General features: G+C 60.5%; 53 protein-coding genes and 3 pseudogenes (1 of these 56 running past the window's edge). 35 read left to right on the top strand and 21 right to left on the bottom strand.

What is annotated here, in order from left to right:
- The 10 genes from QWI18_RS05350 to pdeM all read left to right on the top strand — a co-directional run.
- On the top strand, positions 1-982 hold a 982-nt coding region (locus QWI18_RS05350; protein ID WP_369318363.1), incomplete at its 5' end, for a transposase.
- A gap of 551 nt (positions 983-1,533) precedes the next feature.
- Positions 1,534-2,586, top strand: a complete 1,053-nt coding sequence (locus tag QWI18_RS05355; protein WP_369318364.1) for a ligase-associated DNA damage response exonuclease — start codon at positions 1,534-1,536, stop codon at positions 2,584-2,586.
- Positions 2,583-4,298: an ATP-dependent DNA ligase gene (locus QWI18_RS05360; RefSeq protein ID WP_369318365.1), complete on the top strand. Its 1,716-nt coding sequence runs from the start codon at positions 2,583-2,585 to the stop codon at positions 4,296-4,298. The genes QWI18_RS05355 and QWI18_RS05360 overlap by 4 nt, the downstream gene beginning before the upstream one ends.
- Before the next feature lie 379 nt (positions 4,299-4,677).
- On the top strand, positions 4,678-5,460 hold the full coding sequence (locus tag QWI18_RS05365; RefSeq protein ID WP_065992580.1) for a transporter substrate-binding domain-containing protein: 783 nt from the start codon (positions 4,678-4,680) through the stop codon (positions 5,458-5,460).
- Positions 5,461-5,539: 79 nt separating this feature from the next.
- Positions 5,540-6,268, top strand: coding sequence for an ABC transporter permease (locus tag QWI18_RS05370; protein WP_369318366.1), 729 nt, complete (start codon positions 5,540-5,542; stop codon positions 6,266-6,268).
- Positions 6,265-6,975, top strand: coding sequence for an ABC transporter permease (locus QWI18_RS05375; RefSeq protein ID WP_065992577.1), 711 nt, complete (start codon positions 6,265-6,267; stop codon positions 6,973-6,975). The genes QWI18_RS05370 and QWI18_RS05375 overlap by 4 nt, the downstream gene beginning before the upstream one ends.
- A gap of 9 nt (positions 6,976-6,984) precedes the next feature.
- Complete coding sequence (locus QWI18_RS05380; protein ID WP_065992576.1) at positions 6,985-8,103, top strand: succinylglutamate desuccinylase/aspartoacylase family protein; 1,119 nt, start codon at positions 6,985-6,987, stop codon at positions 8,101-8,103.
- A 12-nt stretch (positions 8,104-8,115) separates the two neighbouring features.
- Complete coding sequence (locus QWI18_RS05385) at positions 8,116-8,880, top strand: ABC transporter ATP-binding protein (protein ID WP_172609421.1); 765 nt, start codon at positions 8,116-8,118, stop codon at positions 8,878-8,880.
- Positions 8,881-9,160: 280 nt separating this feature from the next.
- Complete coding sequence (locus QWI18_RS05390) at positions 9,161-11,653, top strand: ligase-associated DNA damage response DEXH box helicase (RefSeq protein WP_369318367.1); 2,493 nt, start codon at positions 9,161-9,163, stop codon at positions 11,651-11,653.
- Entirely contained in the window at positions 11,650-12,306 is a 657-nt protein-coding gene (pdeM, locus tag QWI18_RS05395; RefSeq protein ID WP_369318368.1) for a ligase-associated DNA damage response endonuclease PdeM, read from the top strand. The genes QWI18_RS05390 and pdeM overlap by 4 nt, the downstream gene beginning before the upstream one ends.
- Positions 12,307-12,430: 124 nt before the next feature.
- Here pdeM and QWI18_RS05400 read toward each other — a convergent pair whose 3' ends face one another.
- Both QWI18_RS05400 and dcd read right to left on the bottom strand, forming a co-directional pair.
- Entirely contained in the window at positions 12,431-12,649 is a 219-nt protein-coding gene (locus QWI18_RS05400) for a hypothetical protein (RefSeq protein WP_065992572.1), read from the bottom strand.
- A 109-nt stretch (positions 12,650-12,758) separates the two neighbouring features.
- The gene (gene dcd / locus QWI18_RS05405) at positions 12,759-13,325 is read right to left on the bottom strand and encodes a dCTP deaminase (protein ID WP_002554836.1); all 567 of its coding nucleotides are present in this window, start codon (positions 13,323-13,325) and stop codon (positions 12,759-12,761) included.
- 310 nt (positions 13,326-13,635) lie between these two features.
- Here dcd and QWI18_RS05410 point away from each other — a divergent pair, with 310 nt between their 5' ends.
- Positions 13,636-13,845 (top strand): cold-shock protein, encoded by a 210-nt coding sequence (locus QWI18_RS05410; protein WP_002554837.1) that lies wholly within the window; start codon positions 13,636-13,638, stop codon positions 13,843-13,845.
- Between the two features lie 164 nt (positions 13,846-14,009).
- Here the strand turns inward: QWI18_RS05410 and apbC are convergent, their stop codons facing one another.
- The gene (gene apbC, locus QWI18_RS05415; protein ID WP_296310250.1) at positions 14,010-15,104 is read right to left on the bottom strand and encodes an iron-sulfur cluster carrier protein ApbC; all 1,095 of its coding nucleotides are present in this window, start codon (positions 15,102-15,104) and stop codon (positions 14,010-14,012) included.
- 183 nt (positions 15,105-15,287) lie between these two features.
- On the opposite strand from apbC, the gene metG reads away from it, so the two are divergent.
- The 4 genes and pseudogenes from metG to QWI18_RS05435 all read left to right on the top strand — a co-directional run bounded on the left by metG (position 15,288) and on the right by QWI18_RS05435 (position 19,181).
- A complete protein-coding gene (metG, locus tag QWI18_RS05420; protein WP_369318369.1) occupies positions 15,288-17,336 on the top strand; it encodes a methionine--tRNA ligase in 2,049 nt (682 codons plus the stop codon).
- Positions 17,337-17,403: 67 nt separating this feature from the next.
- Positions 17,404-18,210: pseudogene (gene rsxB / locus QWI18_RS05425) on the top strand (electron transport complex subunit RsxB); the annotation flags it as partial.
- A gap of 44 nt (positions 18,211-18,254) precedes the next feature.
- Entirely contained in the window at positions 18,255-18,893 is a 639-nt protein-coding gene (nth, locus tag QWI18_RS05430; protein WP_065992564.1) for an endonuclease III, read from the top strand.
- Between the two features lie 105 nt (positions 18,894-18,998).
- Positions 18,999-19,181, top strand: coding sequence for a PA3496 family putative envelope integrity protein (locus QWI18_RS05435; RefSeq protein WP_065992563.1), 183 nt, complete (start codon positions 18,999-19,001; stop codon positions 19,179-19,181).
- A gap of 102 nt (positions 19,182-19,283) precedes the next feature.
- Here QWI18_RS05435 and QWI18_RS05440 read toward each other — a convergent pair whose 3' ends face one another.
- A complete protein-coding gene (locus QWI18_RS05440; protein WP_037012286.1) occupies positions 19,284-19,910 on the bottom strand; it encodes a response regulator transcription factor in 627 nt (208 codons plus the stop codon).
- 1,148 nt (positions 19,911-21,058) lie between these two features.
- On the opposite strand from QWI18_RS05440, the gene QWI18_RS05445 reads away from it, so the two are divergent.
- On the top strand, positions 21,059-21,613 hold the full coding sequence (locus QWI18_RS05445; protein WP_369318370.1) for a hypothetical protein: 555 nt from the start codon (positions 21,059-21,061) through the stop codon (positions 21,611-21,613).
- A gap of 169 nt (positions 21,614-21,782) precedes the next feature.
- Here QWI18_RS05445 and QWI18_RS05450 read toward each other — a convergent pair whose 3' ends face one another.
- Both QWI18_RS05450 and QWI18_RS05455 read right to left on the bottom strand, forming a co-directional pair.
- A complete protein-coding gene (locus tag QWI18_RS05450; protein ID WP_065992560.1) occupies positions 21,783-23,000 on the bottom strand; it encodes an argininosuccinate synthase in 1,218 nt (405 codons plus the stop codon).
- Positions 23,001-23,130: 130 nt separating this feature from the next.
- Entirely contained in the window at positions 23,131-24,117 is a 987-nt protein-coding gene (locus QWI18_RS05455) for an OmpA family protein (protein ID WP_065992559.1), read from the bottom strand.
- Positions 24,118-24,261: 144 nt separating this feature from the next.
- Between QWI18_RS05455 and pyrC the strand changes: the two genes are divergently transcribed.
- The 4 genes from pyrC (at position 24,262) to bfr (ending at position 27,561) form a co-directional block, all read left to right on the top strand.
- Positions 24,262-25,308 (top strand): dihydroorotase, encoded by a 1,047-nt coding sequence (gene pyrC / locus QWI18_RS05460; protein ID WP_065992558.1) that lies wholly within the window; start codon positions 24,262-24,264, stop codon positions 25,306-25,308.
- On the top strand, positions 25,305-25,982 hold the full coding sequence (rnt, locus tag QWI18_RS05465) for a ribonuclease T (protein ID WP_065992557.1): 678 nt from the start codon (positions 25,305-25,307) through the stop codon (positions 25,980-25,982). The genes pyrC and rnt overlap by 4 nt, the downstream gene beginning before the upstream one ends.
- Positions 25,983-26,665: 683 nt before the next feature.
- Positions 26,666-26,884 carry a bacterioferritin-associated ferredoxin gene (locus QWI18_RS05470; RefSeq protein WP_065992556.1) on the top strand — a complete coding sequence of 73 codons (219 nt, stop codon included), beginning with the start codon at positions 26,666-26,668 and terminating at the stop codon, positions 26,882-26,884.
- 200 nt (positions 26,885-27,084) lie between these two features.
- Positions 27,085-27,561, top strand: coding sequence for a bacterioferritin (gene bfr, locus QWI18_RS05475; RefSeq protein WP_065992554.1), 477 nt, complete (start codon positions 27,085-27,087; stop codon positions 27,559-27,561).
- A gap of 86 nt (positions 27,562-27,647) precedes the next feature.
- Here the strand turns inward: bfr and grxD are convergent, their stop codons facing one another.
- The 3 genes from grxD to QWI18_RS05490 form a co-directional block, all read right to left on the bottom strand.
- Positions 27,648-27,977, bottom strand: a complete 330-nt coding sequence (gene grxD / locus QWI18_RS05480; protein WP_065992552.1) for a Grx4 family monothiol glutaredoxin — start codon at positions 27,975-27,977, stop codon at positions 27,648-27,650.
- Between the two features lie 107 nt (positions 27,978-28,084).
- Positions 28,085-30,193, bottom strand: a complete 2,109-nt coding sequence (locus QWI18_RS05485; protein WP_369318371.1) for a molybdopterin oxidoreductase family protein — start codon at positions 30,191-30,193, stop codon at positions 28,085-28,087.
- Between the two features lie 146 nt (positions 30,194-30,339).
- On the bottom strand, positions 30,340-30,642 hold the full coding sequence (locus QWI18_RS05490; RefSeq protein ID WP_065992547.1) for a hypothetical protein: 303 nt from the start codon (positions 30,640-30,642) through the stop codon (positions 30,340-30,342).
- A 449-nt stretch (positions 30,643-31,091) separates the two neighbouring features.
- On the opposite strand from QWI18_RS05490, the gene argF reads away from it, so the two are divergent.
- Entirely contained in the window at positions 31,092-32,012 is a 921-nt protein-coding gene (gene argF, locus QWI18_RS05495) for an ornithine carbamoyltransferase (protein WP_065992546.1), read from the top strand.
- Positions 32,009-33,106 (top strand): ABC transporter ATP-binding protein, encoded by a 1,098-nt coding sequence (locus QWI18_RS05500; RefSeq protein ID WP_192135144.1) that lies wholly within the window; start codon positions 32,009-32,011, stop codon positions 33,104-33,106. Before argF ends, QWI18_RS05500 begins: the two co-directional genes overlap by 4 nt.
- A 42-nt stretch (positions 33,107-33,148) precedes the next feature.
- Here QWI18_RS05500 and QWI18_RS05505 read toward each other — a convergent pair whose 3' ends face one another.
- A complete protein-coding gene (locus QWI18_RS05505; RefSeq protein ID WP_065992544.1) occupies positions 33,149-33,937 on the bottom strand; it encodes a PhzF family phenazine biosynthesis protein in 789 nt (262 codons plus the stop codon).
- A 108-nt stretch (positions 33,938-34,045) separates the two neighbouring features.
- Positions 34,046-34,516 carry a Cys-tRNA(Pro) deacylase gene (gene ybaK / locus QWI18_RS05510; protein WP_192171592.1) on the bottom strand — a complete coding sequence of 157 codons (471 nt, stop codon included), beginning with the start codon at positions 34,514-34,516 and terminating at the stop codon, positions 34,046-34,048.
- 298 nt (positions 34,517-34,814) lie between these two features.
- Here ybaK and glpK point away from each other — a divergent pair, with 298 nt between their 5' ends.
- From glpK to QWI18_RS05555, 9 genes are all read left to right on the top strand, one after another.
- Positions 34,815-36,320 (top strand): glycerol kinase GlpK, encoded by a 1,506-nt coding sequence (gene glpK, locus QWI18_RS05515; protein ID WP_369318372.1) that lies wholly within the window; start codon positions 34,815-34,817, stop codon positions 36,318-36,320.
- Between the two features lie 95 nt (positions 36,321-36,415).
- Positions 36,416-37,171, top strand: coding sequence for a DeoR/GlpR family transcriptional regulator (locus QWI18_RS05520; RefSeq protein WP_369318373.1), 756 nt, complete (start codon positions 36,416-36,418; stop codon positions 37,169-37,171).
- 214 nt (positions 37,172-37,385) lie between these two features.
- Complete coding sequence (gene glpD / locus QWI18_RS05525) at positions 37,386-38,957, top strand: glycerol-3-phosphate dehydrogenase (RefSeq protein ID WP_369318374.1); 1,572 nt, start codon at positions 37,386-37,388, stop codon at positions 38,955-38,957.
- A gap of 398 nt (positions 38,958-39,355) precedes the next feature.
- A complete protein-coding gene (locus QWI18_RS05530; protein WP_192135156.1) occupies positions 39,356-40,270 on the top strand; it encodes a glutamate/aspartate ABC transporter substrate-binding protein in 915 nt (304 codons plus the stop codon).
- Positions 40,271-40,388: 118 nt separating this feature from the next.
- Complete coding sequence (locus QWI18_RS05535; protein ID WP_065992535.1) at positions 40,389-41,135, top strand: amino acid ABC transporter permease; 747 nt, start codon at positions 40,389-40,391, stop codon at positions 41,133-41,135.
- Complete coding sequence (locus QWI18_RS05540; RefSeq protein ID WP_192135289.1) at positions 41,132-41,800, top strand: amino acid ABC transporter permease; 669 nt, start codon at positions 41,132-41,134, stop codon at positions 41,798-41,800. Before QWI18_RS05535 ends, QWI18_RS05540 begins: the two co-directional genes overlap by 4 nt.
- Positions 41,797-42,531 (top strand): amino acid ABC transporter ATP-binding protein, encoded by a 735-nt coding sequence (locus QWI18_RS05545; protein WP_065992531.1) that lies wholly within the window; start codon positions 41,797-41,799, stop codon positions 42,529-42,531. The genes QWI18_RS05540 and QWI18_RS05545 overlap by 4 nt, the downstream gene beginning before the upstream one ends.
- A gap of 89 nt (positions 42,532-42,620) precedes the next feature.
- Positions 42,621-44,519, top strand: coding sequence for an ATP-binding protein (locus QWI18_RS05550; RefSeq protein ID WP_369318375.1), 1,899 nt, complete (start codon positions 42,621-42,623; stop codon positions 44,517-44,519).
- A 197-nt stretch (positions 44,520-44,716) separates the two neighbouring features.
- Positions 44,717-46,042 carry a sigma-54-dependent transcriptional regulator gene (locus tag QWI18_RS05555; RefSeq protein ID WP_369318376.1) on the top strand — a complete coding sequence of 442 codons (1,326 nt, stop codon included), beginning with the start codon at positions 44,717-44,719 and terminating at the stop codon, positions 46,040-46,042.
- A gap of 187 nt (positions 46,043-46,229) precedes the next feature.
- Here QWI18_RS05555 and QWI18_RS05560 read toward each other — a convergent pair whose 3' ends face one another.
- The 7 genes and pseudogenes from QWI18_RS05560 to QWI18_RS05590 all read right to left on the bottom strand — a co-directional run.
- A complete protein-coding gene (locus QWI18_RS05560; RefSeq protein WP_369318377.1) occupies positions 46,230-47,171 on the bottom strand; it encodes a PfkB family carbohydrate kinase in 942 nt (313 codons plus the stop codon).
- Complete coding sequence (locus QWI18_RS05565) at positions 47,161-48,630, bottom strand: cytosine permease (RefSeq protein WP_369318378.1); 1,470 nt, start codon at positions 48,628-48,630, stop codon at positions 47,161-47,163. The genes QWI18_RS05560 and QWI18_RS05565 overlap by 11 nt, the downstream gene beginning before the upstream one ends.
- A gap of 159 nt (positions 48,631-48,789) precedes the next feature.
- A complete protein-coding gene (locus tag QWI18_RS05570) occupies positions 48,790-49,806 on the bottom strand; it encodes an ADP-ribosylglycohydrolase family protein (protein WP_369318379.1) in 1,017 nt (338 codons plus the stop codon).
- The gene (locus QWI18_RS05575) at positions 49,803-50,516 is read right to left on the bottom strand and encodes a GntR family transcriptional regulator (RefSeq protein ID WP_192135167.1); all 714 of its coding nucleotides are present in this window, start codon (positions 50,514-50,516) and stop codon (positions 49,803-49,805) included. The genes QWI18_RS05570 and QWI18_RS05575 overlap by 4 nt, the downstream gene beginning before the upstream one ends.
- Before the next feature lie 171 nt (positions 50,517-50,687).
- Entirely contained in the window at positions 50,688-51,356 is a 669-nt protein-coding gene (locus QWI18_RS05580) for a DsbA family oxidoreductase (RefSeq protein WP_065992518.1), read from the bottom strand.
- 110 nt (positions 51,357-51,466) lie between these two features.
- Entirely contained in the window at positions 51,467-52,459 is a 993-nt protein-coding gene (locus QWI18_RS05585; RefSeq protein WP_369318380.1) for an alpha/beta fold hydrolase, read from the bottom strand.
- A gap of 156 nt (positions 52,460-52,615) precedes the next feature.
- Positions 52,616-53,224, bottom strand: a pseudogene (locus QWI18_RS05590) (5-methyltetrahydropteroyltriglutamate--homocysteine S-methyltransferase); the annotation flags it as partial.
- 207 nt (positions 53,225-53,431) lie between these two features.
- On the opposite strand from QWI18_RS05590, the gene metR reads away from it, so the two are divergent.
- Positions 53,432-54,349 (top strand): transcriptional regulator MetR, encoded by a 918-nt coding sequence (gene metR / locus QWI18_RS05595; protein ID WP_369318381.1) that lies wholly within the window; start codon positions 53,432-53,434, stop codon positions 54,347-54,349.
- 28 nt (positions 54,350-54,377) lie between these two features.
- Here metR and QWI18_RS05600 read toward each other — a convergent pair whose 3' ends face one another.
- The 3 genes from QWI18_RS05600 to QWI18_RS05610 form a co-directional block, all read right to left on the bottom strand.
- Positions 54,378-54,782, bottom strand: coding sequence for an NUDIX domain-containing protein (locus QWI18_RS05600; RefSeq protein ID WP_065993203.1), 405 nt, complete (start codon positions 54,780-54,782; stop codon positions 54,378-54,380).
- Positions 54,783-54,784: 2 nt separating this feature from the next.
- Positions 54,785-55,876 carry a D-alanine--D-alanine ligase gene (gene ddlA / locus QWI18_RS05605; protein ID WP_369318382.1) on the bottom strand — a complete coding sequence of 364 codons (1,092 nt, stop codon included), beginning with the start codon at positions 55,874-55,876 and terminating at the stop codon, positions 54,785-54,787.
- Between the two features lie 162 nt (positions 55,877-56,038).
- On the bottom strand, positions 56,039-56,308 hold the full coding sequence (locus QWI18_RS05610; RefSeq protein WP_065992508.1) for a type B 50S ribosomal protein L31: 270 nt from the start codon (positions 56,306-56,308) through the stop codon (positions 56,039-56,041).
- Between the two features lie 200 nt (positions 56,309-56,508).
- Here QWI18_RS05610 and QWI18_RS05615 point away from each other — a divergent pair, with 200 nt between their 5' ends.
- The 3 genes and pseudogenes from QWI18_RS05615 to QWI18_RS05625 all read left to right on the top strand — a co-directional run.
- On the top strand, positions 56,509-56,880 hold the full coding sequence (locus tag QWI18_RS05615; protein WP_296308568.1) for a hypothetical protein: 372 nt from the start codon (positions 56,509-56,511) through the stop codon (positions 56,878-56,880).
- Positions 56,881-57,126: 246 nt separating this feature from the next.
- Positions 57,127-57,369: pseudogene (locus tag QWI18_RS05620) on the top strand (excisionase family DNA-binding protein); the annotation flags it as partial.
- 144 nt (positions 57,370-57,513) lie between these two features.
- A protein-coding gene (locus tag QWI18_RS05625) for an OpgC domain-containing protein (RefSeq protein ID WP_369318383.1) crosses the window boundary here: on the top strand, positions 57,514-57,671 show its 5' end (the start). 985 nt of this gene lie beyond the right edge of the window; the window shows 158 of its 1,143 coding nt (coding positions 1-158); its start codon is at positions 57,514-57,516; its stop codon lies off the right edge, out of view.

The raw sequence follows: 57,671 nt of genomic DNA on the forward strand, positions 1-57,671 counted from the left end.
CGTAGCCTCGGCCCGTCGTCACATCAGCACCAAGCACCTCAAGCGCGATCAGGAAAAACTTGATCGCCGGATAGCGAAATATCTGGAGGATTTGGATAGCGCGGATCGCGACGAAAATGAAGAGGTTGTGGATCGAAGCGCTGTTAAAACGGTGCTGGCAAAACTGACCGCCAAGCGGGACGACAACCTGACCTGCCAGGCACTGATGGACGAGCTGCAAATCACGCAATTCATCAGCACCGAAAGCGATGCGCGGATGATGCGAGCCCCGCAGGGCATGGCCGTTGCCTACAACGTGCAGACCGCAGTCGACGCTGAAAACAGCCTGATCGTGCACCACGAAGTCACTCAGGATAGCGACGATCGCAAGCAACTGGAGCCGATGGCAAAAGCGACTCAGGAAGTGCTGGAACAGCCGAATCTGACCGTCACGGCTGATGCTGGATACTCCAGCGGCAAGCACTTCCAAGCCTGCGACGACGCGGGCATCACAGCGTATGTACCGATCAATCGAACCATCAACAGCAAGGTCGAAGAGCCCTCGTTTTTCCGTCGGGAAGACTTCACCTATGATCGGGAAAATGATCGTTATCAATGCCCGACAGGCCATTTGCTGACGCTGGTTCAGTTGAACAAGGGAAAGCGTTTCTACCGCGCCAGCGCTGGCGCTTGTGGATCCTGCGCCCTTAAAAACCAATGCACCAAGACCAAATACCGCTCGATCACACGTCATGCCTATGAAGATGCATTTGAGCGAATGGCGCTGCGAATGCAGGCCCACCCGGAAATCGTCGAGGCTCGACGAAGCATCGTTGAGCACCCGTTTGGCAACCTCAAACAATGGATTTACGGCAATGGCCGGTTCCTGCTTCGCCAGCTCAAAGGTGCGCGAACGGAAATGGCGCTGGCGGTGAACGCCTACAACCTGAAAAGAGCGATCAACGTGCTGGGTGTGCGCCGAATGATGGAGTTACTGGCCTGAGGAAGGTCTTTTTCTTCTCTGTATAAATGGAAAATGCCCCGAGTTGATCGGGGCATTTTTTTTGGTTAGCTGCTGAGTAGCTGGTTTTCACACGGTCTGTGTAGGACCGGCTTTAGCCGGGAAGCCGTTGATCTGCATCTGCCTTTGATCTGCCTTTGATCTGCTTTTGATCTTCATACGCAAAAGGCTCAAACAACGCCAAACGCGACTTTGGTGCAGGCTGAACGCAGGTCTCGCGGAGTGGGCCGAGCGGCATGGATGCCGCGAGAGCCGCCCCCCGCCATGGATGGCGGATGGCGGCGGGCCCACGGAGCGAGACCGGAGTGAAGGAACCCGACGAAGTCGGGCCCAACCGAGAGCAAGCACCCTTGGTAACTTGGGGTGCTTTTCCAAGTAACTCGGCGAAGCCGAAACAGTCGAGCCGTTAGGCCGACGCTCTTGATCTTGATCTTGATCTTGATCTTGATCTTGATCTTGATCTAGCGTCAAAACCCCGAACTTCTGCGCCCCGCCACCGCTCTACCTGACAAGTCCCCAAACCCGGTTAAACCATGGATCTCGTCATTGCCCGCCCCGAAGGCCTCTACTGCCCGCCCGGTGATTTCTACATCGATCCATGGCGCCCGGTCGAACGCTCCGTCATCACCCACGCCCACGGCGACCACGCCCGCACCGGCAACGAACACTACCTCGCCGCCGCGCCCGGCGAAGGCATACTGCGCTCCCGACTGGGCCAGGACATCAACCTCCAGACCCTCGCCTATGGCGAAAGCATCACCCACCACGGCGTCAAACTCAGCCTCCACCCGGCCGGCCACGTCCTCGGCTCCGCCCAGGTCCGCCTCGAATACCAGGGCGAAGTCTGGGTGGCCTCCGGTGACTACAAAGTCGAACCCGACGGCACCTGCGAACCCTTCGAACCCGTGCGCTGCCACACCTTCATCACCGAATCCACCTTCGGCCTGCCGATCTACCGCTGGCAACCTCAGGCGGAAATCTTCGCCGGGGTCAACGAATGGTGGCGCGCCAATGCCGCCGCCGGCAAAGCCAGCGTCCTGTTCGCGTACTCATTTGGCAAAGCCCAACGCATCCTCCACGGCATCGACCCCAGCATCGGCCCGATCCTCGTCCACGGCGCCGTCGAACCGCTGAACCGCGTCTACCGCGAAGCCGGCGTGCGCATCCCCGAAACCCACTACGCCGGCGACTTCAAAAAAACCGACCCCGCGTTGCGCAGCGCCCTGATCGTCGCACCGCCCTCCGCCGGCGGCAGCACCTGGATGCGCCGCTTTGGCGAATTCAGCGACGCCTTCGCCAGCGGCTGGATGATGCTGCGCGGCACCCGACGTCGGCGCGGCGTCGACCGAGGCTTTGCCCTCTCCGACCACGCCGACTGGCCGGGCTTGCTCTGGGCCATTGAAAACACCGGCGCTGAGCGAGTAATGGTCACCCACGGTTCAGTGGCCGTGCTGGTGCGCTACCTGCGCGAACTGGGCCTCGACGCCCAAGGCTTCAGCACCGAATACGGCGACGAAGAAGACGACGCAGCGGCCAAGACCGAACCTGCACCCGGCCCCGAATCGACAGGCGAGGCCTCCTCATGAAGGCCTTCGCCGAACTCTATTCGGACCTCGACGCCACCACCTCCAGCAACGCCAAGCTGGCGGCCATGCAGGCTTACTTCAGCAACGCCTCCCCCGAAGACGCCGCGTGGGCGGTGTACTTCCTGTCCGGCGGACGCCCACGGCAACTGGTGCCGACGCGCATGTTGCGTGAGCAGGCACTGTTATTGTCCGGCTTGCCGGAATGGCTGTTCGAGGAGAGCTATCAGGCGGTCGGCGATTTGGCGGAAACCCTGTCGCTGTTGCTACCCAAAGCCGAGCACAGCTCCGAAGAAGGCCTGGCCAGCTGGATGGAAAACCATCTGCTGCCCCTGCGTGGTCTGCCCCCGGAAGAGTTGCTCGAGCGTTTGCCGACGTTCTGGTCGCAACTGGACCCGCAAAGCCTGATGGTCTGCCTGAAGCTGATCACCGGCAGTTTCCGCGTCGGTGTTTCGAAGCTGCTGGTGACACGGGCCCTCGCGGCCTTGGCTGATATCGACAGCAAGCGCGTGGCCCAGCGACTCGTCGGCTACACCGATCTTTCCCATCGCCCCAGCGCCGAGGGCTATCTAAAACTCATCGCCGAAGAATCGGCCGACGAACACGCGCAACGCGGTGGCCAGCCCTACCCGTTCTTCCTCGCCCACGCGCTGCAGCAGCCGGTCGATCAGTTCGAGAATCTGCTGGGCGCCGCGGAAAACTGGCAGGTGGAATGGAAGTGGGACGGCATTCGCGCCCAGGTGGTCAAGCGCGAAGGTCGGCTGTGGATCTGGTCGCGGGGTGAAGAACTGGTCACGGATCGCTTCCCTGAACTGCACACCCTGGCTCAGTGCCTGCCCGACGGCACCGTCATCGATGGCGAGATTGTCGTCTGGAAAGCCGCGACGCCGGAGAATCCGGAGAGCGGCGAGTTCGCGCTGGACACCCCTGCGCCCGGCACACCTGGCGAAGCGACGCCGTCGGTACAACCCTTCGCCCTGCTGCAGCAGCGGATCGGCCGCAAAACCCTTGGCAAGAAGATTCTGGAAGACGTGCCGGTCGTCGTGCTGGCTTACGACCTGCTGGAATGGGAAGGCCACGACTGGCGCAGTCGCCCGCAACATGAGCGCCGCACGCAGATGGAAAAAGTCATCGCCAGCGCCCAGAGCCCGGTATTGATGCCGTCCCCCGTGCTGACCGGCACTGACTGGCTCGACCTTGGCCGGCAGCGCGAGGCGTCCCGCAGTCTCGGTGTGGAAGGCATGATGCTCAAGGCACGGGACTCGATGTACGGCGTCGGGCGCACCAAGGACATGGGCGTCTGGTGGAAATGGAAGATGGACCCGTTCAGCGTCGACGCGGTGCTGATCTACGCCCAGCGCGGTCACGGCCGCCGCGCCAGCCTGTACAGCGACTACACCTTTGCGGTCTGGGACGGCCCGCCGGAATCCAGCGAACGGACGCTGGTGCCCTTCGCCAAAGCGTATTCGGGGCTGACCGACGAAGAGATGCGCAAAGTCGATGCAATCATCCGCAAGACCACCGTCGACAAATTCGGCCCGGTGCGAAGTGTTACCCCGACCCTGGTGTTCGAGCTGGGCTTCGAAGGCATCGCCCTGTCGAAACGGCACAAGAGCGGAATCGCTGTCAGGTTCCCCAGGATGCTGCGCTGGCGCCTGGACAAGCCCGTTGCCGAAGCCGACAGCCTGGCGACGCTGCAGGACCTGCTGGCCTGAGCACCGTCGCGGTGCGCGGGCCTGGCTTCGGTCCGCGTCGAATGCGCTGAAATGGGGCGCGCTGAAAAACGCACCCCTCAGCGACAAGCCCCGCCAGGCGTTTCGAATCTCCCCTCCATCACAACAAGCGCCGCTGGTCACCCCGAAGGCTGCAACTTTTTCGCCCACTCTCAACGGGATACGGCTACTCTGCCGATGCCTGCGGGGCCTCAAAAAAAGACAAAAGATGGCGCTAAGTCATCATTGCGACAACTCCGTACATTTAAAACGCGCGTTCGTTTCTTTGGTTCGGAAATTGCTGTCTATTTGCGGTCTGGCTTTTGCCGGTAGCAAGCCTTCGCGTGTTCCCAACGCTCAATTTGGTTTTAAGGACTGAACGATGAAAAAAGCATGGCTGACCCTTTCCGCTCTCGCCATCTGTCTGGCCGCCGGTAACGCAATGGCCAAGGAGTACAAGGAGCTGCGTTTCGGCGTCGATCCTTCCTACGCGCCCTTCGAATCCAAAGCCGCCGATGGCAGCCTGGTAGGCTTCGATATCGATCTGGGCAACGCGATTTGTGCTGAATTGAAGGTCAAGTGCAAGTGGGTCGAAAGCGACTTCGACGGCATGATCCCAGGTCTCAAAGCCAACAAGTTCGACGGCGTGATCTCCTCCATGACCGTGACCCCGGCCCGCGAGAAAGTCATCGACTTCTCCAGCGAACTGTTCTCCGGCCCTACCTCACTGGTCTACAAAAAAGGCTCCGGCCTGAGTGCTGACACGGCCTCGCTCAAAGGCAAAACCGTGGGTTACGAGCAAGGCACCATCCAGGAAGCCTACGCCAAGGCCGTTCTGGACAAGGCTGGCGTGAAAACCCAGGCCTACGCCAACCAGGATCAGGTCTATGCCGACCTCGTTTCGGGTCGTCTGGATGCCTCGGTTCAAGACATGCTGCAAGCCGAACTGGGCTTCCTGAAATCGCCACAAGGCGGTGACTATGAAGTCAGCAAGCCTATCGACGATCCCCTGCTGCCAGCCAAAACCGCAGTCGGCATCTCGAAAGGTAACAAGGACCTGAAAGCACTGTTGGACAAGGGTATCAAAGCGTTACACGACGACGGCAAGTACGCCGAGATCCAGAAGAAGCACTTCGGCGATCTGAATCTGTACAGCGGTAAATAAGCAAACAGACGCCCGTTGATTTCAGCCAGAATCCGTCGCTGAAGTTCACGGGCGTTTTTATTGACTGTATAGGTTGCACATGTTCGAAACTCTCCTGCAAAACCTGGGACTGTCAGCATTCAGCCTGAAAGGCTTCGGCCCGCTGTTGCTGCAAGGCACCTGGATGACCGTCAAATTATCGGTAATGTCGCTGCTGCTGGCCATTGTGCTCGGCCTGCTGGGCGCCAGTGCCAAACTGTCAAAAGCCGCCGTGCTGCGCGTTCCTGCCCAGATCTACACCACGTTGATCCGTGGCGTACCGGACCTGGTACTGATGCTGCTGATCTTCTACAGCCTGCAAACCTGGCTGACCACGCTCACCAATGCGATGGAATGGGATTACATCGAGATCGACCCTTTCTCTGCCGGCGTCATCACGCTGGGCTTCATCTATGGCGCGTACTTCACCGAGACCTTCCGCGGCGCGATTCTCGCCGTACCGCGCGGTCAGGTCGAAGCCGCCACGGCCTATGGGCTCAGCCGTTCGCAACGGTTTCGCATGGTGGTATTCCCGCAGATGATGCGCTTCGCCCTGCCCGGCATCGGCAACAACTGGCAAGTGGTGCTCAAGGCCACCGCGCTGGTGTCGATCATCGGTCTGGCCGACTTGGTCAAAGCCGCCCAGGACGCGGGTAAAAGCACCTATCAGCTGTTCTTCTTCCTGGTAATCGCCGCACTGATCTATCTGGTCATCACCAGCGTGTCCAACTTCGCCCTGCGCTGGGCCGAACGGCGTTATGCCGCCGGCAGCCGGGAGGCTCAACGATGATCGAGTTGCTGCAAGAATACTGGCGCGCCTTCCTTTATACGGACGGCCAGAACATCACCGGCCTGGCCATGACGATGTGGCTGCTCAGTGCCTCCATCGCCATTGGCTTCATCGTTTCGATTCCGCTGTCCATCGCCCGCGTATCGCGCAATCCCCTGGTGCGCTGGCCGGTGCAGTTCTACACCTACCTCTTCCGTGGAACGCCGCTGTATATCCAGTTGCTGATTTGCTACACCGGCATCTACAGCATCGCCGCCGTACGGGAGCAGCCGATGCTAGGCGCGTTCTTCCGTGACGCGATGAACTGCACGATCCTCGCCTTCGCTTTGAACACTTGCGCCTACACCACGGAGATCTTCGCCGGTGCGATTCGCAGCATGAACCACGGCGAAGTCGAGGCGGCCAAGGCTTACGGCCTGACCGGCTGGCGCTTGTACACCTACGTCATCATGCCGTCGGCACTGCGCCGTTCGCTGCCTTATTACAGCAACGAAGTGATCCTGATGCTGCACTCGACCACCGTGGCTTTCACCGCCACCGTGCCGGACATCCTCAAGGTCGCGCGGGACGCCAACTCGGCCACCTTCCTGACGTTCCAGTCGTTCGGTATTGCGGCGCTGATCTACCTCACGGTCACGTTCATTCTGGTAGGCCTGTTCCGATTGGCTGAACGCCGCTGGCTGGCCTTCCTCGGCCCGACTCACTAGGAACCCTGCATGCGACACCAGACCCATGATCTGCTGGCCCCGGTGCCTGGCACCGCGCGGCAGATCCATAGCTTTCACTACGGCCCGGAACACGGCGCCTGCAAGGTTTACATCCAGTCGTCCCTGCACGCCGACGAGCTGCCGGGCATGCTGGTGTCCTGGTACTTGAAGCAACGGCTGGCCGAGCTCGAAAACGCCGGCCAGTTGCTCGGCGAAGTGGTGGTCGTTCCGGTGGCCAACCCCGTCGGGCTGGAGCAGGTCCTGATGGACATGCCGCTGGGCCGTTACGAGCTTGAAAGCGGACAGAACTTCAACCGCCGCTTCGTCGACCTCGGTCAGCAGGTGGGCGATGAAGTCGAAGCGCTGCTGACGGATGATTCCCGGCACAACGTCGCACTGATTCGCAAAACCTTGCTGGGCGCACTGAATAACTGCGTCGGCAGCACCCAACTGGAGTCCCAGCGCCTGACGCTGCAGCGCCTGGCCTGTGACGCTGATGTGGTGCTGGACCTGCATTGCGATTTCGAATCCGTCGAGCACTTGTACACCACGCCTGAGGCCTGGCCCCAGGTCGAAGCGCTGTCGCGTTATCTCGGCGCACAGGCAAGCCTGCTGGCCACCGACTCCGGCGGACAGTCGTTCGATGAATGCTTCACGCTGGTCTGGTGGCAACTGCAGCAGCGCTTTGCCAAGCGCTTCCCGATTCCTATGGGCAGCTTTTCCGTCACCCTGGAGTTGCGCGGCCAGGGCGATGTCAATCACGCCCTCGCCAGCCGCGACTGTCAGGCGATCATCAGCTACCTGATGCACCACGGCGCCATTGCCGGCGAGCCGGTTGCGCCACCCGAACTGCTGTACCCGGCGACCCCGCTGGCGGGGGTCGAACCGGTTGCCACGCCTGTCGGTGGTCTGCTGGTGTTCTGCACACTGCCCGGCGAATACGTCGAGGCGGGGCAATTGATCGCTGAGGTCATCGATCCGATCAGCGACGCAGTGACCCCGATCCACACGGCCAACGCTGGCCTTATGTACGCCCGCTCATTGCGACGCATGGCGACCGCAGGCATGGTCATCGCCCATGTCGCTGGTACCGAAGCCTACCGCAGCGGCTACTTACTTTCTCCTTGAGGACTGCCCTTCATGTACAAACTGACCATCGATGGCCTGCATAAAAGCTACGGTGACCACGAGGTGCTCAAAGGGGTGTCGCTGAAGGCTAGCGTCGGCGACGTAATTTGTCTGATCGGCGCCAGCGGCTCGGGCAAGAGCACGTTCCTGCGCTGCATCAATTTTCTCGAGCAACCCAATGACGGCGCCATGAGCCTGGACGGCCAGCCCGTGCGCATGGTCAGCGACACCGGCGGCATGCGCGTCGCCGACCCGGCCGAGCTGCAGCGGATTCGCACGCGACTGGCCATGGTGTTCCAGCACTTCAACCTGTGGAGCCACATGACGGTGCTGGAAAACATCACCATGGCGCCGCGCCGGGTGTTGGGCGTGTCGAAAGCCGAAGCCGAGGCCCGTGCGCACAAATACCTGGACAAGGTCGGCCTGCCCGCGCGCGTCGCCGATCAGTACCCGGCGTTTCTGTCCGGTGGCCAACAGCAGCGCGTGGCCATCGCCCGCGCCCTGGCGATGGAACCGGAAATCATGCTGTTCGACGAGCCTACCTCAGCGCTCGACCCTGAACTGGTCGGCGAAGTATTGAAGGTGATTCAGGGCCTCGCTGAAGAGGGCCGGACCATGATTCTGGTGACCCACGAAATGGGCTTCGCCCGCAAGGTCGCCAATCAGGTTGTGTTCCTGCACCAGGGCCAGATCGAAGAGATGGGCCACCCGGACGACGTGCTGGGCAGCCCGAAGAGCGAGCGCTTGCAGCAGTTTCTGAGTGGAAATTTGAAATAGTCACTTGCTGTAGAGATGCGGGGCTGACACCCCACTCTGGTTCAGCGCACGCGTAACCTGTGGGAGCGAGCTTGCTCGCGAAGGCATTCTGTCAGTCAGCTTCCTTGCTGCTGACCCACCGCATTCGCGAGCAAGCTCGCTCCCACAGGATTTGTCCTCACAGTCGACAACGCGGTCCAAGGGAAAAAACGAGTCACTCAAACCAATCCAAACGGACATCCCATCAAACTATTCCACGCTCTGAGCGGTCTCTGACTTAACCCCTTCCCAGAGCCTGCGCATGCCAAAAGCCGTCAATTTCGCCAAGCGCTGGTTTGCAGAGCGAGGCTGGAAACCCTTCCCCTTCCAGAAAGAAGTCTGGGCCGCCGTCGCTCGCGGCGAGTCGGGTTTGCTGCACGCCAGCACCGGCGCGGGCAAGACCTACTCGGTGTGGTTCGCCGCCCTCAACCAGTTCGCCCGGCCTGCACCCGAATCGACCGAGATGAAGCCGCGCAAGCGCAAACCCGTTGCCGCTCCCCTGAGCGTGCTGTGGATCACGCCCATGCGCGCCCTCGCCGCCGACACCGCCCGCGCACTGGAAGGCCCGCTGCAGGATTTGCAGATCCCGTGGAGTGTTGGCCTGCGCACCGGCGACACCAGCAGCAGCGAGCGCGCCAAACAGGGTCGGCGCCTGCCCTCCGCGCTTATCACCACGCCGGAGAGCCTGACGCTGCTGCTGACCCGCGCCGATGCCCAGGCGACGATGTCGACGCTGAAGATGGTCGTGGTCGATGAATGGCACGAGCTGATCGGCAACAAGCGCGGCATTCAGCTGCAACTGGCGCTGGCCCGGCTGCGCCAGTGGAATCCTGAACTGGTCATCTGGGGCCTTTCCGCGACCCTCGGCAATCAAGCCCACGCGCAACAGGTGCTGGTGGGCGACCACGGCACCACCGTCCATGGCAAAGTGGTCAAAAAATTGATCGTCGACACGTTGTTGCCGCCCTCCATCGAACGCTTCCCCTGGGCCGGACATATGGGGCTGCGCATGCTGCCGCAGGTGCTGGCCGAGGTGGACAGCAGTTCCAGTTGCCTACTGTTCACCAACACCCGGGCACAGTCGGAAGTCTGGTATCAAGCGCTGCTGGAAGCCCGCCCGGACTGGGCCGGGTTGATCGCGCTGCACCACGGCTCGCTGTCCCGTGAGGTCCGCGACTGGGTTGAACGTGCGCTGAAAGAAGGCCACCTGAAAGCTGTGGTCTGCACCTCCAGTCTCGATTTAGGCGTGGATTTTCTGCCAGTCGAGCGCGTACTGCAAATCGGTTCGGCCAAGGGCGTCGCGCGGCTGATGCAGCGTGCGGGACGCTCGGGCCACGCGCCGGGCCGTCCGTCACGGGTCACGCTGGTGCCGACCCATAGCCTGGAGCTGGTAGAAGCCGCCGCTGCCCGCGACGCCGTCAACGCGCGTCTGATCGAACCCCGGGAATCACCCTACAAACCGCTGGATGTCCTCGTGCAACATCTGGTGAGTATGGCCCTCGGTGGCGGCTTTATGCCCGACGCGCTACTGGCCGAAGTTCGCACCGCCTGGGCCTATCGCGACCTCACCGACGAGGAGTGGGAGTGGGCTTTGGCTTTCGTGCGCTACGGCGGCCTGTCACTGACGGCCTACCCTGATTATCGACGCGTCGAGCCTGACGAAGACGGCATCTGGCGCGTCCCCGATGCCCGCCTGGCCCGCCGCCACCGCATGAGCGTGGGCACCATCGTGAGTGAAGCCAGCATCAACGTGAAGTACTGGAGCAAGGGCGGCGGAGGTGGATCCCTCGGCAGCGTCGAAGAGGGCTTCATCGCTCGCTTGAAACCCGGAGACGGGTTTCTGTTCAGCGGTCGCCTGCTGGAACTGGTGCGCGTGGAGAACATGACCGCGTACGTGAAAAAGGCTACGGGCAAAAAAGCCGCCGTCCCACGCTGGAATGGCGGACGGATGCCGCTCTCCAACGAACTGGCAGACGCCGTTGTCGAAAAATTCGATGCCGCTGCCCGGGGCGATTTCAGCAGCCCCGAGATGCACATCGTCAGCCCGCTGCTTGAAGTGCAGCGGCAATGGTCAGCCTTGCCACGCAAGGACACGCTGCTGGCGGAAGTCTTGAAGTCCCGCGAAGGCTGGCATCTGTTTCTTTATCCCTTCGCCGGGCGCCATGTGCACCTGGGGCTGGCGAGCCTGCTGGCGTGGCGACTGAGCCGCGACACGCCACTGACCTTCTCCATCGCCGTGAACGACTACGGCTTCGAGCTGCTCAGCGCCACCCCGATCGACTGGAACGAGCGCCTGACGACCCAGCTGTTTTCCGAAGACGAGCTGCTGGCCGATATCATTGCCAGCCTGAACGCCGGCGAACTGGCGCTGCGCCGTTTCCGCGAAATTGCCCGCATCGCCGGGCTGGTGTTCTCCGGCTACCCCGGCGCGCCGAAGAGCAACCGACAGCTCCAGGCGTCGAGCGGATTGTTCTTCGAAGTATTCAAACAGTACGACGCCGGCAACCTGCTGCTGACGCAAGCTCAAGAGGAAGTGTTGCGGCAGGAGCTGGACGTGGCCCGTCTCGAACAAACCCTGAGCCGTATCAACAACCGAACCCTGGATTTGCACGTGATCAAACGCCCCACCCCGATGGCCTTCCCGCTGCTGGTAGAACGCATGCGCGAAAGCCTCAGCACCGAAAAACTCTCCGACCGTATCGCACGGATGGTCAGCGACCTCGAGAAAGCCGCCGGGCCTGAGGTCATGACGTGAGGCCGTATCTGTCGATTCAGCTGGCAGGTGCGGAGCTGTGGTTACTGGCGGACAAAGCGATTTACTACCCGGCCGAGCGGGCGCTGTTGATTGCCGACGCTCACTTTGGCAAGGCTGCGGCCTACCGACGGTTGGGTCAGCCAGTGCCCCACGGCACCACCGACGATAACCTTCAGCGCCTGGATGCACTTCTGGCGAGCTATGACTGCGAGCGGTTGATCTTTCTGGGAGATTTTCTGCACGCTCCGGAATCCCACGCGACCGGCACGCTGTCGGCCATTCAGGCATGGCGCGACAAGCATGAGGGTCTGGCGATCACTCTGATTCGAGGTAACCATGACAAGCGTGCCGGCGACCCACCCCCGGAATTGCGCATGGACGTCGTCGAGGAACCCATGTTCATGGGGCCGTATGCGCTACAGCACGAGCCTGACCCGCACCCTGACTTCCACGTCCTGGCGGGCCATGTGCACCCGGCCTACCGGCTGTACGGACGAGGACGACAGCGCTTGCGGCTGCCGTGTTTCTACGTATTGCCACGCGTGAGTCTGCTGCCGGCGTTTGGCGCGTTTACAGGCGGCATGAACATCGAGCGGGCGGAAAACAGCAGGGTTTACGTGGTGGGGGATGGGGCGGTATGGGAGGCGGTTTGAACACCAAGCCGAACAATCGACGAGGCACGCTCTGGTGACTTACCGGGTCGAACCAAGTGGGCGCGACTGAGTTGGCAGAAGACAGGAGATTCCCGCCGATGCCCAGGCAACGGCGGGAGCTGGATCAAGCGACCGGTGCAGGCGGTGGCTCGTCCGGAATGGTCGGCACGCCCGGCTCTAAGGGTTGCTCAAAGTCCGGGGTGTCAGGATTAGGCTGCCCGGGAATACCCCCGGCGACCATGTTATTGAGGTGTGGATGCGCTAACAGCGACCAAGCCAGCAACCCAACCTGATTGGGACTCGGGTCGGTTTCATTGCTGCTGGTGTTGATGTGTCTCTTCATAGGGCACTCCTGAGCGTTGGCCCCACCCGCATGGTGCGGATGGGAACAGTTCAGTCAATAGAGTGCGAATTCCGAGACAAATTCAGTAACGGGCTGACAAATGGCGTGATTACGTGCGTGGCAGCGTTACACCGCGTTGGCCTTGGTACTTGCCACCACGGTCCTTGTAGGACACCTCACACTCTTCGTCGGACTCCAGGAACAGCATCTGGGCAACGCCTTCGTTGGCGTAGATCTTCGCCGGCAGCGTGGTGGTGTTGGAGAATTCCAGGGTCACGTGGCCTTCCCATTCCGGCTCGAGGGGCGTGACGTTGACGATGATGCCGCAGCGCGCGTAGGTGCTCTTGCCGAGGCAAATGGTCAGAACATTGCGAGGAATACGGAAATATTCGACGGTGCGTGCCAGCGCAAACGAGTTCGGCGGGATGATGCAAACGTCGCTTTTGATGTCTACAAAACTTTTTTCATCGAAATTCTTAGGGTCGACGGTGGCCGAATTGATGTTGGTGAACACCTTGAATTCGTCGGCGCAACGCACGTCGTAGCCATAGCTGGAGACACCGAAAGAGATCACCCGATCAGCGCCTTCGCCGCGCACCTGACGCTCCACGAACGGCTCGATCATGCCGTGTTCCTGCGCCATGCGGCGAATCCACTTGTCCGATTTGATGCTCATGGCGGTGTCCTGAATAGCGAGGTGAAAAAGATGTCCGGCATCTTACCGGTCGAACGCCCCGGGTTCAAAGATTGCGCGCCGTGCGCATTAAGGTCGTTGAGCCACCTCAAGAAAAAATCTCCGACAGACCCTTTGCACATTCCGGAAAAAGGGGTAAGGTGGCCCCACTGTGTTGCTTGTGTCACTGAGAATATCTACACGATGTTGAATTTCGATCCAACCATCTCCAAGAATTTTTCCTGCTCTTTGCACTCAGTCTCGGCCAGGGCATTTCCTGAGTCGCAGTTAACTTTGTCCAAGGAGATACACCATGTCTAATCGCCAAACTGGTACCGTTAAGTGGTTCAACGATGAAAAAGGCTTCGGCTTCATCACTCCACAATCCGGTGACGACCTGTTCGTTCACTTCAAAGCTATCCAATCTGACGGCTTCAAAAGCCTGAAAGAAGGCCAACAGGTCTCTTTCATCGCTACCCGCGGTCAGAAAGGCATGCAAGCTGAAGAAGTTCAAGTTATCTAACTTGTACTGATTCGCTTAAAAGACCCCGCCCTCAAAAGCGGGGTTTTTTTACGCCTGCATAAAGGCTACTGCTGCACATCCCCTCTGCCCCCTACCTCGCCTCTTGCTAACGCGACATGCCGATCGTCCGGCACATCGCGCCTCCAGCTTTCAGCTTCAGCGGATCAGTCGTCGCTCACAGAGATGTTCGGCATCTGCGCACTCGCAGCTTCCTGCAACACAATACGCGCGCCGACATGACGCGCCAGCTCCTGGTACACCATCGCAATCTGGCTCTCCGGCTCGGCAATCGCCGTCGGCTTGCCGCCATCGGCCTGCTCTCGAATCAACATGGACAGCGGCAGCGAGGCCAGCAGCTCGACGCCATATTGCGTCGCCAGCTTTTCCCCTCCGCCTTCGCCAAACAGATGCTCGGCATGGCCGCAGTTCGAGCAGATATGCACGGCCATGTTCTCGACGACACCCAGCACCGGGATATTGACCTTGCGGAACATCTCCACGCCTTTCTTCGCGTCCAGCAATGCAAGGTCCTGCGGGGTCGTGACGATCACTGCGCCCGCGACCGGCACTTTCTGCGCGAGGGTCAGCTGGATATCACCGGTGCCAGGCGGCATGTCGATGACCAGGTAATCCAGATCATTCCAGGCGGTCTGGGTCACCAGTTGCAACAGTGCACCCGACACCATCGGTCCTCTCCAGACCATCGGCGTGTTGTCGTCGGTCAGAAACGCCATGGACATCACTTCGATGCCATGGGCCTCGATCGGCACGAACCACTTCTGATCCTTGATCCTGGGACGGGTGCCTTCGGCGATGCCGAACATGACGCCCTGGCTCGGGCCGTAGATATCGGCGTCAAGAATGCCGACGCGCGCACCCTCTCGGGACAGCGCCAACGCCAGGTTCGCCGCCGTCGTGGATTTACCGACACCGCCTTTGCCGGACGCAACGGCCACAATGTTCTTCACATTGGCCAGGCCGGGGATCTGGCCGAGGGCTTTGTGGGGATGAATGACCGAGGCGATCCGGACACTGGCCGAGGCGACCCCATCCAGCCCTTCAATCGCCATCTGCAGCATCTGTGCCCAGCCGTTCTGGAACAGCGCGGCGGCGTAACCCAGTTCCAGCTGGACACTCACGCGGTCGCCTTCGATCTCGATGGCGCGGACACACCCGGCGCTGACCGGGTCCTGATTCAAGTAAGGATCGGTGTACTGGCGAAGGACGGCTTCCACCGTTGCGCGATTGACAGCGCTCATGGGTGACTCCCTATAAAGACTGACTAAAACAGGCGGCCATCCTACCTTGTATGTCCGATAAAGAACGCAACGACGTTTCCTTTCAAGCACATCGGCAGATTCCGACATGCAGCGCGGGATGAAAAAAAACGCTCAGGCCTTTATAGTGGCCGACCTCCGTTTCACTTCAAGTAGCCGAGCCCAATGTCCGAGCCACGCAAGATTCTCGTCACCAGCGCCCTGCCCTATGCCAATGGTTCCATTCACCTTGGCCACATGCTCGAGTACATCCAGACCGACATGTGGGTGCGCTTTCAAAAGCACCGTGGCAGCCAGTGCATTTACGTGTGTGCGGACGACGCCCATGGTTCGGCCATCATGCTGCGCGCCGAGAAAGAAGGCATTACGCCCGAGCAGTTGATCGCCAACGTGCAGGCCGAGCACAGCGCCGACTTCGCTGACTTCCTGGTGGATTTCGACAACTTCCACTCCACCCACGCTGATGAAAACCGTGAGCTGTCGAGCGAGATCTACAAACGCCTTCGCGACGCCGGCCACATCGCCACGCGCTCCGTGACGCAATATTTCGACCCGGAAAAGAAAATGTTCCTGGCCGACCGCTTCATCAAAGGCACCTGCCCGAAATGCGGCACTGAAGACCAGTACGGCGACAACTGTGAAAAGTGCGGCGCCACCTACGCCCCGACTGACCTGAAAGATCCGAAGTCGGCGATTTCCGGTGCAACCCCGGTGCTCCGGGACTCCAAGCACTTTTTCTTCGACCTGCCGGCATTCGACGCCATGCTCAAGAGCTGGACGCGAAGCGGGACGTTGCAGGACGCCGTCGCCAACAAGATCGCCGAATGGCTCGATTCCGGCCTGCAGCAGTGGGACATCTCCCGCGATGCGCCGTATTTCGGCTTCGAGATCCCCGACGAGCCGGGCAAGTATTTCTACGTGTGGCTGGATGCTCCCATCGGCTACATGGCGAGCTTCAAGAACCTCTGCGCACGTCGCCCGGAACTGGACTTCGATGCCTTCTGGCGCAAGGATTCGACGACCGAGCTTTACCACTTCATTGGCAAAGACATCGTCAACTTCCATGCGCTGTTCTGGCCAGCGATGCTCGAAGGTTCGGGATTCCGCAAGCCTACCGGCATCAACGTGCACGGCTACCTGACCGTCAACGGCCAGAAGATGTCGAAATCCCGCGGCACTTTCATCAAGGCGCGTACGTACCTTGAGCACCTGTCGCCGGAGTACCTGCGTTACTACTACGCCGCCAAGCTGGGCCGTGGCGTCGACGATCTTGACCTGAACCTTGAGGACTTCGTGCAGAAGGTCAACTCTGACCTGATCGGCAAGGTGGTTAACATCGCCAGTCGTTGCGCGGGCTTCATTCAGAAAGGCAACGCAGGTTTGCTGGTGGCGGGCAACGCAGAGCCCGAGCTGACCGACGCTTTTCATGCCGCAGCGCCAAGCATTGCCGATGCCTACGAGGCACGTGACTTTGCCCGTGCAATGCGCGAAATCATGGCCCTGGCCGACCGCGCCAACGCCTGGATTGCAGACAAGGCGCCCTGGTCGCTGGCCAAGCAGGAAGGCAAGCAGGACGAGGTCCAGGCGATCTGCGCACTGGGCATCAATCTGTTCCGTCAGTTGGTGATCTTCCTCAAGCCTGTATTGCCGAATCTGGCCGCAGACGCCGAGCAGTTCCTCAACGTTGCGCCACTGACCTGGGATGACCACCAGACGCTGTTGAGCAATCATCAGCTCAACCCGTTCCAGCCCCTGATGACCCGCATCGACCCTGTAAAAGTGGAAGCCATGACCGACGCATCGAAAGAAGACCTGGCCGCCAGCGCCACTGACACTGGTGCGGCACCACAGAGCAATGGCGAACTGACGAAAGACCCGCTCTCCCCGGAGATCGACTTTGATGCGTTCGCGGCAATTGACCTGCGGGTCGCGCTGATCGAAAAAGCCGAGCACGTCGAAGGCGCCGACAAGCTGCTGCGCCTGACGCTGAATATCGGCGACGAGAAGCGCAACGTCTTCTCCGGCATCAAGAGCGCTTACCCGAACCCGGCAGAGCTGGAGGGTCGGTTGACCATGATGATCGCCAACCTGAAGCCTCGGAAAATGCGCTTCGGTATCTCCGAAGGGATGGTGATGGCAGCGGGTCCTGGCGGTGAAGAGATTTACCTGCTGAGCCCTGACAGCGGCGCCAAGCCCGGTCAGCGCATCAAGTAACCCGCCCCGAACCGCCACATTCTGCACATTATCGACGGCCCGCTAGGGTCGTCGATCGGGTCCAAGCATGAGCCTGATTCAGCGCATCGACGCCTTGCTGCCACAAACCCAGTGTGGGAAATGCGGCCATCCGGGCTGCCAGCCCTACGCTGAAGGCATTGCGGCCGGCGAAGCCATCAATAAATGTCCACCCGGTGGCGACGAGACCATCGCGGCACTGGCTCAACTGCTGAACGTGCCAGTCCTGCAACTGGACATCGAACGCGGCAGCGCGCCGGCGCAGGTTGCGTTTATTCGCGAGGCCGAGTGCATCGGCTGCACCAAATGCATTCAGGCCTGCCCGGTGGACGCGATCGTCGGCGCTGCCAAGCTGATGCACACCGTCATCGTTGAGGAATGCACCGGCTGTGACCTGTGCGTTGCCCCCTGCCCGGTCGACTGCATCGACATGCTGCCGCTGCCGATGACCGCGATTCCTTTCATTGGCGACTGTGCAATGGACGACGCCCAGCGGTCGGTCAGAGCCGTCAAACGCAGTCGCGCACGGCAACGCTTTGATGCGCGCTCCGCTCGCCTGCAGCGCGATGAGCAGCGACGGCAGGCCGAACGCCAGGCTCGCCAGCCGCGGACTGTCACACCTGCCGTTCCCCAGCCAGACCCGGCGCAAGCCGCGCTGGCCCGAATTCGCTCAAGACCTTCAGCGGGTGGCGATGCGGCGTTGAAACAGGCACGCGCCCAGGTCGCGATGAGCAGAGCACAATTGCTGAAGTCGCTGAAAGCCTTTGGTCACCCGCCCATTGCCGAACAAGCCGCACAACTCGTGCAGTTGCAGCGCGGCCTCGACGAGGCAGAGCACGCGCTCGCCCAATTGCAGGACCCGACGCCCTCGGCACCGTCTTCTCAGGAAACGCCTACCCCATGAACGCCGCCAAACGCCTTGAGATCTTTCGTCGTTTGCACGAAGACAACCCCGATCCTAAAACGGAACTGGCCTACTCCACACCGTTCGAGCTCCTGATCGCCGTGATTCTCTCGGCACAGGCGACCGATGTCAGCGTCAACAAGGCCACGGCGCGTCTATATCCCGTGGCCAATACGCCTGAGGCGATTTACGCGTTGGGCGTCGAGGGTTTGTCTGCCTATATCAGGACCATCGGCCTGTACAACAGCAAGGCGCGAAACGTGATCGAGACGTGTCGCCTGCTGGTTGAACTGCACGGAGGGGAAGTGCCGCAAACCCGAGAGGCCCTCGAAGCCCTCCCCGGCGTTGGCCGCAAGACCGCGAACGTGGTCCTGAATACTGCGTTCCGCCAGTTGGCAATGGCGGTCGATACGCACATCTTCCGCGTCAGCAACCGTACCGGCATCGCACCCGGGAAGAATGTCGTGGAAGTTGAAAACAAGCTGATGAAGTTCGTGCCCAGGGGTTACCTCATGGATGCGCACCACTGGCTGATCCTTCACGGCCGTTACGTGTGCATTGCGCGCAAGCCTCGGTGTGGCAGCTGCCGGATCGAGGACTTGTGCGAGTACAAGGCAAAGACCTCTGACGATTGAACGATAGCGTCCCAAGGCTTTGATCGATTAAAAAAATCTTTTTTACCCGCGCGGGGTTTGTCGCTATAAGGAGCGCCAACGACTGTTCACGCCTGAGGCTGAATCATGAGCGATGAAAAAGACACCATCGAAGTGGACGACGACTTCGTCATCGAAGAGCCGGAAGAAGTCCTGCCCGTACCGGTAGAGACCGCCAAGACCAACCTCAGCAAGCGCCGCACCATCGATAACCTGCTGGAAGAGCGTCGTCTGCAACGGCAGCTTGCAGACTACGATTTCGATTTCTGATCGCTCCTTGAAACGCTCTGCCTGAAGGCCTCTCCCTCGAGAGGCTTGGGCAGAATACAGGGTCTGAAAACGCCGCCTTGAAGCACCGTTGTTCCTCGGCCATCAAACGAGGCCGTTACGTTGGGCGAGCTCGATAAGGTCAACCAGCGAGTGCGCATTGAGTTTGAGCAACAGACGCGTCTTGTACGTGCTGACAGTCTTGTTGCTCAGGAACATGCCGTCAGCGATTTCCTTGTTGGTCTTGCCGCGGGCCAACTGCTGCAACACCATCATTTCCCTACCCGACAGTCGATCCACCATCTCCGCCTCACTGGCATTGCCGAGACTGGAGCGCACCGTGTGCAGCGCCTGATTGGGGAAGTAACTGTAACCGGACAACACCGCCTTGATGGCGCTGAGCAATTCGGTCAAATCCTGCTGTTTGCAGACATACCCCGCCGCCCCCGCCTGCATGCAGCGCATTGAAAAATGCCCGGGCGCCTGGGAGGTCAGGATCAGCACTTTGAAGGCCAGCGTCATCGCCGACAATCGGGCGATGACCTCCAGACCATCCAGCTTGGGGATACCGATGTCCAGAATGACAATGTCCGGCAAGTGCTCGCGCGCCAGTTGTAACGCATCCACGCCGTTATCCGTCTCGGCAATGACTTCGTAGCCATGACGTTCCATCAACATGCGTACGGCGAGCCTAATGACAGGGTGATCATCCACGATCAACACTTTATTCATGAGCAGTCCATTCTTCGCTGTTCGAATTTTCAGAGCCCGCACAATAGCTTAGTCGTTTAGTGCTTTGCATGGCGCTCCTCCCTGCAGACCAGCAGGCAAAGACCTTTCTCACTCAACCAACAGAAAAATCCTACAAAACCTGCCCTATCCGCTCTATTTTTTACGATGTTCAATCCCGTCTCAGTACGTGACCGCATAATTCCGAAGACCGCAAGTGGTAATTTTTGAATCCTGAACTCCCTAAGCATTTCTGCCTATATGACTGCAGCTTGATAGCTCGGTTTGTCCTAAGGTTGATCCACGATATGGTTGCTCCGCCGACCGGTTTGGATGTGCGGAAAGCCAGGGCCATCCGTGACGCCCGGGAAAATGAGATTCCTCTTTAAAACACGGCTTCTGGCCACCGGGTGATAGCCCGTTCACCACGAGTGTTATGACTTCAGCATATGCCCATCTTACCGGGCCGCCAGCAAACAAAAATCATAAAATATTGCAGGCCCGGCGAGGCGTCGGCGTCCGCACACACTTGGTTAACTTACACACGCGGGTTCGACGAGTTTCATTACATATAAATACTCGAAAGAGCCTACAACGGGTTCAGAAATGTCTGAACAGCCCGAATCAACTTTCAACTATTCTTACCCGGGACGTGGACAAGGAGCAGCCTGGAAAGTTACAGCGCTTAACCACCTCCAAACCCGGCGACTCAATTCAATAACGACTGGATCACATCACCCGCTTTAAAAAAAGGGGCTCGCCCGCCTTCCACGTAATACTATTCGACACATAACATCCAGCACCCTCACGTCATTCCAGAAAAATACTACATAACTAACGGACTATTATTACCGCCAAGAACTTCACCCAATGGCGTTAAAAAACAAACCGCCCATTTTTTGGCTTTTTACTTGCCAAACCTATTACCAGTCGTTACTTTTTGATGAGCGAATGGTTCAACCCACTGTTAGTTAGTGGCTCTTATCACAATACAAGATTATTGCGCATATAAAGGCGGGGGCTTCTTTTGCCAGCGGTCCGTGCGCAGGCCACTCTTCGGCATGAATAAAGCATTCATTGTTTAAACGTTCTTAAGCGTGAACGTCCCGACAGTGCAGGCTGTTTAGTTGATATGTTCAAAGGAACCTACCATGACCAAGAAAATTAAATACCCCATTGGCGCAAGCAGCGACCCTCTCAAGCTGGCGGAAGCGGTAGAGCGCTACGTTTCCCAAGGCGGCGTTATTAACGTCATTGCAGAAGGAGAGTCGCGGGAGACCGAATCGTCCCGGCAAACCCGGGACGCCGATCCGGAAGCGGAGCTGTGCACCAAGGTCGATCTGCTCAAGGGGCTAGTGGCCAAAGGAGCTGGGGTCGCGGCGCTGCAATACTCGCTGCGCATGAACCAGAAGGAGATCAAGCGCCTGGCCAGCGAGAACGGTCTGAAGATCCGCTATTGCCAGCCTGTTCGCCGATCACGCACGTCCCGGCAAAGAGAGCCGGTAACCCTGGACGACGCCATTGCCGGACACGCCATGCATTACTCGGCGCTGGGCTACACCGTTCCTGAAATCGCTCAACTACTGGGCGTCGGGGTACGCGATATCCGGGACATTGGCAAAGCCTATCGTTTTGAGTTTCGAACAACTTCGCAGGGGGATACGGCTGAGAAAACCGCTGGCGAGGAGACAGATTTGCCAACATGACGAATGAGATGACGCACAGCGAGAGCACGTCTTTTAGCGCCTGTAAAACGAGGCAATAACCGGCCAGCGTGGGGGCGGAAAGAGTGTCGAATGAATGGCCAGCGGCACAGGGAGGACAGATGTAATGAGTGCAGCCCTGAGCAGGGCTGCACATCAATCACGGCAGCGATCAGAACAACTTGCGGCCCTTGTTCGCTGCAATGCGCATGCGCAATGCGTTGAGCTTGATGAAGCCCGCCGCATCTGCCTGGTTGTACGCGCCGCCGTCTTCTTCAAACGTCGCGATGTTCGCATCGAACAGCGACTCGTCGGACTTGCGACCGGTCACGATCACGTTGCCCTTATAAAGCTTCAGGCGCACGACACCATTCACGTGGGCCTGCGACGCATCGATCATCTGTTGCAGCATAAGACGCTCAGGGCTCCACCAGTAGCCGGTGTAAATCAGGCTGGCGTACTTGGGCATCAGCTCGTCTTTGAGGTGAGCGACTTCGCGGTCCAGGGTGATCGACTCGATCGCACGGTGACCACGCAGCATGATGGTGCCGCCCGGGGTCTCGTAGCATCCGCGGGACTTCATGCCGACGTAGCGGTTCTCGACGATGTCCAGACGACCGATGCCGTGCTCGCCGCCGATGCGGTTCAAGGTGGCAAGGACGGTGGCCGGGGTCATTTCAACACCGTCAAGCGCCACGATGTCGCCGTTGCGATAGGTCAGCTCCAGATACTGCGGCTTGTCCGGCGCGTTTTCCGGCGACACTGTCCACCGCCACATGTCTTCTTCGTGTTCGGTCCAGGTGTCTTCCAGCACGCCGCCTTCATAGGAGATGTGCAGCAGGTTGGCGTCCATCGAGTACGGGGATTTTTTCTTGCCGTGGCGCTCGATCGGGATCGCGTGCTTCTCGGCGTAGTCCATGAGCTTCTCGCGGGACAGCAGGTCCCACTCACGCCATGGCGCGATCACTTTCACGCCAGGCTTGAGCGCATAGGCGCCCAATTCGAAACGAACCTGGTCATTGCCCTTGCCGGTAGCGCCGTGTGAAATGGCGTCAGCGCCGGTTTCGTTGGCGATTTCGATGAGTCGTTTGGCGATCAGGGGACGTGCGATGGAAGTACCCAACAGGTACTCGCCTTCATAGACGGTATTGGCGCGAAACATCGGGAACACGAAATCACGCACGAACTCTTCGCGCAGGTCATCGATGTAGATTTCTTTGACGCCCATGGCTTGCGCCTTGGCGCGTGCTGGCTCGACTTCTTCGCCCTGACCCAGGTCAGCGGTGAAGGTCACCACCTCGCAGTTGTACGTATCTTGCAGCCACTTGAGGATTACCGAAGTATCCAGGCCACCGGAATACGCGAGAACTACCTTGTTTACGTCCGCCATGCCATCACTCCAACGCGTTGTACGGAAAACCGACGAGTTTACCGTTCACGCGCGGGAATTTACAGTGTCGCGACAGCTTCTGACGACAAAGCGACAGATTCTGTCAGTCAGACGACTTCGCTGCCCATCGTCAAGAGGCCTTGGCGGGGGCCGCACTTGCCGCTGTGGCGGGCGCAGCGCCTGGGGTTGGCGTGGCGGCAGGTGCAGGCAGTGTGGCCGGCGTCGGTGCAGGTGCAGCGGATGGCGGCACGGCCGGGGTCTGCTGCGCCACTCGCTCCAGGTGAATGTTCACCCGACGGTTGCGCGCGCGGTTGGCGTTGTTGGTGTTGGGCGCCAGCGGGTACTGCTCGCCGTGGAAGCGCAGGGTGATCTGTTCTTCCGGAATGCCCTGGGCCTTGAGGTAGTCCATGACGGACAGCGCTCGACGCCGCGACAGATCGCGGTTGGTCAACCGGTTGCCGCTGTTATCGGAGTGTCCGTCCAGTTCGACGTGATTGACCGTAGGATCAGCCTTCATATAAGCCAGCACGGTGTCCAGCTTGCGCCTGGCCGTAGCGTCCAGCTCGATGCCGCCACCCGGGAAGCCGATCTCGGACTGCCGCACCTGCTCGAAATTCATCGGCAACAGCTTCGCGGTACAGACCTGGAAGTCACCGTAGGCCTTGCTGAATTTGACCGGCAACAGCCTGACTTCCATCGCGCCGCCGCCATCTCGCAGGGTGTGACGAATCATCGGGCTGCGACCTTCCATCAAACCCGCGATCAGCCGCGTGGCCTGGGCCTGGTTGGTATTGAAAGGAATCTCGCCGTTGCCGACTTTCACTGCGCCAAGATTGAGATCTCCGCGACCCGGCTGCCACGGCGCCGCCGCGGCAATCAACGTGGCCGAGCCGGACGAAAGGCTGTAGCCATTTGCCTTCAACCGAAACGTCGGTTGCTCGCCCGCGCGTCGCACGAACTCGCCCGCACCGAAATCGGCGATCGGTTGAGTCAGTCGGCACTCGAACTGGTCGCCTTCCACCTTCCACTCAATATTCTCCAGACGCGTCTGGAAGGTGAGCGCCACGGCCGGCAGGCTGGCAAACGCGCTGAGCAGGGCTAGATATCGCTGGCGCACGGGAGGCTCCACTAAATTCACGTGTAACAAGATTTATGACTTACACGTGGCTATCGGTAACTTCCCGCAAAACTTGATAGCGAGTGCCTGGAGGAGTCTTTTCCGGTAGCATTCCCAGCGAGTTTGACCCGCCTGGAACCCCCAATGTCCGAACGCCTGACCCTCCTGCGCCCCGACGACTGGCATATCCATCTTCGAGATGGCGCTGTTTTGCCCCACACCGTCGCCGACGTAGCGCGCACCTTTGGCCGCGCGATCATCATGCCGAACCTCGTGCCCCCGGTACGCAACGCGGAGCAAGCGGACGCCTATCGTCAGCGCATCCTCGCTGCACGTCCACAAGGCAGCCGCTTCGAGCCGCTCATGGTGCTTTACCTCACTGACCTGACGCAGCCCGAAGAGATTCGCGCCGCGAAGGCCAGTGGCTTCGTGTATGCCGCCAAGTTGTACCCGGCAGGCGCGACGACCAATTCCGATTCCGGTGTCACCAGCGTCGACAAGATCTTCCCGGTGCTCGAGGCGATGGCTGAGGTGGGCTTGCCGCTGCTCATCCACGGCGAAGTGACCCGCGGCGACATCGACGTGTTCGACCGTGAAAAGATTTTCATCGACGAGCACATGCGACGTGTCGTCGAGCGTTTTCCGACGCTGAAAGTGGTGTTCGAACACATCACCACCGCCGACGCCGTGCAGTTCGTCAATGAAGCTTCGGCCAATGTGGGCGCGACCATCACTGCCCACCATTTGCTGTACAACCGCAACCATATGCTGGTCGGCGGCATTCGCCCTCACTTCTATTGCCTGCCGATTCTCAAGCGCAACACCCACCAGGTTGCCCTGCTCGATGCCGCCACCAGCGGCAGCAGCAAGTTCTTCCTCGGTACGGACTCCGCGCCCCACGCGCAGCACGCGAAAGAAGCGGCGTGCGGTTGTGCCGGCTGCTACACCGCATTCGCCGCCATCGAGCTTTACGCCGAGGCGTTCGAATCACGCAACGCGCTGGACAAGCTGGAAGGCTTCGCCAGTTTGCACGGCCCGGCGTTCTATGGCCTGCCGACCAACACCGACACCATTACCCTGGTTCGTGACGAGTGGACGGCCCCTGCCAGCCTGCCGTTTGGCGAGCTTTCTGTTATCCCGCTGCGCGCCGGTGAAAAACTGCGCTGGCGCCTGCTGGAGGAACACGCGTGACTGAAGATCATTACGAAGACGAGCAAGAAGGCTCCGGCGGCGGCACTGGCTCCCGGCACCCGATGGCTGCCCGTTTTCGCGGTTACCTGCCCGTTGTCGTTGACGTAGAAACTGGCGGGTTCAATTGCGCCACTGATGCGTTGCTGGAGATCGCCGCCACCACCATCGGCATGGATGAGAAAGGCTTTGTCTTCCCGGACCACACCTATTTCTTCCGTGTCGAACCGTTCGAGGGCGCCAACGTGGAAGCCGCGGCGCTGGAGTTCACCGGCATCAAGCTGGATCACCCGCTGCGCATGGCCGTGAGTGAAGAAACCGCGCTGACGGACATCTTCCGCGGCATCCGCAAGGCGCTGAAAGCCAACGGCTGCAAGCGTGCGATCCTGGTCGGCCACAACGCCAGCTTCGACCTGGGCTTTCTCAACGCAGCGGTCGCGCGGCTGGACATGAAGCGCAATCCGTTTCACCCGTTCTCCAGCTTCGACACCGCGACGCTGGCGGGCCTGGCGTACGGTCAGACTGTTCTGGCAAAAGCCTGCCAGTCGGCGGACATCGATTTCGACGGCCGCGAGGCCCATTCGGCCCGTTACGACACCGAAAAGACTGCCGAGCTGTTCTGCGGCATCGTCAACCGCTGGAAAGAAATGGGCGGCTGGCACGACTTCGATAACTGAGTCGATGCGGCTGCGCGATACAAGAACCGGCCCATGTGGCCGGTTTTTTTATGGGTGGGGATTGGCAGGCAGTGATCGGCTCAAAATCCGTCAGCGCCCCGACTGGCCCCTTCCCGGCTAAAGCCGGTCCCACTAAAAGCAGGGCGTGCATTCAGCGAGATCGGCGGCGCCCCCCTGTAGGACCGGCTTCAGCCGGGAAGCTCTTGATCTGCTTCTGATCTGCTTCTGATCTGCTTCTGATCTGCCTTTGATCTTCATACGCAAAAAGCCCAAACACCGCAGAACGCGACTTGGGTGCAGGCTGAACGCAGGTTTCGCGGAGTGGGCCGAGCGGCATGGATGCCGCGAGAGCCGCCCCCCGCCATGGATGGCGGATGGCGGCGGGCCCACGGAGCGAGACCGGAGTGAAGGTATTCCGACGAAGGAGGAACCCAACCAGGAGCAGGGCCTTTTTGGTTACTTTTTCGGCTCTTGGAAAAAGTGACCCGCCGTAAGGGCGGAACCGTAATCAGCACCACCGCCGATAATGGATATACACACAACCCTCACAAGCGATCATGCCTATCGCCGCAGCCGACCACTCATCGGTAGCCACGCGAAGAAGCCTGAGTAGTTTTGACAAGCATTCTCATTAACATTAGTATCCCTCGCATTGAGCCAATCACTCAGCGACGGTTTCTTATATGTATGTCTGCCTCTGCCAAGGTGTTACCGACGGACAAATCCGTGAAGCAATCATGGAAGGATGCTGCAGCTATCGTGACGTCCGCGAGACCCTCGGTGTCGCCAGCAAGTGTGGGAAATGTGCCTGCCTGGCCAAGGAAGTGGTGCGTGAAACCCTGACCGAGCTCCAAACCAGCCACGCCGCCCTCGCCTATCCTGCAGAATTTTCAGCTGCCTGAATAATCGCATTCAAACAAAACCGGACACTGTCCGGTTTTTTTATGCCTTTAATTCAATCGCTTAGCGACAAGATGCGGAACACAAACATTCTTATTCCTATTTATTTTCACTTATTATTCAATAACTTAGGTTTGACAGAGTGATAGAGGGGGCTCAGACTTGCCGCCTGTATTACCTATACCTTCGACAGGACCCGATCATGAAAGGCGACATCACAGTCATCCAGCATCTCAACAAGATCCTCGGTAACGAGCTGGTCGCGATCAATCAGTATTTTCTGCATGCGCGCATGTACGAAGACTGGGGCCTGAACAAGTTGGGCAAACACGAGTACCACGAATCCATCGACGAGATGAAACACGCTGACAAACTGATCAAGCGCATCCTGTTTCTGGAAGGCCTCCCGAACCTGCAAGACCTGGGCAAGATCCTGATCGGCGAACACACCAAGGAAATGCTGGAGTGTGACCTGCGTATCGAGCGCAAGGGCCACGCCGATCTGAAAGCCGCCATCGCCCACTGCGAAACCGTCGGTGACTTCGGCAGCCGCGAGATGCTGGAAGACATTCTGGAATCGGAAGAAGAACACATCGACTGGCTGGAAACCCAGCTGGGCCTGATCGACAAGGTCGGCATCGAGAACTACCTGCAGTCTCAGATGGGCGAAGAGGACTGATTCTCGTCCCTGCCTCCCAACAAGACCGCCCAATAAAAAGCCCCGCGTCTCGGCAGAGAGCGGGGCTTTTTTACGACTGCCGAAAATCAGGCAGTGGCGTTTTTCGCAACAGCATCTTTCACCAGTTTCTGCAGCGAACCGTCAGCCTGCATCTCAGTGATGATGTCGCTACCGCCGACCAGCTCACCACCGACCCACAGCTGGGGGAAGGTTGGCCAGTTGGCGTACTTTGGCAGGTTGGCGCGGATTTCCGGGTTCTGCAGGATATCGACGTACGCGAACTTTTCGCCACACGCCATCAGTGCCTGAGAAGCCTTGGCCGAAAAGCCACACTGCGGGGCATTCGGAGCACCTTTCATGTAGAGCAGAACGGTGTTGCTGGCAATCTGGTCTTTGATCGTTTCGATAATATCCATGGAGCACCTCGGCTAAACTTTACGACTGTATGTGTCGACACGGTGGCGCATTCTAAACGATTCCCGAGCATAACGCTCGGTCTTGGCCTTGACCGCCCCCATGACCGTCATGCCGCCGCAACCGTAACCGGCACCCCGTTCAGCACGGCGTTCCCGGAAATGCCATCCAGCGCACGCTCGTCAGTCAGGTCATTCGCGCTTTCACCTGGCTGAGCCGTCGCGATGTCCATTCTCACGCCCGGACGACCGTGGCCCCAGCCGTGGGGCAGGCTTACGACGCCGGGCATCATCTCGATGCTGCCCATCACTTCTACCTCAATGACGCCTACCCGCGAACTGACCCTGACCCGCTGTCCGTCCATCAACCCTCGGCTGAGCAAGTCGTCGGGGTGCATCAACAACTGATGCCGCGGCTTGCCTTTCACCAGACGATGGAAGTTGTGCATCCATGAATTATTGCTGCGCACGTGGCGCCGACCGATGAGCATCAGGCCACCGGCCTGGGGCGCAGGCTCCCCGGCAAAACGGGCCAGGTCAGCGAGAATCACGGGCGGGGCGGCCTGTACCCGCTGGTTGACGGTTTTAAGACGCTTGGCAAGGTTGGGCTTGAGCGGCCCCAGGTCCAGGCCGTGGGGGTACTGCGCGAGTGTCTCCAGCGACAATTTGAGCGGCGAAGCATCACCATACAGCCCGGCCCGCAGACCGCGATCGACCATCTGCGCAGGCGGCATCGTCGGTTTCAATTCGCGCCCGGTTTTCAGTGCGAACGCCTGGGCGAGGCCGACGAAGATTTCCCAGTCGTGCAGCGCACCCTCGGGCTTGGCAAGAATCGCACGGTTGAATCGGGTGACGTTGCGCACGGCGAACATGTTGAACGTGGTGTCGTAGTGGTCATTTTCCAGCGCAGACGTCGACGGCAGGATGAGGTCCGCGTGCCGTGTGGTTTCGTTGATGTACAAATCGACGCTGACCATGAACTCCAGCCCTTCGAGCGCGGTGTCAAGCTGACGGCCGTTCGGTGTCGACAACACCGGGTTGCCCGCCACGGTAATCAGCGCCTTGATCTGGCCCTCCCCCGGGGTCAGCATTTCCTCGGCCAGCGCAGAGACCGGCAGCTCGCCGCCGTATTCCGGCAGTTGCGAAACGCGGCTCTGCCAGCGGTTGAAGCTGCCGCCGGAGGTCGACGCCACCAGATCCAGCGCCGGCTCGGTGCACAGCGCACCGCCTGGCCGATCGAGATTGCCGGTGACCAGGTTGATCAGTTGCACCAGCCAGTGGCACAGCGTGCCGAACGCCTGGGTGGAAATGCCCATGCGCCCGTAGCACACGCCGCGTTCGGCGGCGGCGAAGTCCCGTGCGAGCTGCCTGATCTGCTCGGCAGGCACGCCGCATCGAGGGCTCATCGCCTCGGCGTTCATCTCGCTGACGGCCGCGCGGACGTCCTCCAGGCCATCCACGGCAAGATCGCTGTCGCGGGTCAGGCCTTCGGCAAACAAGGTGTGCAACAAGCCGAACAGAAACGCCGCATCCCCGCCCGGGCGGATAAACAGGTGCTGGTCGGCTATGGCGGCGGTTTCGCTGCGGCGCGGATCGACCACAACGACTTTGCCGCCGCGGGCCTGGATCGCCTTCAGACGCTTCTCGACGTCGGGCACGGTCATGATGCTGCCGTTGGACGCCAGCGGATTACCGCCGAGGATGAGCATGAAATCGGTGTGGTCAATGTCGGCGATGGGCAGCAGCAGGCCGTGGCCGTACATCAAATGACTGGTCAGGTGGTGTGGCAACTGGTCCACAGAGGTTGCGGAGTAGCGGTTACGGGTTTTCAGCAGCCCGAGAAAATAATTGCTGTGGGTCATCAGCCCATAGTTATGCACGCTGGGGTTGCCCTGATAGACCGCCACCGCGTTTTGCCCATGACGCGCCTGAATGCCGGCCAGGCGCTCGGCGATCAGATCAAACGCGGCCTGCCACTCGATCGGCTGCCAGTCGTTGCCGATACGCTGCATGGGCTGCCGGAGCCGATCGGGGTCATTCTGGATGTCTTGCAGCGCGACGGCTTTGGGGCAGATATGCCCGCGGCTGAAGGTGTCCTGCGCATCGCCCTTTATGGAGGTAATCAGGGTGCTGGCATCGTCCAGCAGGGTGGTTTCGAGGGTGAGGCCGCAAATCGCCTCGCACAGGTGACAGGCACGGTGGTGGAGAGTCTTGGTCATCGCCAGTCTCGAGTTTTTATAGGGCGATCAGCCGATCGCGGATACAAAACTATGGGACCTGTCCGGGCGATGCGCCAGAAATGTCAGCGCCGTGAATCGGGCAGCATCAGGCGAGCCGATAGCTCACCCGATGAAAGAAGTGTAACTCAGGAAGCAGAGCCACCGATAGGTGTAACCACCTTGCGCTGCATCTGCACCTCATGAACCGTTTCGATCTGTTCCTGAGACACCTGGATGCCGGTGAGTTCGCCGATCAGCCGCCAGTGTTCGTCGAGTCCGGCGCTGATGGTTGCCATGCGATCGATCATCCGGCGCCCCGCAGAACGGGTCACTTCGTCTTCGCTGCGCATCAGTTCGAACGACATCGACGTCATGGACGCCGTGAGGTGCGTAAGGGTCCGAGCCGTAAGCCCGAGTAGTTCCGTCAGTTGTTGCTCTTTTGAATCCATTCCCCACCTCTTTTGGAGGACATAAGCCGCCTTTATAACCCACGCCGATGGTTTAGGAAACGTCCGGGTCTCCGCGGCGTGAAGCATGTCGCATAAGGCTGCACAGTGGTTTGCGACTGTTACGAATCAGGCAGTAATCGCGGCGACGCCAAAGAGCGTTACAAGCGAGCTGTCTGATCAGGACTAATGCGATGGCGAATGGCCTGCGCAGAAACATGACTGTAGCACTTCGTTACATGAAAAGCGTCCTGCGAACGCCGCTTTCAGGCTACCGAACGTCCGACGACGATTTTCCGTCACGGCGGGCCTTGGCATCAGGCGACATTTTCTTATACCCTCGCGCCTTCCCTATTCGTCGCCCCGTGCGGCTTTCGCCGCAGGTCTCGCCCGTTTTTCCGAAAAACCCGGCTTTGAGGATCTGCGGTCTGTTGCAGACAAGGTAGTTAATGATGAGCGCAAGGCACTTTCTCTCGATGATGGACTACACCCCCGCTGAGCTGGTCGGGGTGATTCGTCGCGGCGTTGAGCTGAAGGACCTGCGAAATCGAGGCGTGCTCTTCGAGCCATTGAAGGGCCGCATCCTGGCAATGATCTTCGAAAAATCCTCGACCCGGACCCGTGTCTCGTTCGAAGCCGGGATGATCCAGCTGGGCGGCCAGGCCATCTTCCTCTCCCCTCGGGACACCCAGCTGGGCCGTGGCGAGCCGATTGCCGATGGCGCACGGGTCATGTCGCGGATGGTCGATGCGGTGATGATCCGCACCTTCGCCCACAGCAACCTCACCGAATTCGCCGCCCATTCCCGCGTACCGGTGATCAACGGCCTGTCCGATGACCTTCACCCCTGCCAGTTGCTGGCCGACATGCAAACGTTCCTCGAACACCGCGGCTCCATTCAGGGCAAGACCGTGGCGTGGATCGGCGATGGCAACAACATGTGCAACAGCTATATAGAAGCCGCGATTCAGTTCGACTTTCAGTTGCGTGTTGCGTGTCCGGAAGGCTACGAACCCAGCGCGCATTACCTGGCTCTGGCGGGCGATCGCGTGACATTGATCCGCGATCCCCACGAAGCGGTGAAAGGCGCGCACCTGGTCTCAACCGATGTGTGGACGTCCATGGGTCAGGAAGAAGAAGCCGCCAAGCGTCTGGCCCTGTTCAAACCTTTCCAGGTCACTCGCGAGATGCTCGACCGCGCTGCTGACGATGTGATTTTCATGCACTGCCTGCCGGCGCACCGTGGTGAAGAGATCAGCGAGGACCTGCTGGATGACCCGCGCTCGGTGGCGTGGGATCAGGCGGAGAACCGGCTGCATGCGCAAAAAGCCCTGCTGGAATTCCTCGTCGCTCCTGCCTTCGCTGCCCCATGAGTCAGCCCCTGCTGCTGACGCTGCATGACCTCGCCTGCGGTTATCAGGACCAACGCGTGGTGCAGCACCTCAATCTGCACCTGAACGCCGGCGACATCGGTTGCCTGTTGGGTTCCTCCGGCTGCGGCAAGACCACTACCTTGCGCGCCATCGCCGGTTTCGAACCGGTGCACAAGGGCGAGATCACCCTGGCGGGTAACGTCATTTCCCGACCCGGGTTTACCCTGGCCCCGGAGAAGCGCCGGATCGGCATGGTGTTTCAGGACTATGCCCTGTTCCCCCACCTCACCGTGGCCGACAACATCGCCTTCGGCATCCGCAATCATCCGCGCCAGAAGCAGGTGGTTCAGGAAATGCTGGAGCTGGTCAATCTCGGCGCGCTGGGCACGCGTCATCCCCATGAGCTTTCCGGTGGACAGCAGCAGCGTGTGGCGCTGGCCCGCGCACTTGCCCCTGAGCCGCAGTTGCTGCTGCTCGATGAACCGTTTTCGAACCTGGATGGCGAGTTGCGACGGCGCCTGAGCCATGAGGTGCGCGACATTCTCAAGGCCCGGGGCACCAGCGCGATTCTGGTGACCCACGACCAGGAAGAGGCTTTTGCCGTAAGCGACCACGTCGGCGTGTTCAAAGACGGGCGGCTGGAGCAGTGGGATACGCCCTACAACCTCTATCACGAGCCGGCGACGCCTTATGTCGCCAGTTTCGTCGGTCAGGGTTATTTCATTCGCGGGCAACTGATCGATGCCGAATCGGTGCAGACCGAGTTGGGTGTGCTGCGCGGCAATCGCGCCTATGCCGGCGCGCCAGGCACTCCGATGGATGTCCTGCTGCGCCCTGATGACATTGTTTATGCGCCCGACGGCCCGATAAAGGCCCGCGTGGCGAGCCTGAATTTTCAGGGCGCGGCGACCCTGTACCGCCTGCAGTTGCCGACGGGCACGCAACTGGAGGCGTTGTTCCCCAGCCATGTGGATCTGCGCGCCGGTGATCAGGTCGGCTTCACGGTGTCAGCCGAGCATCTGGTGCTGTTTCCGGCCTCGGGCAGCGTGCCGGTGCATCGGAGCGTTCCGGTGCATCGGGACGTGGTGATCTGAGGGCCTGTCGTTCTCGACCAGGCACTTTCAGCCCGATATCGACTAACTCAGTATCAACGCGCCGCTGGCGACCAGCGTCGCGTGCCCGCCGATTTTCACGCGCTCCCCCTCAAGCCGGCAGAACAGCTCCCCTCCCCGCGTCGACGCCTGATAGCCCGTCAGGCTGAACTTGTTCAGCCGGGCCGACCAGTAGGGAATCAGGCTGCAGTGCGTCGAGCCCGTGACCGGGTCTTCATTGATGCCGATGCCCGGCGCAAAGTAGCGCGACACAAAATCGTAGCGCTCGCCGTCACCTTTTGCGGTCACGATCACGCCGGGCCACGGCAAACGCGCGAGGGCGGCGAAGTCAGGCTTGCAATCGCGAACGGCCTGCTCGGACTCCAGCACCACCAGCAATTCCGCAGCGCTCAGCACGTCGACGACGGCAACCCCAAGGGCGCGTTCGATTTCCACCGTCACACCCTGCTCGGCGGGCGGCATGGACGGAAAGTCCAGGACCAGCCGATTGCCCTCGCGGCTCACGCTCAACTCGCCGGATTTGCCAGTGAAGTGGATAACCTCGGCCTTCTCGCCGTATTTCTCGAACAGCACGAAGGCGCTGGCCAGGGTCGCATGTCCGCACAACGGCACTTCATGGGTCGGTGTGAACCAGCGTATGTGCCAGCCCGGTGCTTCACGGACCAAAAACGCGGTCTCCGACAGATTGTGCTCTGAGGCAATCTGCTGCATCAATTGATCGGAAAGCCAGGCGTCCAGGCGGTAGACCATTGCCGGGTTGCCTGAGAACGGGCGGTCGGTGAAGGCGTCGACCTGATGGAATTCAAGCTTCATGGAAGGCATCCCCGAGTAAAGAAACGCGGCAACCCGTTCCGGGCGCTGCGGGTCTGCGGTCAGTGTCACCGCATGAAAGAGTCTGGCATTTCCGGTAAACCCGGCGAATCATTCCCGGCCGATCCGGGCAAAGCTCGCACCGGTGTGTTGTGCAAGTACGGCGGCGGGCAGTTCGACTTCGAGCCCTCGTCGACCGGCGCTGACAAAAATCGTTGCGAACGGTTGAGCGGACTCATCAATGAAGGTGCGCAGCCTTTTCTTCTGCCCGAGCGGGCTGATCCCGCCCAGTAGATAGCCGGTGGCACGCTGGGCGGCGGCCGGGTCAGCCATTTCGGCCTTCTTGGCGCCGGCGGCATGGGCCAGGGCTTTCAGGTCCAGCGAGCCCACCACCGGGACGACCGCCACCAGCAGCTCGCCTTTTTCGGTGCTGGCCAGCAGCGTCTTGAACACCTGAGCGGGGGCCAGATCGAGCTTTTCTGCCGCTTCCAGGCCATACGATGCGGCCTTGGGATCATGCTCGTAACTGTGGACGCGATGTTCGGCGCGAACCTTTTTCAGTAAATCCAATGCAGGGGTCATGCAGTGCTCCGACAACCAGACACTTTATTGTTTGCTGCCGATACTTTAGGCCATTGGTTATCGAAATGCCTGCATTCGAGAAGGACTTATCCACTAATATCGGCGTCTTGGAACATTCATCGATAAGGTTCGCTTTCGACCTTTGACAAGGTTCGTTTACGTCTATATTTTTTTCGAATACGAATATCTCGCTTGCTTCCTTGACGCCATCCCGGTATTCAGTGCGCAAAGGCACTGAGCACTGGCAACACAACGGACGGCCGTTTCCGGAAACTCGCTACATCACCAGGCATTCACCATGACCGACACCGAAAATAAGAATTACATCATCGCTCTGGATCAAGGCACCACCAGCTCCCGCGCCATCATTTTTGACCGCGACGCCAATGTGGTCAGCAGCGCCCAGAGTGAGTTCGTTCAGCATTACCCCCAGCCTGGCTGGGTCGAGCACGATCCGATGGAGATCTTCGCGACCCAGACCGCGTGCATGACCAAGGTCCTGGCCCAGGCGAATCTGCATCACAACCAGATCGCCGCGATCGGTATCACCAACCAGCGCGAAACCACGGTGGTCTGGGAAAAGGACACCGGCCGGCCGATCTACAACGCCGTGGTCTGGCAATGCCGCCGCAGCACCGAGATCTGCCAGCAACTCAAGCGTGACGGTCTTGAAGACTACATCCGCGACACCACCGGTCTGGTCATCGATCCCTACTTTTCCGGCAGCAAACTGAAGTGGATTCTCGATCACGTTGAGGGCAGCCGTAAGCGCGCCCGCCGTGGCGAGTTGCTGTTCGGCACCGTCGACAGTTGGCTGATCTGGAAATTTACCGGCGGCAAGGTGCACGTCACTGACTACACCAACGCCTCACGCACGATGATGTTCAACATCCATACGCTGGAATGGGATCAGCGCATGCTCGACGTGCTCGACGTGCCCCGGGAAATGTTGCCGGAGGTCAAGTCGTCATCCGAAGTCTATGGCCACAGCAAAAGCGGCATCCCCATCGCCGGGATCGCCGGGGATCAGCAATCGGCGTTGTTCGGCCAGATGTGCGTCGAGCCGGGTCAGGCGAAGAACACCTACGGCACCGGCTGCTTCCTGCTGATGAACACGGGCAAGAAAGCCGTCAAATCCAATCACGGTCTGTTGACCACCATCGGCTGCGGTCCGCGCGGTGAAGTGGCATACGCACTGGAGGGCGCGGTGTTCAACGGCGGCTCCACCGTGCAGTGGCTGCGCGACGAGCTGAAAATCGTCAACGACTCCATGGACACCGAATACTTCGCCACCAAAGTGAAGAACAGCAATGGCGTCTATCTGGTGCCTGCGTTCACCGGTCTGGGCGCGCCCTACTGGGACCCGTATGCACGGGGCGCCTTGTTCGGCCTGACCCGTGGCGTGAAGGTCGATCACATCATTCGGGCCGCGCTGGAGTCCATCGCCTACCAGACCCGCGATGTGCTCGACGCCATGCAACAGGATGCCGGCGAGCCGCTCAAGGCCCTTCGCGTTGACGGCGGCGCAGTGGCGAACAACTTCCTCATGCAGTTCCAGGCCGACATTCTCGGCACGCCGGTGGAGCGCCCGAAAATGCGCGAAACCACCGCGTTGGGCGCGGCCTATCTGGCAGGTCTCGCGATCGGATTCTGGAGCGGGCTCGACGAGCTGAGGGGCAAAGCGGTCATCGAGCGCAAGTTCGAGCCGCAATGCGATGACGCCGAGAAGGAAAAACTCTACGCCGGCTGGCGCAAGGCGGTGGACCGCACGCGCGACTGGGAACCCCACGAAGAGGTCGAATAAGCGCGATCCCGGACGGGGCGTCAGAGGCATTTTTTCCGGCTGACAGGTAATGGCTGCCTGCGGCATCATGGGCGCCCGTGCCCGAAGGATAAAAAATGAATCTGCCACCCCGTCAACAGCAGATCCTCGAGCTGGTCCGCGAGCGCGGCTACGTCAGCATTGAGGAAATGGCGCAGCTGTTCGTCGTGACCCCGCAAACCATCCGCCGCGACATCAATCAGCTCGCGGAAATGAATCTCCTGCGTCGCTACCACGGCGGCGCGGCCTACGATTCCAGCATCGAAAACACTGCCTACGCCATGCGCGCCGATCAGATGCGCGATGAGAAGCAGCGCATCGCCGAGGCCATCGCCGCACAGATCCCGGATCACGCGTCGCTGTTCATCAACATCGGCACCACCACCGAATCCATTGCCCGCGCGCTGCTCAACCATAACCACCTGAAGATCATCACCAACAACCTGCACGTGGCGTCGATTCTCAGCGGCAAAGACGACTTCGAAGTGCTGCTGGCCGGCGGCAATGTGCGCCGCGATGGCGGCGTGGTCGGCCAGGCGAGCGTGGATTTCATCACGCAGTTCAAGGTCGATTTTGCGCTGGTGGGCATCAGCGGTATCGACGAGGACGGCAGCCTGCTGGATTTCGACTATCAGGAAGTGCGCGTTTCCCAGGCGATCATCGCCAACGCGCGTCAGGTGATTCTGGCAGCGGACTCCAGCAAGTTCGGCCGCAACGCGATGGTTCGCCTGGGACCGATCACGTTGATCGACTGCCTGGTGACGGACCAGACGCCCGTGCCAGCGCTGTCGCAACTGCTGACCCTGAACAAGATTCGGCTGGAAGTGGTTTAACCCCGATCCATGAGCGAGCGCGATTCCGGCGCTCGCCTCACCTCCGATGTTCGCTTTTGTTCCTTTCCCTTTTCTCTGATCAGTATTTTCAATGAATACTGAGTGGCTGTGTTCGCCTTATTGCGCTACTATTTTCGGAAATGAACATAAATGTTCGAATTCGCCCTCCCCGTAGCGCGGGATTCGAACGCGATCGAACACTCAGGAGGCCCCGATGGCCCAGTCCAGTTTGCCGACCCCACCCCTTTCCGAGGTCTACGACGTTGCCGTGATCGGTGGTGGCATCAATGGTGTCGGCATCGCGGCAGACGCATCGGGCCGGGGCCTTTCGGTCTTTCTCTGCGAGAAGGACGACCTCGCCAGCCACACTTCTTCGGCCAGCAGCAAGCTGATCCACGGTGGCCTCCGTTACCTTGAGCATTACGAATTCCGTCTGGTTCGCGAAGCGCTGGCCGAACGTGAAGTGCTCCTGGAAAAAGCACCGCACATCGTCAAGCCGATGCGCTTCGTATTGCCCCACCGTCCGCACCTGCGCCCCGCGTGGATGATCCGCGCCGGGCTGTTCCTGTATGACCACCTTGGCAAACGCGAGAAGCTGGCAGGCTCGAAAAGCATTCGCTTTGGCGCCAACAGCCCATTGAACAGCTCGATTACCAAAGGCTTCGAATACTCAGATTGCTGGGTTGACGATGCACGTCTGGTCGTCCTCAACGCCATGGCCGCCCGTGAAAAAGGCGCGCACATCCATACCCAGACCCGCTGCCTGGGCGCCCATCGCAGCGGCGGCGTGTGGCACATGAACATGGAGCGTGCGGATGGCAGTCAGTTTTCCATTCGCGCCAAAGCCTTGGTGAATGCGGCGGGTCCATGGGTTGCCAAGTTCATTCGTGAAGATCTGAAGCTCGAATCGCAGTACGGCATTCGCCTGATTCAGGGCAGCCACTTGATCGTGCCGAAACTGTACGAAGGTGAAAACGCCTTCATTCTGCAGAACGAAGATCAGCGCATCGTGTTCGCCATTCCGTACCTGGAACGCTTCACCATCATTGGTACGACGGACCGCGAATATTCTGACGACCCGGGCAAAGTAGCGATCACCGAAGGCGAGACCGATTACCTGCTGAAGATCGTGAATGATCACTTCAAGAAGCAACTCAGCCGCGCCGACATTCTGAGCACGTGGTCAGGCGTGCGGCCGCTGTGCAATGACGAGTCGGACAACCCGTCGGCGATCACCCGCGACTACACCCTTTCGCTGTCGGGCAGCGCCCAAGAGGCGCCGATCCTGTCCGTGTTCGGCGGCAAGCTGACGACCTACCGCAAACTGGCGGAGTCGGCGATGCAGCAACTGGCGCCGTTCTTCCCGCAGATGAAGCCAAGCTGGACCGCGAAAGCCAGCCTCCCGGGCGGTGAGAGCATGACCACGCCTCAGGCACTGGCCGCCGAGCTGCAGCAGCGTTGTGCATGGCTGCCGGCCGAAATCGCCAAGCGCTGGGCCATTACCTATGGCTCACGCAGCTGGCGCATCGTGGAGGGCGTTCAGACGCTGGGCGAAATGGGCGAACACTTGGGCGGCGGTCTGTACAGCCGCGAAGTGGACTACCTGTGCAGTGAGGAATGGGCGACCAAGGCCCAGGACATTCTGTGGCGCCGGACCAAGCTGGGTCTGTTCACCACCGACGAAGAGCATCAGAAGGTTCAGGCGTACCTGGGCAACGAGGCACGCAGCAACGGGGCTGTTGAGCGTATTGAATGGCCCGTGTCGGCGCCAAAGATTCACGCATAATCTGCCAGATCCAATTCCCGGCTGAAGCCGGTCCCATGGAATCACCGCGATTCTGTTGGACTGGCTTTAGCCGGGAAAGCGTCAGACAGCACACCGCAAAACCATCTGTCTCAACACGCCCCACCCCGCCGCTATCATTCGGATTCCCGAACATCTCGCCCCACCCGATTCGGATTCCCGGACGGCCGATCCGCCTCGCACACTTCCCTCCTCCATAAATAGCCAACACTTTCATACCCTTAGCTTCGGTCACCTCTCTGGCATGACTCATGCTCTACACTCTTGCACGATTGCTTCGATGTAGCGTGTCGCCTGACTGGGCCGCCGTTGAAGCGCTCTGAAACGATAGGGCCGTCCAACACCGGCCCAATAAAAAAAACAATGTCGAGGAAAAACAGATGCGCATCGTTCCCCAACTCCTGGGCGCAGCCATTGCTGCCGCTCTGATCACCACCCCCGTTTTCGCCGCCGAACTCACCGGCACGCTTAAAAAAATCAAAGAGTCCGGCACCATCACCCTCGGTCACCGCGACTCCTCCATTCCTTTTTCCTATATCGCTGATGCTTCCGGCGTGCCAGTGGGTTACTCCGCTGACATCCAGCTGAAGATCGTCGAAGCGATCAAGAAAGACCTGGACATGCCTGATCTGAAGGTCAAGTACAACCTGGTCACTTCCCAGACCCGCATCCCGCTGGTCCAGAACGGCACCGTCGACGTCGAATGTGGTTCGACCACCAACAACGCCGAGCGCGCCCAGCAAGTCGACTTCTCCGTCGGCATTTTCGAAATCGGCACGCGTCTGCTGAGCAAAGCTGACTCGTCCTACAAAGACTTCAATGACCTCAAGGGCAAGAACGTCGTGACCACGGCGGGCACCACGTCCGAGCGCCTCCTCAAGGCGATGAACGCCGACAAACAGATGGGCATGAACGTGATTTCGGCCAAGGACCACGGCGAGTCGTTCCAGATGCTGGAATCGGGCCGCGCCGTTGCCTTCATGATGGACGACGCCCTGCTCGCCGGCGAAATGGCCAAGGCCAAGAAGCCGACCGACTGGGCCGTTACCGGCACCCCTCAGTCCTACGAAATCTACGGTTGCATGGTTCGCAAGGAAGACCCTGCGTTCAAGAAAGCCGTCGACGACGCCATCGTTGCGACCTACAAATCGGGCGAGATCAACAAGATCTACGACAAGTGGTTCACCCAGCCGATTCCACCAAAAGGCCTGAACCTGATGTTCCCGATGAGCGAACAGCTCAAAGCGCTGATCGCCAATCCGAACGACAAGCCGGCGCCGGACAAGAAGGCCTGAGTCCTTCGCTCCGCCATTCTGACAACGTGAAAAGCCTGACTTCCGGAGACGCACTGCGTTTCCGGAAGCCGCTAACTGGCGCGTGCGTGCATAACGATCGATAAGAGGGGAGACCCTGATGAACTACAACTGGGACTGGGGCGTGTTCTTCAAGTCCACGGGCGTCGGCAGCGAGACCTATCTGGACTGGTACATCACCGGGCTGGGCTGGACCATCGCCATTGCCGTTGCTGCCTGGATCATTGCGTTGCTGCTGGGCTCGGTGCTCGGGGTGATGCGCACGGTGCCCAACCGCATCGTTTCTTCAATTGCCGCGATTTACGTGGAAATTTTCCGTAACGTGCCACTGCTGGTGCAGCTGTTCATCTGGTACTTCCTGGTGCCGGATCTGCTGCCTGAGAACCTGCAGGAGTGGTACAAGCAAGACCTTAACCCGACGACTTCAGCGTTCCTGAGTGTTGTCGTGTGCCTCGGACTGTTCACCGCCGCACGTGTCTGCGAACAAGTGCGCACCGGTATTCAGGCGCTGCCGGTGGGGCAGGAATCCGCTGCGCGCGCCATGGGTTTCAAGCTGCCGCAGATCTACTGGAACGTGCTGCTGCCCCAGGCGTACCGGATCATCATTCCGCCGCTCACCTCCGAATTCCTCAACGTGTTCAAGAACTCGTCCGTGGCGTCGCTGATCGGCCTGATGGAGTTGCTCGCGCAGACCAAACAGACCGCCGAGTTTTCCGCGAACCTGTTCGAAGCCTTCACCCTGGCGACGCTGATCTACTTCACCCTGAACATGAGCCTGATGCTGCTCATGCGCCTGGTCGAGAAGAAAGTGGCGGTGCCGGGCCTGATCTCCGTGGGAGGTAAATAATGGACTTCTCTGGAGTGATTCCTGCCATCCCGGGCATGTGGAACGGCATGCTCATGACCTTGCAGTTGATGGTCATGGGCATCGTGGGCGGCATCATCATCGGCACGATTCTGGCGCTGATGCGGTTGTCGTCGAACAAGCTGGCGTCACGTCTTGCCGGCGCCTACGTCAACTACTTCCGCTCGATCCCACTGCTGCTGGTCATCACCTGGTTCTACCTGGCGGTGCCGTTCGTGCTGCGCTGGATCACCGGCGAAGACACGCCGATCGGCGCGTTCACCTCCTGCGTCGTGGCGTTCATGATGTTCGAGGCGGCCTACTTCTGTGAAATCGTGCGGGCCGGCGTGCAGTCGATTTCCCGTGGCCAGATGGGTGCGGCTCAAGCATTGGGCATGACCTACGGCCAGATGATGCGCCTGATCATCCTGCCCCAGGCGTTCCGCAAGATGACCCCGCTGCTGTTGCAGCAGAGCATCATCCTGTTTCAGGACACCTCGCTGGTCTACACGGTCGGCCTGGTCGACTTCCTCAACTCGGCACGCTCCAGCGGCGACATCATCGGGCGCTCCAACGAGTTCCTGATTGTCGCCGGTCTGGTGTACTTCACGATCAGCTTCGCCGCGTCGCGCCTGGTCAAGTTCATGCAAAAAAGGTTAGCCGTATGATTTCCATCAAAAATATCAACAAGTGGTATGGGGACTTCCAGGTGCTGACCGATTGCAGCACGGAGGTCAAAAAAGGTGAAGTGATTGTGGTCTGCGGCCCGTCGGGCTCGGGCAAGTCCACGCTGATCAAATGCGTCAATGCGCTGGAGCCGTTTCAGAAAGGCGACATCGTGGTTGATGGCACCTCAATCGCCGACCCGAAAACCAATCTGCCGAAACTGCGTTCGCGCGTCGGCATGGTGTTCCAGCATTTCGAGCTGTTTCCGCACCTGACCATCACCGAAAACCTGACCATCGCGCAGATCAAAGTGCTGGGCCGCAGCAAGGAAGAGGCCACCAAAAAAGGCCTGCAACTACTCGAACGTGTCGGCCTGTCGGACCATGCCCACAAGCATCCGGGGCAACTGTCGGGCGGCCAGCAACAACGTGTGGCGATTGCCCGCGCACTGGCCATGGACCCGGTGGTGATGCTGTTCGACGAACCGACCTCCGCGCTCGACCCGGAAATGGTCAACGAAGTGCTCGACGTGATGGTGCAACTGGCCCATGAAGGCATGACCATGATGTGCGTGACCCACGAAATGGGCTTCGCCCGCAAAGTGGCGGATCGGGTGATCTTCATGGACAAGGGCCAGATCGTCGAAGACTGCGAGAAGGAAGAGTTCTTCGGCGACGTCAACGCGCGCTCCGAGCGGGCTCAGCAATTCCTCAACAAAATCCTGCAGCACTAAAAAGCATTAGCCCTTCGAGGGCGTAAAAACCGCCGGCCGCTCTTTCATCCCTGATGCAACGGGCGGCTGGCCGGTCCAGGACGACTGTGATGAAATGCGACCCCCCTCTCTACCGCGCCGCGCCGCCATCACTCGCCGTGAAACCCCGACTGATTCGCCATCTGTTCGTGCCACCGCTGATCATCCTGCTGATGATTGCGCTGGGTTACGTCACGTATTTGTACAGCGAGAAGAACGCCATCAAGGCGCTGGGTGAAAACGGTCAGCGTCAGCTTGAGCTGCACGCGCGCACCGTCGAGAGCGAGATCAACAAGTACAACTACCTGCCCAGCGTGCTGGAGCTGGAATCCAATGTTTCCGACCTGCTCAACCATCCGTCTGCGGAGTTGCGTTCCAAGGTCAACGATTACCTCGAAGGCCTGAACCGGCGCAGCCGCAGTCGGGCCATCTATGTGCTGGACACCACCGGCCGGGTGCTGGCGACCAGCAACTGGCGCGACGCCGACAGTTACCTCGGCGAGGACTTGTCCTTCCGCGCCTATTATCAGGACGCGATTCGCGGTTTGCCGGGGCGCTTCTACGGCATCGGCAGCACCACCGGCGAACCGGGTTATTACCTGGCCCACGGGCTGGAAGAGAAAGGCAAAATCATCGGCGTCGCGGTGATCAAGGTCCGGCTTGAAGCGCTGGAAGAGCGCTGGCAGCGCGCGCGCCTGGAAGCGTTTGTCAGCGACGAGAACGGCATCATCATCCTCTCCAGCGATCCGGCGCGACGGCTGAAATCAGTCCGCCCGCTGACCGCCGAGATCAAGGAGCGGCTGGCGCGCAGCCTGCAATATTACTGGTGGCCGCTCAACGAGCTGGTGCCGCTGGAACGTGAATCGATTGCCGACGGCGTCGAGAAGCTGACCTTTCCTGCCAACACCAGCGTCGATCATGAACACACGGTGGTGAGTTATCTGGCGCAGACCCGCGAACTGGCTGACACGCCCTGGCACCTGACCCTGCTGACACCACTGGAAGACTTGCGCCGGGAAGCCGCCAATCAGGGAATGCTGGTCGCCGTCGCCTGCGCGCTGGTGGCATTTCTGCTGATTGCCTGGAACGAGCGGCGCAAGGTGATTTCCACCCGCCTCGCCGCCCGAGAAGCGCTGGAGCAGGCGAACAACGAGCTGGAACGGCGCATCACCGACCGCACCGCCGATCTGCGCGCCAGCAACGAACGCCTGAAGGGCCAGATCCGTGAACGTCGCCAGGCCGAAGAGACCCTGCGCCAGGCCCAGGATGAATTGATCCAGGCCGGCAAACTCGCGGCCATCGGCCAGATGTCCACCAGCATCGCCCATGAACTGAATCAGCCCCTGGCGGCGCTGCGCACGTTGTCCGGCAACACCGTTCGGTTCCTCGAACGCGGTGCGCTGGACACGGCGAGTGCGAACCTGCGCACCATCAACGATCTGGTGGACCGCATGGGCCGTATCACCGCCAGCCTGCGCGCCTTTGCCCGGCGCGGGGAAGATAAAGGTCAGGCGTCCCTGGGCAAGGCAGTCGAGGCTGCATTGCAATTGCTCGCGGCGCGTCTGGACAATGCGTCACTGGCGCTGCATCAGCAGATCGACGATGTCGAACTGGCGATTGATCAGACCCGGCTTGAGCAGATTCTGGTCAACCTGATCGGCAACGCGCTGGACGCCATGCAGGCGCAGCCGCTGCCGGCTCTATGGCTGGAAGGTGACGTGTTCGAGGGCCGCTATCGGTTGCGCGTCCGTGACAACGGCCACGGCATCGACGCCGAAGCGCGCAAGCATTTGTTCGAACCCTTCTTTACCACCAAGCCCGGTGAGCAGGGCCTCGGGTTGGGTTTGACGCTGTCCGCCAGCCTTGCCACGGCGGCCGGCGGCACGCTCAACGCTGAGCACCCGGCCGAGGGCGGCACGATGTTTGTGCTGGTGTTGCCGCTGGTTGACCCCGGGGCGGCGGGTGTGTGAGAGATCCGTGCATCCCCAGTCTCGGTGTGACAGTTCATGTGGGAGTGAGCTTGCTCACGAAGACGGCATCCCAGCCGCTGAAGATTCAGCGGTGTGGTGATGTTTGATGAAAGCGAGTCGGCTCGCGAAAGCACCGGGGCAGTGACCCTGTTCGAAAACCTGACACACCGCTTCGCGGGCCAGCACTGGAATACACCATGAACATTGATCTGACGGTCCTCATTGTCGAAGACGACCCGCATGTCCTGCTCGGCTGCCAACAGGCGCTGGCGCTGGAAGACATTCACAGCCAGGGCGTGGGCAGCGCCGAAGAAGCGCTGGCGTTGATCAGTGAGAATTTCGCCGGCATCGTCATCAGTGACATTCGCCTGCCGGGCATCGACGGGCTTGAGCTGCTCAAGCGCCTGAAAGAGCGCGATCGAACCCTGCCCGTGGTGCTGATCACCGGTCACGGCGACGTGTCGATGGCCGTCGGTGCGATGCGCGATGGCGCCTACGACTTCATGGAAAAGCCCTTCTCCCCCGAGCGGCTGGTCGAGGTCGCCCGCCGCGCGCTGGAGCAACGCGGGCTGGCCCGGGAAGTCTGGTCATTGCGTCGGCAACTGGCCGAGCGCAATTCTCTGGAAGGCAAGATCATTGGCCGCTCCCAGGCGATGCAAACCCTGCGCGCACTGATCGCCAACGTCGCGGACACCTCGGCCAACGTGCTGATCGAAGGCGAGACCGGCACCGGGAAGGAACTGGTTGCCCGTTGCCTCCATGACTTCAGCCGCCGCCACGACCATCAGTTCGTTGCACTGAACTGCGGCGGCCTGCCGGAAAGCCTGTTCGAGAGCGAAATCTTCGGCCACGAGGCCAACGCGTTCACCGGCGCCGGCAAACGCCGCATCGGCAAGATCGAACACGCCCACGACGGCACGCTGTTTCTCGATGAAGTGGAAAGCATGCCGATCAACCTGCAGATCAAACTGCTGCGGGTATTACAGGAGCGCACGCTGGAGCGACTGGGTTCAAACCAGAGCGTGGCGGTGGATTGCCGGGTGATCGCGGCGACCAAGTCGGAGCTCAACGCGCTGAGCAAAGCGGGCCAGTTTCGCAGCGACCTGTATTACCGGCTCAACGTGGTGACCCTCGAACTCCCGCCCCTGCGCGAGCGCCGTGAAGACATCCTGCAGTTGTTCGAACATTTTCTGCAGCAGTCGTCACTGCGCTTCGACCGCGAGGCGCCGCAGTTGGACGCAAAGACCCGCTCGGCGCTGCTGGCCCACGACTGGCCGGGCAATGTGCGCGAGCTGCGCAACGTCGCCGAGCGGTACGCATTGGGCCTGCCAGCATTCAAGACCGCCGGTGCGGAAGTCGCCACCCAGAGCCTGGATTTCGCCGAAGCCGTGGAAGCATTCGAGAAGAACCTGTTGGGTGAGGCGCTGCAGCGCAGCGGCGGGAATCTCAGCCAGGCCAGCCAGGAACTGGGCATGGCCAAGACCACGCTGTTCGACAAAGTGAAGAAATACGGGTTGGGGTGAGCAAGTTCGCTGTTTGATTCTGGCCGCAGACCGTAGGAGCGTGGCTTGTCCTGCGATCGGCTGCGCAGCAGTCGTAAACCGGACGACTCGGTCCTTCCTGAGGAACGCAGTCAGCGGATTGGCTGCCGCTTCGCGCCAGATCGCGGGACAAGCCACGCTCCTACAGGTCATGCGATGGCGGGGGTCATCAGGGTGCCAGGGGAAATTCGCTGCTGCCGACTAACTCATCCACCTCTGCCGCCGTCGGTGCAGTCGCCGGGCCCCAGCGAGTGACGGCAATGGCCGCCGCCGCATTGGCGCGCAATGCGGCTTCTGCAGCGGACAGCCCTGACGCCAGCCCGGCCAGCAACACCCCCGCATGGGCATCACCGGCGCCATTGGTGTCAATGGCCGTCACCGGGAAGCCGCGCACGTGTCGGGGCTCGGAACCCTGACGGATCCAGCAGCCATTCGGTCCGTCGCGCACCACCATCAAGGCATCCTTGCGCAGCCAGTGCGCCAGCCTGTCCAGGGCCCCCTCGATCGTCTCGCACCCGGTGAAGCGCAGCGCTTCTTCGGCATTGCTCGTCCACAGCGTGATCAATGGCAACACCACCTGCATCCCGGACGCCTCCGGCGAATCGATCAGCGGCCCCGGATCGAACACCACGCCCGCCCCCGCTGGCATGCGCGCGAGCCAGTCCAGCAGCGTCGACACCTTGCCGTCGTGCAGCAAGCTGTAGCCACTGACGAACACATAATCTTCAGGCTGCACCTCGACGCCACGCAGATCGTCAGCCGACAAAACGCCCTCGGCACCGACGTAGGAAATGAACGAGCGCTCGGCCGAAGGCTCGATGAGCGCCACCGACAGGCCAGTGTCCTGACCCGTCGACGCCGCCGCCGCGATGTCGATGCCTTCCGCCGCCATGGCCTGTCGCGCCAGATCGCCGAAACGCCCCGCGCCGTGGCGACCGAGGTACAGCGTTGGCATACCACTGCGCCGTGCGGCGGCCATCACGTTGAATCCCCCGCCGGTTGCGAAGGCCGCCGAGCGGGCGAGCACATCGCCGCCGGAGCGAGGCAAGGCGTCCAGCGCCATGACCAGATCGACCACGACCTGGCCGGTGTAGAGCAACCTAGCGGGCATGAACAACCTCTTCGGCAACAACGCGACGGTCACGGGCGCCGCCCAGCAAAGCATACACACCGCCCGCGACCACGAAGGTCACGATCCAGCCCAGCCCGTTATGGCCGAACCACGAGTCGGACAGCAAACCTTTGAATATCACGTTCTCCGGCGTGGTCGCGACGGTGGTGAAACTGTACCCAAGCACGATGGCCAGGGCCCACGCACCCAGCGCACGCCACTCGATCCCGCCGCGATACCAATAGGCACTGCGCGGCGAGACGTCCATCAAGTCAGCGGGGGAATAGTAATGGCGATGCATCAGGTCGACGACGAAGATCCCGACCCACGCGGTGATTGGCACGGCGAGCATCGAAATGAACGTGATGAACGGGCCGTAGAAACTGTCGGCGATCAGCATGAAGTAAATCGAGCCGGCGAAGATCGCCACGATGTCGACAATCACTGCGTGCACGCGCTTGATCCTCAGGCCCAGCGTCAGCGTGGTCAGGCCCGCCGAGTACACCGACAGATTGTTGGAGAGCAGCAGCCCGCCGAATGCCGTGATCAGGTACGGCACCGCCATCCAGGTCGGCAGCAGTTCGCGGATCGCGATGATCGGATCGGTGGCCGACGCCAGGTGGTCATTGCCCACTGACAGCAGCCCGCCCAGGGTGATCAGCAACACCAGTGGAATGCCTGCGCCGAAAGCAGCCGACGCCACCAGCCGCGAGGCTTTGACGCTGCGATGCTGATAGCGCGACATGTCGGCGCCCGCGTTGGCCCAGCCGATGCCCGTGCCGGCCGCCATGGTGCCGATACCGATGATCATCGCGCTCACCGGTGCAGGCGCGGCGTTGAACACGGCCGCCCAGTCGATGTGCGCGATCAGGAACCCGCCGACGATGACGTTCAAAGCGCCGAAGATGTACGTCGCCCATTTCTGAATGACCAGCAGCGTGGCGTGGCCGAGCCCGGAAACGGTCAGCGTCATCAGCACGAAAATGGCGATGAACACCAGGGTGAGGCCCGGCGCACTTTTAGCTTCCACCGGCGTGGCGAAGAGAATCGAGCACAGCGACAGCAGTACGAAAGCGGCGGTCGTGGTGTTCACCGTCTCCCAGCCCAGGCGCGACATCAGCGAGACGATGGTAGGGCCGATATTCCCGCGCACCCCGAAAATCGCCCGCGACAGCGTCAGACTCGGTGCCCTGCCCCGTCGGCCGGCAATGGAGATGACCCCCACGACAGCAAACGAACCGGCCGCGCCGAGGATCGCCACGATGATCGCCTGCCCGATCGACAGCCCGCGAAAGGCCACGAGCGTTGCCCCCAGCGGCAGACCGAGGATGCTGATGTTGGCCGCAAACCACACCCAGAAAAGCTGCAACGGGTGGCCGTTGCATTCGTTCTCCGGAACCGGTTCGATGCCGCGTGTTTCAAGCTGACCTGCGCCTTGAGCGGCGTTGGATGTCGTCATGTGAATGCTCCTGTGCCATTTGTTCTGGTTGTGGGCAGTACGCAAAGCAAACGACATCCGTGTCAGCGTGGGCTTTTGCAGGCTGCAAAAACCCTGACTCGCCGCTACATGGAGCCGCGAGGTAGGTCTTGTTCTTTATACGGGCTGGCTTCGGTCGGATCAGACCCCGCGCAGGGACAGCAACTGCTCGACCACGGGATGAAGGTCGAGCGCGTTGACGGTCTGGATCTCTTCGATCAGCGGTGCGGGCCAGGCGGCCATGCCCTCGCAGGCACCGAGCATCGCCCCGAGAATAGCGGCGATGGTGTCGGTGTCACCGCCCAGACTGGCGGCCATGCACAGTGCGTCGAATGCCGACAACTGCCCGCGAGCCACCTGATGCGCGACAGTGAACGCAGCGACGACCGATTCCTGGGAGGCGACGGACGTGCCGATCACGTCATAAATCAATTCGGGCAGTTGTTCATTGCTGCATTCGACGCACAGTTGTTTGGCCCACCGGATTCGGGCGGCAATGCGGCCGCCGGCGATCCAGTACCCGTAGCCCTCGGCCTCATGGGCGATGCGCGCGCCGACGTCGAGGGCTTCGCCCAGAGTGGCACCGCTGATACCCGCCGAGACAACCGCCGCGACCGCTGCTGCGCTGGAGATCCCGAGATTGGTGTTGTGGGTGACCTGGCAGGCCTGTTTGACCGCCTCGACGAAACGCGCCTCTTCGCGCACATCGAAGGCAATGCCCACCGGCGTGATGCGCATGGCGGCGCCGTTGGTGGTGCCGAAACGCCCCGATTCTTCGGGGCTGTGACCGGCCAGAATCATCTCGATGGCGCGCTTGGTCGAGGGGCCGAGCAGGTCTTGCGAACCCTTGGCCTGCATCACCGCTTCCCAGTCGATCAGGCTCTGCGCCAGATCCGACGGCTCGATGCGCCCTTCTCCAGCGACCAGCAGTTCAGCGACCAAAACGGCTTGTTCGGTGTCATCGGTGATCGATCCGGCAGGCATGTTCGGCGCAATAGGCTGATCGGCACCGGCAGCCTGCAACGTAGTGATGCGGTCGAATCGCTGCCTGATCTGCTCGCGACTCAAGGACTGCGTCGGCATGCCCAACGCGTCGCCCAGCGCCAATCCGTAAAAAGCGCCCAGGCCTCGGTCGCGCGTGTCGATCAGTGCAGTCATGTGGGTGATCCAAAAGCCAGATGCAGACGAAAATGCACGGGGTCCAGAAGGCTTTCCACGTGCTCCATGAAACGTTCGCGGCGATCAAAAGTAGTGCGAGTCGCCTTGAGGAACACCGAGCCCGGCTGGCGCAACATCAGCGCCGCGTCGTCGTTGCTCAGGGGCTCGGCACCGATCCACTGATCGCCGCGATCACCGACGTACCCGTGGGCAGCCAGGGTGACCGTCAGCGAATCATCGATCAGCCCGTCGCGGGGCAGATTTTCCAGACCGTCGCAGGCCGGGATCAGCACACGCTCCAGGGAAACCACGCTGCCATCCCCCGCCGTGCGCCGACGATCCAGCGCGATGAACTCGGCCGTGCCGAACCGTCCTGCCAGATCAGGCCGCTGCACCGCCACCAGACGCAGAATCTCGGTGCTGACCCTGGCCCCCGTGTCGGCCAGGGCCTGGGCCCAACCGGCGCGCTGATCCAGCGAGATGCCGTCGTAGGTGACGATCGAACCGACGCCGGTTTGCGTGGCGATGTAGTTGCGCCGCTTGAGCTCGGACAGCGCCTCGCGCAGCGTACCGCGGCTGACGTTGAATTCCTGTGCGAGCAGATTCTCGCCCGGCAACAACTCGCCCGACCCCATCTGTCCGGTCTCGATGCGTCGGGCCAGCTCATCCACCACACGTTTTTTCTTGTCGAATCGAACCTGTCTAATCATGTACAAATTGATATCCGAAAGTGGCTGGGAGGAGCAAGTGTTTTTTGAAATGCAATGACGGAGGCGTAACAGCAGGTGACAGCTGCACGCGCAGAAGGATAATCGGCCGTCCGGGGTCGAAGAGCCCGGATCAGCCGCCTGTGCGCTGCGCGTCAGGCCTCATCTCGCGTTTCAATCAGCCCGATTCACCACGCTGGATTCTTCGCCCACGATCTGACGAATGGCGCTGACGAACACGTCGACGGGTTGCCCACCGGAAACGGCGTACTGGTCGTTGAAGACGATCGTCGGCACCGAACTCACGCCCCGCGATACCCACAGTTGCTCGAGTTCTCGAACGTCGCTGGCGTACTGATCGCTGGCCAGCAAGGCCTCGGCGCGCACCCGGTCCAGCCCCACTTTCTGCGCAACATCCGCCAGCACCTGGTGGCTGGATACGTTGGCATGCTGGCTGAAATACGCCGTGAACAGCGCTTCTTTCAGCGCGTGCTGCTTGCCTTCCAGCTCAGCCCAGTGCAGCAGTCGATGGGCGTCGAAGGTGTTGAAAATGCGCCGCTCGCCCTGCTTGAAGACGAACCCGAGTTCTGCACCGCGCTCACGGATGTTCTCGGCGTTGGCCTGGAATTGTTCCCGCGTCGAGCCGTACTTTTCGGCGATGTGCTCGAAGATGTCCTGGCCTTCAGGCGGCATTTGCGGGTTGAGTTCGAAGGGCTGGAAGTGAATGTCGGCTTGAACTTCATCGCCCAGATGCTCAAGCGCCTGATCCAGCGCGCGCAGGCCGACGATGCACCAGGGGCAGGACACATCGGAGATGAAATCGATTTTCAGCGGAGTGCTCATGGCAGCCTCGTGCAAGAGAGGAAAAGCACCACGATACGCCGATCACGGTGGCGCTCAAACCCTACACCGGCACGCCCGCCCTCAATGGGCCGGTCAACCCCGCCGTCTTATTAGAGCTGCGCGACGTGGGATGCGTCTTCACGATGCTCGCGCAAATACGGCAACACGGCCGCCAGCAGCGGGGCCTTGAAGGCTTCCTGAAAGCGGTGGGCCAGGCCGGGAATGAGCTTCAGTTGACTGCCCTGTATGTGTGCCGCCACGTGAATTCCGTGCATGACCGGCAGCAGCGGGTCGGCGGTGCCGTGAACGACCAGCGTCGGCACGCGCAGACGATTCAACAATTCCACTCGGCTGGGTTCGGACAGGATCGCCAGAATCTGGCGCTTCACGCCTTCAGGATTAAACGCCCGGTCGTAGGAAACCGCCGCCTGATGCAACAGCATCTGCCGATCATCCTTGACCTCCGGGCTGCCCAGCGCCGCCAGAAGATCGGCCTGTTGCTCAAGGGCAGTCTGCCGGTCAGGCGCGCCGCGACGGGCCAATAGTTGCAACAGCGCCGGGCTGGGCATCGGCAGCCCGGGCGCGCCGGAGCTGGTCATGATCAGCGTCAGGCTCTCCACGCGCTTGGGCGCCATGTCCGCCAGATGCTGCGCAATCATGCCGCCCATGCTCGCCCCCAGCACATGGAATTCCTTAACGTGCAGCGCGTCCATCAGGCCGAGCGCGTCCTGAGCCATGTCGGTCAGCGAATACGGCGCCGACACCGGCAGGCCGATTTTGTAGCGCAGCACTTCGTAGGTAAGGTTGGGACTCGGCGGCGCCTGGACCCAGGTCGACAATCCTACGTCCCGGTTGTCGTAGCGAATCACGCGAAAGCCCTGCTGGCATAAGGCAACGACCACTTCGTCCGGCCAGTGGATCAGTTGACCGCCAAGCCCCATGACCAACAGCAGCGCCGGATCGGAATCACGCCCGATGCTTTGATACGCCAGGTGCACGTCATCGAGCTCGACCACCTGCGTGGGAACGTCAACATCGCATCGAGAGGCCGCAAAAGACGACAGGCTGCACAAGAGCGCAGCCAGAAAAAGTAAAACCCGCATGGAAAAACACCGACACACAGAACCCCAGTAGGCCGCGAGTCTGATGAAGTTTGCTCAAGCGCGCTGCCACAGTTGCGTGACAGTTTGATGAAGAGGGCTGAGCGGTAGCAAAACGGTCATCTCACCCTGTATTCACGCGGCCGCTGTTGCCGGCGAGCTGATCGAATCCGCCACCCATAGGTTGTCGGCGAAGCGCAGTTGAGCCTCTTTTACCACCTCAAGGGCGGCTTCACCGTCGGCGCCAGCGGGGTCAAGTTCGCCTGCCACACCCAGCGACAGCACCTTGTAGATGGGCAGGCGGTCCAGCACCAGAGGCATTTGCTCCGGGGCACTGAGCACATCGACATGCAGGCCTTGCACTGGCAAAGACACCGCAAGGCCAAGGTTGCTGCCCAGCCCCAGACCGCCGCAGGAGACCGCGAGCAGCTTTTTAAGCGGCGAGTATTGCAAGGCGTGGTACGCGCGCTCGAAGGCGTTCTTCCAGTCCTGGGGCAGGTCGAGGGTCAGAATTGGCTCGTCGATCTGTACCCACTCGACGCCCTTGCCCGCCAGCCGGCCGAGGATCTCGCCGTAGACCGGCAGCAGACGGTCGAGCAGGTCGAGCTTGTCGAAGCCCTCCCCTTCCGCTTGCCCCAGCCAGAGGTACGTCAACGGACCGATGATCTCCGGCCGGAGGGTGTGCCCCTCGGCGCGGGCCTGGTCGACCTCATCGAACAGCGGCGCCCAGCTCAGGTTGAAGCGCTGATCATGGGTAAACGTTGGCACCGAATCCACATCAATGCCGTCACCCAGGGTTTCGAGGATGTGCTTGAAGCCCCTGGCCACGCCGATGTGAGGAAAATTAGAGTTGTTGACCTGGCCCATGCTGACTGCTTCCTTCAAAAGATGGCGCCATTGTCGACACTTACCCTGACATGAGACAAACTCATTAAATTCGTGTTGATCACAAAATTTACTCATGGAGCGCCGTCGGTGCTGGAAATTCGCCACCTGAAAACCCTGCATGCGTTACGCGAAGCAGACAGCCTCGTTGACGCCGCTGACCGCCTGCATCTGACGCAGTCGGCGCTGTCGCACCAGTTCAAGGAGCTGGAAGAACGCATGGGCATGCCGCTGTTCGTGCGCAAGACCAAACCGGTGCGCTTCACCAGCGCGGGCCTGCGACTGCTGCAACTGGCCGACTCGGTACTGCCGCAACTGCGCCATGCCGAACGGGATATTTCGCGACTGGCCGGCGGTGTCGCGGGGCGTCTGCACATGGCCATCGAATGCCACAGTTGCTTTCAGTGGCTGATGCCGACGATCGACCAGTTCCGCGATGCATGGCCGGAGGTGGAACTTGATCTGGCGTCAGGTTTCGCTTTCGCGCCCCTCCCCGCCCTGGCCCGTGGCGATCTGGATCTGGTGGTGACGTCGGACCCTCTGGAACTGGCAGGCATTACCTATGTGCCGTTGTTTACCTACGAGGCCATGCTCGCGGTCGCCAATCAGCATCCGCTGGCGGCCAGGGCTTATGTGGTGCCGGAAGATCTGATCAATGAAACCCTGATCACCTACCCCGTCGAGCGCGACCGCCTGGACATCTTCACGCGTTTTCTCGAGCCGGCGGACATTGAACCGGCGCAGGTGCGCACGTCCGAGCTGACGGTGATGATGATGCAACTGGTCGCCAGCGGCCGCGGCGTGTGTGGGATGCCGCACTGGGCGCTGCATGAATACAGCTCACGCGGGTACGTGAAGGGCAAGCGGCTGGGGGAAAAAGGATTGTTCGCCACGCTGTACGCGGCGATTCGCGCAGACATGCTGGACGCGCCCTACATGCGTGACTTCCTGCTGACGGCGAAGGACACGTCGTTTTCGACACTGGACGGGGTAAGCGCGGTTCGTTAACCCGCCGCACCGCACCCCCCCATCAAAATCAGGCGATTGGCAGGCCTCGGTACAGCGGCAATATCGAATCCCGGGTCAGCGGCGCCAGGTGCAACTGCTCAATATTCTCGCCGTCGACCCAGATCGCTTCCTCGATCTCGGCCGCGGGATTGACCGGCTCGTCCACGTGAACGCCGTACAGCTGGCAATTCACTTCGAAGCCCGGTTCATTCGCCGCCACCGCCGAAAACTCGCCCAGGAATCGCGCGTGTTCCGGCGCAATGACCAGCCCCAGCTCTTCGTTCAGCTCACGGGCCAGCGCATCGAGCGCCGACTCGCCGGCATCGATCTTGCCGCCCGGCTGCATGAACGCTTCAGTCCCGCGCTTGCGCACCAGCAGCGTCTTGCCATCGGCACGGGTCAGCAGCGCGGCGGCAATACGGAGCGTCTTCACCGTCACAGCACCACCTCGGTTTTCAGCGCGCGGGTTTCTTCGGCACGTTCCAGCGCCAGGGTGATCAACCGATCGATCAGCTCGGCGTAGCTCAATCCGCTGGCCTGCCAGAGTTTCGGGTACATGCTGATGGAGGTGAAGCCGGGGAGCGTGTTGACCTCGTTGATGATGATTTCCCGTGCCTCGGTGACAAAGAAATCCACCCGCGCCAAACCGGCGCACCCCAGCACGCGATAGGCCTGCAGCGCCACCTCACGCACGGCCTCGCTCATCTCTTCGGCCATCTGCGCGGGGATCGCGATGCGCGCCTGGCCGTCGTTCAGGTACTTGGTGTCGTAGGCGTAAAACTCGTCATTGGCCACGACCTCACCGCACACACTGACCTTCGGCTCGTGGTTGCCCAGCACGGCGCATTCCACTTCGCGACCGACGATACCCTGCTCGATCAGCACCTTGTTGTCGTACTCGAAGGCCAGCTTCAGGGCGGCGGAATAGCCGGGTTCGTCGGTCACTTTGCTCACGCCAACCGACGATCCCTGGCACGCCGGTTTGACGAAAAGCGGCAGGCCCAGCTGGGCGGAGACGCTGACGAAATCCACCGTCTCGCCACGCTGAAGGACCACGAACGGCGCGACCGATATACCCGCATCGCGCAGCAGCCGTTTGGTCACATCCTTGTCCATGCAAGCCGCGGAGCTCAGCACATCCGGGCCCACGAACGGAATGTCCAGCAGCCGCAGCATGCCTTGCAGGCAGCCGTCTTCCCCGAAACTGCCATGGATCAGCGGGAACACCACGTCGATGCGCGGCACCTCTGCGCCGGTCTGCACTTCTACGAATTGCGGCCCGCTGGCGCCCGGCATCAACGTAAGCAGCCGCCCGGAGTCACTGAGCTTGATGTGCGCAGGATCAGTAGGGTTCTGCAAGTAATCCTGCTCGTCGAAGCGCAGCCAGTGGCCCTGCTTGTCGACACCAATGAGGGTGATGGAGAAGTTGTTGCGATCAATCGCGTTGATCACGTTGCGCGCCGATTGCAACGACACTTCATGCTCGGAGGATTGCCCACCGAAAACGATGGCGACTGACTTTTTCAAAGGGGGATGCTCCTGAATTTCAGGTCGCAGAGCTAAAAGCAATTTGGCCGGATAGTCCAGTGCCAAGGTGGCTTGCGAGACGGAATACAGGAAAAACGGGGCAAAAAAATCCCGCGCCCGGGTGATCGACTGGCGATGCCCGGAGCGCGGGAGGTGCTGCTGTCATTCCTCTTTCCTGGCGCCGGAACCGAAGGTCGCGAAGCGCTTGTTGAAGCCCGCGATACGGCCTTCGGTGGTGGTCTTGCGCTGTTGACCGGTGTACATGGGATGCGACGCGCTGGACACGTCGAGGGCAACATAAGGGTAGGTGGTGCCATCGGTGTGCGTGTGTGTGCGATCGGTATCAACCGTGGAGCCGATCAGGAAAAACACATCGGCAGCAGTGTCGTGGAAGAGCACTTTACGGTAGTCGGGATGGATGTCGGGCTTCATCGTTTTTCTCCAGAATGTAAACAATCATGTAATACGTTATACAGTATCAATTCGATAAAGTTCAACCGCTAACGATTTTGTAACGGTTACAACTTTCGCCTTTTCCGCCGCTTCCCCTGCCGCTAACGTTCGCGCCTCTGACGACCTCAGCCCGGTCCTCGACGGGAACGGAATGAACAAAAACACCAGGAGGGAGTGCCATGCACTTGATCGATCGATACGAAATGAGTGTCCCGGGACACATGAAGCTGATTGACGCCCGCAGCGCGTTGAATCATCTGCAGCGTCTGGTCCAGGCAACTGGCGGTAAGCCTGAATCCGAGCAACTCGTCAGCCTGATCGAAACGATCGTGGAGGCTTTTCACGAAGCCGCTGACGACGTCATGCCGGTCAACGACCACGACGTGTTCATGCGCCAGGCGTGTGAATGGAACTACATCGCGCTGTCTCCCAAAGAGCGCGAAGTGCTCCACGAGATCCGCTGCTGCAACGACGAGGGCAAAGAAGACATTTATCGAATGGTCAGCGAGACGCTGGACCGCAAGCCGATGCTGATGCCGCAAGCTCAGTAATTCACGGTTGGGTTGGAAATCTGCGCGAAAAAAGGGGCGCCTGTGAGTTCCCCTGGTGCATTGCTCGTCGTTAAAAATGCCGGTTCCAGGCCAACCTGACGGTGTCGCAGGGATGAGATCGAATGAAAGCGTTGAGCCGCCGTCCACCAGTCGATTTCGGACTGCTCTACGGCTTGCGAGCCGAGACGGCAGGCTCACCTGAGCGCGCCATCGCATTTTCGTTTATTTCGAATAACATCCTCAGTTCTAGACAACGTTGTCAGGGTGGTCCCGGTGCATGCCGAACTGACGACTCAGGAAGCCGCTGATCTCCTCAACGTCTCTAGACCTCATTTCGTCAAGCTGCTTGGGGAAGGCGCTCTTCCTCACTTTAAAACCGGTCGCTACCGCAGAGTGTTGTTCTCTGACCTGATGGCGTTCAAGAACAAACGCGACGAAGCCAGCCGAAAACCGATGGATGATTTGTCCCGGCTTTCAGAAGAGCTATAGAGCGAGACATCCTGCAACATCCACCCTTTGCTTTTACCCCGCAAACCCGCCACCCTGCGCGCCGCCGATCAGACCCTGCTGACGGCAAGGAACCATGGCCCCATTGGCCCCTCTTCTTTAAACACCTTTGCAAGGCCCACCGTCATGACGAACGGACGCGACCATCGCATCGACTTCTTTCGGGGTCTGGCGCTGATTTTCATTTTTTGGGATCACGTGCCAGCCAACCCTTTCGCGCAACTGACACTGCGCAATTTTGGCTTCAGCGACGCCGCCGAGGTGTTCGTGTTTCTCGCCGGCTA

The organism is Pseudomonas sp. W2Oct36 (assembly GCF_041060465.1).
GTDB classification, from domain to species: Bacteria; Pseudomonadota; Gammaproteobacteria; order Pseudomonadales; family Pseudomonadaceae; genus Aquipseudomonas; species Aquipseudomonas graminis_B.

Bases quoted from the DNA above. Each gene is read 5' to 3' on its own strand.
- QWI18_RS05610 (WP_065992508.1), bottom strand. From the start codon at position 56,308: ATGAAGCCCGACATCCATCCCGACTACCGTAAAGTGCTCTTCCACGAC.
- QWI18_RS05530 (WP_192135156.1), top strand. From the start codon at position 39,356: ATGCGCATCGTTCCCCAACTCCTGGGCGCAGCCATTGCTGCCGCTCTG.
- argF (WP_065992546.1), top strand. From the start codon at position 31,092: ATGAGCGCAAGGCACTTTCTCTCGATGATGGACTACACCCCCGCTGAG.
- QWI18_RS05490 (WP_065992547.1), bottom strand. From the start codon at position 30,642: ATGGATTCAAAAGAGCAACAACTGACGGAACTACTCGGGCTTACGGCT.
- QWI18_RS05560 (WP_369318377.1), bottom strand. From the start codon at position 47,171: ATGCCCGCTAGGTTGCTCTACACCGGCCAGGTCGTGGTCGATCTGGTC.
- apbC (WP_296310250.1), bottom strand. From the start codon at position 15,104: ATGAGCGCTGTCAATCGCGCAACGGTGGAAGCCGTCCTTCGCCAGTAC.
- QWI18_RS05615 (WP_296308568.1), top strand. From the start codon at position 56,509: ATGCACTTGATCGATCGATACGAAATGAGTGTCCCGGGACACATGAAG.
- QWI18_RS05440 (WP_037012286.1), bottom strand. From the start codon at position 19,910: ATGAATAAAGTGTTGATCGTGGATGATCACCCTGTCATTAGGCTCGCC.
- QWI18_RS05565 (WP_369318378.1), bottom strand. From the start codon at position 48,630: ATGACGACATCCAACGCCGCTCAAGGCGCAGGTCAGCTTGAAACACGC.
- QWI18_RS05435 (WP_065992563.1), top strand. From the start codon at position 18,999: ATGAGCGATGAAAAAGACACCATCGAAGTGGACGACGACTTCGTCATC.
- QWI18_RS05390 (WP_369318367.1), top strand. From the start codon at position 9,161: ATGCCAAAAGCCGTCAATTTCGCCAAGCGCTGGTTTGCAGAGCGAGGC.
- QWI18_RS05380 (WP_065992576.1), top strand. From the start codon at position 6,985: ATGCGACACCAGACCCATGATCTGCTGGCCCCGGTGCCTGGCACCGCG.
- QWI18_RS05485 (WP_369318371.1), bottom strand. From the start codon at position 30,193: ATGACCAAGACTCTCCACCACCGTGCCTGTCACCTGTGCGAGGCGATT.
- QWI18_RS05360 (WP_369318365.1), top strand. From the start codon at position 2,583: ATGAAGGCCTTCGCCGAACTCTATTCGGACCTCGACGCCACCACCTCC.
- QWI18_RS05580 (WP_065992518.1), bottom strand. From the start codon at position 51,356: ATGAGCACTCCGCTGAAAATCGATTTCATCTCCGATGTGTCCTGCCCC.
- QWI18_RS05470 (WP_065992556.1), top strand. From the start codon at position 26,666: ATGTATGTCTGCCTCTGCCAAGGTGTTACCGACGGACAAATCCGTGAA.
- QWI18_RS05375 (WP_065992577.1), top strand. From the start codon at position 6,265: ATGATCGAGTTGCTGCAAGAATACTGGCGCGCCTTCCTTTATACGGAC.
- QWI18_RS05535 (WP_065992535.1), top strand. From the start codon at position 40,389: ATGAACTACAACTGGGACTGGGGCGTGTTCTTCAAGTCCACGGGCGTC.
- grxD (WP_065992552.1), bottom strand. From the start codon at position 27,977: ATGGATATTATCGAAACGATCAAAGACCAGATTGCCAGCAACACCGTT.
- glpD (WP_369318374.1), top strand. From the start codon at position 37,386: ATGGCCCAGTCCAGTTTGCCGACCCCACCCCTTTCCGAGGTCTACGAC.
- QWI18_RS05355 (WP_369318364.1), top strand. From the start codon at position 1,534: ATGGATCTCGTCATTGCCCGCCCCGAAGGCCTCTACTGCCCGCCCGGT.
- QWI18_RS05445 (WP_369318370.1), top strand. From the start codon at position 21,059: ATGACCAAGAAAATTAAATACCCCATTGGCGCAAGCAGCGACCCTCTC.
- QWI18_RS05400 (WP_065992572.1), bottom strand. From the start codon at position 12,649: ATGAAGAGACACATCAACACCAGCAGCAATGAAACCGACCCGAGTCCC.
- QWI18_RS05545 (WP_065992531.1), top strand. From the start codon at position 41,797: ATGATTTCCATCAAAAATATCAACAAGTGGTATGGGGACTTCCAGGTG.
- nth (WP_065992564.1), top strand. From the start codon at position 18,255: ATGAACGCCGCCAAACGCCTTGAGATCTTTCGTCGTTTGCACGAAGAC.
- dcd (WP_002554836.1), bottom strand. From the start codon at position 13,325: ATGAGCATCAAATCGGACAAGTGGATTCGCCGCATGGCGCAGGAACAC.
- QWI18_RS05555 (WP_369318376.1), top strand. From the start codon at position 44,717: ATGAACATTGATCTGACGGTCCTCATTGTCGAAGACGACCCGCATGTC.
- pyrC (WP_065992558.1), top strand. From the start codon at position 24,262: ATGTCCGAACGCCTGACCCTCCTGCGCCCCGACGACTGGCATATCCAT.
- QWI18_RS05575 (WP_192135167.1), bottom strand. From the start codon at position 50,516: ATGATTAGACAGGTTCGATTCGACAAGAAAAAACGTGTGGTGGATGAG.
- QWI18_RS05585 (WP_369318380.1), bottom strand. From the start codon at position 52,459: ATGCGGGTTTTACTTTTTCTGGCTGCGCTCTTGTGCAGCCTGTCGTCT.
- QWI18_RS05370 (WP_369318366.1), top strand. From the start codon at position 5,540: ATGTTCGAAACTCTCCTGCAAAACCTGGGACTGTCAGCATTCAGCCTG.
- bfr (WP_065992554.1), top strand. From the start codon at position 27,085: ATGAAAGGCGACATCACAGTCATCCAGCATCTCAACAAGATCCTCGGT.
- QWI18_RS05365 (WP_065992580.1), top strand. From the start codon at position 4,678: ATGAAAAAAGCATGGCTGACCCTTTCCGCTCTCGCCATCTGTCTGGCC.
- QWI18_RS05500 (WP_192135144.1), top strand. From the start codon at position 32,009: ATGAGTCAGCCCCTGCTGCTGACGCTGCATGACCTCGCCTGCGGTTAT.
- ybaK (WP_192171592.1), bottom strand. From the start codon at position 34,516: ATGACCCCTGCATTGGATTTACTGAAAAAGGTTCGCGCCGAACATCGC.
- QWI18_RS05385 (WP_172609421.1), top strand. From the start codon at position 8,116: ATGTACAAACTGACCATCGATGGCCTGCATAAAAGCTACGGTGACCAC.
- QWI18_RS05505 (WP_065992544.1), bottom strand. From the start codon at position 33,937: ATGAAGCTTGAATTCCATCAGGTCGACGCCTTCACCGACCGCCCGTTC.
- QWI18_RS05520 (WP_369318373.1), top strand. From the start codon at position 36,416: ATGAATCTGCCACCCCGTCAACAGCAGATCCTCGAGCTGGTCCGCGAG.
- QWI18_RS05450 (WP_065992560.1), bottom strand. From the start codon at position 23,000: ATGGCGGACGTAAACAAGGTAGTTCTCGCGTATTCCGGTGGCCTGGAT.
- QWI18_RS05550 (WP_369318375.1), top strand. From the start codon at position 42,621: ATGAAATGCGACCCCCCTCTCTACCGCGCCGCGCCGCCATCACTCGCC.
- glpK (WP_369318372.1), top strand. From the start codon at position 34,815: ATGACCGACACCGAAAATAAGAATTACATCATCGCTCTGGATCAAGGC.
- QWI18_RS05570 (WP_369318379.1), bottom strand. From the start codon at position 49,806: ATGACTGCACTGATCGACACGCGCGACCGAGGCCTGGGCGCTTTTTAC.
- metG (WP_369318369.1), top strand. From the start codon at position 15,288: ATGTCCGAGCCACGCAAGATTCTCGTCACCAGCGCCCTGCCCTATGCC.
- QWI18_RS05410 (WP_002554837.1), top strand. From the start codon at position 13,636: ATGTCTAATCGCCAAACTGGTACCGTTAAGTGGTTCAACGATGAAAAA.